General features: G+C 68.5%; 56 protein-coding genes (2 of these 56 cut by a window edge). 33 read left to right on the forward strand and 23 right to left on the reverse strand.

Annotated features, from left to right (window positions below; translation table 11 throughout):
- From B7K20_RS05000 to nadA, 6 genes are all read right to left on the reverse strand, one after another.
- On the reverse strand, positions 1-362 hold the 5' portion of the coding sequence (locus B7K20_RS05000; protein ID WP_084101183.1) for an ABC transporter substrate-binding protein. Its footprint begins 955 nt before the window's first position; 362 of the gene's 1,317 nt are visible here — the first part of the coding sequence; it begins with the start codon at positions 360-362; its stop codon lies beyond the left edge, outside the window.
- Positions 363-474: 112 nt separating this feature from the next.
- A complete protein-coding gene (locus B7K20_RS05005) occupies positions 475-1,500 on the reverse strand; it encodes a LacI family DNA-binding transcriptional regulator (RefSeq protein WP_159449329.1) in 1,026 nt (341 codons plus the stop codon).
- Positions 1,501-1,732: 232 nt separating this feature from the next.
- Complete coding sequence (locus tag B7K20_RS05010) at positions 1,733-2,140, reverse strand: hypothetical protein (protein WP_084101187.1); 408 nt, start codon at positions 2,138-2,140, stop codon at positions 1,733-1,735.
- 4 nt (positions 2,141-2,144) lie between these two features.
- The gene (locus tag B7K20_RS05015; RefSeq protein ID WP_084101189.1) at positions 2,145-3,155 is read right to left on the reverse strand and encodes an aldo/keto reductase family protein; all 1,011 of its coding nucleotides are present in this window, start codon (positions 3,153-3,155) and stop codon (positions 2,145-2,147) included.
- A gap of 88 nt (positions 3,156-3,243) precedes the next feature.
- Positions 3,244-3,837 carry a DUF3043 domain-containing protein gene (locus B7K20_RS05020; protein WP_084101191.1) on the reverse strand — a complete coding sequence of 198 codons (594 nt, stop codon included), beginning with the start codon at positions 3,835-3,837 and terminating at the stop codon, positions 3,244-3,246.
- A 35-nt stretch (positions 3,838-3,872) separates the two neighbouring features.
- Positions 3,873-5,078 (reverse strand): quinolinate synthase NadA, encoded by a 1,206-nt coding sequence (nadA, locus tag B7K20_RS05025; protein WP_084101193.1) that lies wholly within the window; start codon positions 5,076-5,078, stop codon positions 3,873-3,875.
- A 40-nt stretch (positions 5,079-5,118) separates the two neighbouring features.
- On the opposite strand from nadA, the gene B7K20_RS05030 reads away from it, so the two are divergent.
- Complete coding sequence (locus B7K20_RS05030) at positions 5,119-6,078, forward strand: glycerate kinase (protein WP_159449330.1); 960 nt, start codon at positions 5,119-5,121, stop codon at positions 6,076-6,078.
- Between the two features lie 86 nt (positions 6,079-6,164).
- Positions 6,165-6,518 (forward strand): iron-sulfur cluster assembly accessory protein, encoded by a 354-nt coding sequence (locus tag B7K20_RS05035; protein WP_084101197.1) that lies wholly within the window; start codon positions 6,165-6,167, stop codon positions 6,516-6,518.
- Positions 6,519-6,593: 75 nt separating this feature from the next.
- Here the strand turns inward: B7K20_RS05035 and B7K20_RS05040 are convergent, their stop codons facing one another.
- The gene (locus B7K20_RS05040) at positions 6,594-7,718 is read right to left on the reverse strand and encodes a cysteine desulfurase family protein (protein ID WP_084101199.1); all 1,125 of its coding nucleotides are present in this window, start codon (positions 7,716-7,718) and stop codon (positions 6,594-6,596) included.
- A 56-nt stretch (positions 7,719-7,774) separates the two neighbouring features.
- Here B7K20_RS05040 and coxB point away from each other — a divergent pair, with 56 nt between their 5' ends.
- The 4 genes from coxB to B7K20_RS05060 all read left to right on the forward strand — a co-directional run bounded on the left by coxB (position 7,775) and on the right by B7K20_RS05060 (position 11,275).
- The gene (gene coxB, locus B7K20_RS05045; RefSeq protein WP_084101206.1) at positions 7,775-8,620 is read left to right on the forward strand and encodes a cytochrome c oxidase subunit II; all 846 of its coding nucleotides are present in this window, start codon (positions 7,775-7,777) and stop codon (positions 8,618-8,620) included.
- Positions 8,620-10,344: a cytochrome c oxidase subunit I gene (ctaD, locus tag B7K20_RS05050; protein WP_084101208.1), complete on the forward strand. Its 1,725-nt coding sequence runs from the start codon at positions 8,620-8,622 to the stop codon at positions 10,342-10,344. The genes coxB and ctaD overlap by 1 nt, the downstream gene beginning before the upstream one ends.
- A gap of 3 nt (positions 10,345-10,347) precedes the next feature.
- On the forward strand, positions 10,348-10,749 hold the full coding sequence (locus tag B7K20_RS05055; protein WP_084101210.1) for a cytochrome c oxidase subunit 4: 402 nt from the start codon (positions 10,348-10,350) through the stop codon (positions 10,747-10,749).
- A gap of 88 nt (positions 10,750-10,837) precedes the next feature.
- Complete coding sequence (locus B7K20_RS05060; protein ID WP_084101212.1) at positions 10,838-11,275, forward strand: VOC family protein; 438 nt, start codon at positions 10,838-10,840, stop codon at positions 11,273-11,275.
- Here B7K20_RS05060 and B7K20_RS05065 read toward each other — a convergent pair.
- The 6 genes from B7K20_RS05065 to B7K20_RS05090 form a co-directional block, all read right to left on the reverse strand.
- Positions 11,272-11,982: a potassium channel family protein gene (locus tag B7K20_RS05065; protein ID WP_084101214.1), complete on the reverse strand. Its 711-nt coding sequence runs from the start codon at positions 11,980-11,982 to the stop codon at positions 11,272-11,274. The two genes, B7K20_RS05060 and B7K20_RS05065, sit on opposite strands and share 4 nt — an antisense overlap.
- 111 nt (positions 11,983-12,093) lie before the next feature.
- On the reverse strand, positions 12,094-12,714 hold the full coding sequence (locus B7K20_RS05070) for a superoxide dismutase (protein WP_084101216.1): 621 nt from the start codon (positions 12,712-12,714) through the stop codon (positions 12,094-12,096).
- A gap of 258 nt (positions 12,715-12,972) precedes the next feature.
- Positions 12,973-14,691: a ubiquinol-cytochrome c reductase cytochrome b subunit gene (locus tag B7K20_RS05075; RefSeq protein ID WP_084101217.1), complete on the reverse strand. Its 1,719-nt coding sequence runs from the start codon at positions 14,689-14,691 to the stop codon at positions 12,973-12,975.
- A complete protein-coding gene (locus tag B7K20_RS05080; protein WP_084101219.1) occupies positions 14,691-15,779 on the reverse strand; it encodes a ubiquinol-cytochrome c reductase iron-sulfur subunit in 1,089 nt (362 codons plus the stop codon). The genes B7K20_RS05075 and B7K20_RS05080 overlap by 1 nt, the downstream gene beginning before the upstream one ends.
- The gene (locus B7K20_RS05085; RefSeq protein WP_084101221.1) at positions 15,776-16,558 is read right to left on the reverse strand and encodes a c-type cytochrome; all 783 of its coding nucleotides are present in this window, start codon (positions 16,556-16,558) and stop codon (positions 15,776-15,778) included. Before B7K20_RS05085 ends, B7K20_RS05080 begins: the two co-directional genes overlap by 4 nt.
- 10 nt (positions 16,559-16,568) lie before the next feature.
- Positions 16,569-17,198: a heme-copper oxidase subunit III gene (locus B7K20_RS05090; protein ID WP_084101223.1), complete on the reverse strand. Its 630-nt coding sequence runs from the start codon at positions 17,196-17,198 to the stop codon at positions 16,569-16,571.
- Between the two features lie 111 nt (positions 17,199-17,309).
- On the opposite strand from B7K20_RS05090, the gene B7K20_RS05095 reads away from it, so the two are divergent.
- Both B7K20_RS05095 and trpD read left to right on the forward strand, forming a co-directional pair.
- A complete protein-coding gene (locus tag B7K20_RS05095; protein ID WP_084101436.1) occupies positions 17,310-17,738 on the forward strand; it encodes a response regulator transcription factor in 429 nt (142 codons plus the stop codon).
- 81 nt (positions 17,739-17,819) lie between these two features.
- Complete coding sequence (gene trpD / locus B7K20_RS05100; protein ID WP_084101225.1) at positions 17,820-18,860, forward strand: anthranilate phosphoribosyltransferase; 1,041 nt, start codon at positions 17,820-17,822, stop codon at positions 18,858-18,860.
- 26 nt (positions 18,861-18,886) lie between these two features.
- Here the strand turns inward: trpD and B7K20_RS05105 are convergent, their stop codons facing one another.
- Positions 18,887-20,575 carry a DEDD exonuclease domain-containing protein gene (locus B7K20_RS05105; RefSeq protein WP_144018541.1) on the reverse strand — a complete coding sequence of 563 codons (1,689 nt, stop codon included), beginning with the start codon at positions 20,573-20,575 and terminating at the stop codon, positions 18,887-18,889.
- An 87-nt stretch (positions 20,576-20,662) separates the two neighbouring features.
- On the opposite strand from B7K20_RS05105, the gene B7K20_RS05110 reads away from it, so the two are divergent.
- Positions 20,663-20,869, forward strand: coding sequence for a hypothetical protein (locus B7K20_RS05110; RefSeq protein WP_144018542.1), 207 nt, complete (start codon positions 20,663-20,665; stop codon positions 20,867-20,869).
- 24 nt (positions 20,870-20,893) lie between these two features.
- On the opposite strand, the gene B7K20_RS05115 is transcribed toward B7K20_RS05110, so the two are convergent.
- Positions 20,894-22,690, reverse strand: a complete 1,797-nt coding sequence (locus B7K20_RS05115; RefSeq protein ID WP_084101232.1) for a long-chain fatty acid--CoA ligase — start codon at positions 22,688-22,690, stop codon at positions 20,894-20,896.
- Between the two features lie 84 nt (positions 22,691-22,774).
- Between B7K20_RS05115 and B7K20_RS05120 the strand changes: the two genes are divergently transcribed.
- Genes B7K20_RS05120 through B7K20_RS05135 form a run of 4 tightly spaced genes read left to right on the forward strand, consistent with a single transcriptional unit; the run spans position 22,775 to position 27,092 of the window.
- Entirely contained in the window at positions 22,775-23,761 is a 987-nt protein-coding gene (locus tag B7K20_RS05120; RefSeq protein ID WP_084101234.1) for an ROK family glucokinase, read from the forward strand.
- An 18-nt stretch (positions 23,762-23,779) separates the two neighbouring features.
- Positions 23,780-24,502: a 1-acyl-sn-glycerol-3-phosphate acyltransferase gene (locus B7K20_RS05125; RefSeq protein ID WP_084101236.1), complete on the forward strand. Its 723-nt coding sequence runs from the start codon at positions 23,780-23,782 to the stop codon at positions 24,500-24,502.
- 39 nt (positions 24,503-24,541) lie between these two features.
- The gene (locus B7K20_RS05130) at positions 24,542-25,741 is read left to right on the forward strand and encodes a pyrophosphate--fructose-6-phosphate 1-phosphotransferase (RefSeq protein ID WP_084101238.1); all 1,200 of its coding nucleotides are present in this window, start codon (positions 24,542-24,544) and stop codon (positions 25,739-25,741) included.
- A gap of 4 nt (positions 25,742-25,745) precedes the next feature.
- Complete coding sequence (locus B7K20_RS05135; RefSeq protein ID WP_084101240.1) at positions 25,746-27,092, forward strand: class II 3-deoxy-7-phosphoheptulonate synthase; 1,347 nt, start codon at positions 25,746-25,748, stop codon at positions 27,090-27,092.
- A gap of 66 nt (positions 27,093-27,158) precedes the next feature.
- Here the strand turns inward: B7K20_RS05135 and pknB are convergent, their stop codons facing one another.
- Positions 27,159-29,105 (reverse strand): Stk1 family PASTA domain-containing Ser/Thr kinase, encoded by a 1,947-nt coding sequence (gene pknB / locus B7K20_RS05140; protein WP_084101242.1) that lies wholly within the window; start codon positions 29,103-29,105, stop codon positions 27,159-27,161.
- 61 nt (positions 29,106-29,166) lie between these two features.
- The gene (locus tag B7K20_RS13395; RefSeq protein ID WP_159449331.1) at positions 29,167-30,597 is read right to left on the reverse strand and encodes a lytic transglycosylase domain-containing protein; all 1,431 of its coding nucleotides are present in this window, start codon (positions 30,595-30,597) and stop codon (positions 29,167-29,169) included.
- A 139-nt stretch (positions 30,598-30,736) separates the two neighbouring features.
- Here B7K20_RS13395 and B7K20_RS05150 point away from each other — a divergent pair, with 139 nt between their 5' ends.
- The gene (locus B7K20_RS05150) at positions 30,737-31,087 is read left to right on the forward strand and encodes an Rv2175c family DNA-binding protein (protein WP_234985724.1); all 351 of its coding nucleotides are present in this window, start codon (positions 30,737-30,739) and stop codon (positions 31,085-31,087) included.
- Positions 31,088-31,114: 27 nt separating this feature from the next.
- Here B7K20_RS05150 and B7K20_RS05155 read toward each other — a convergent pair whose 3' ends face one another.
- Positions 31,115-32,188: a polyprenyl synthetase family protein gene (locus B7K20_RS05155; RefSeq protein ID WP_144018544.1), complete on the reverse strand. Its 1,074-nt coding sequence runs from the start codon at positions 32,186-32,188 to the stop codon at positions 31,115-31,117.
- 105 nt (positions 32,189-32,293) lie between these two features.
- Between B7K20_RS05155 and B7K20_RS05160 the strand changes: the two genes are divergently transcribed.
- The 4 genes from B7K20_RS05160 to B7K20_RS05175 all read left to right on the forward strand — a co-directional run bounded on the left by B7K20_RS05160 (position 32,294) and on the right by B7K20_RS05175 (position 35,819).
- Positions 32,294-33,355, forward strand: coding sequence for a DUF4192 family protein (locus tag B7K20_RS05160; RefSeq protein ID WP_159449332.1), 1,062 nt, complete (start codon positions 32,294-32,296; stop codon positions 33,353-33,355).
- A 59-nt stretch (positions 33,356-33,414) separates the two neighbouring features.
- Positions 33,415-34,809 (forward strand): RNA polymerase sigma factor, encoded by a 1,395-nt coding sequence (locus B7K20_RS05165; RefSeq protein WP_084101252.1) that lies wholly within the window; start codon positions 33,415-33,417, stop codon positions 34,807-34,809.
- Positions 34,810-34,948: 139 nt separating this feature from the next.
- Positions 34,949-35,323 carry a hypothetical protein gene (locus B7K20_RS05170; RefSeq protein WP_084101254.1) on the forward strand — a complete coding sequence of 125 codons (375 nt, stop codon included), beginning with the start codon at positions 34,949-34,951 and terminating at the stop codon, positions 35,321-35,323.
- Between the two features lies 1 nt (position 35,324).
- A complete protein-coding gene (locus B7K20_RS05175) occupies positions 35,325-35,819 on the forward strand; it encodes a GNAT family N-acetyltransferase (protein ID WP_084101256.1) in 495 nt (164 codons plus the stop codon).
- Here the strand turns inward: B7K20_RS05175 and B7K20_RS05180 are convergent.
- Positions 35,816-36,658 carry a tryptophan-rich sensory protein gene (locus B7K20_RS05180; protein WP_200809026.1) on the reverse strand — a complete coding sequence of 281 codons (843 nt, stop codon included), beginning with the start codon at positions 36,656-36,658 and terminating at the stop codon, positions 35,816-35,818. The genes B7K20_RS05175 and B7K20_RS05180 overlap by 4 nt on opposite strands.
- A 127-nt stretch (positions 36,659-36,785) precedes the next feature.
- Here B7K20_RS05180 and B7K20_RS05185 point away from each other — a divergent pair, with 127 nt between their 5' ends.
- From B7K20_RS05185 to B7K20_RS05210, 6 genes are all read left to right on the forward strand, one after another.
- Positions 36,786-38,885 (forward strand): type IIA DNA topoisomerase subunit B, encoded by a 2,100-nt coding sequence (locus B7K20_RS05185; RefSeq protein ID WP_144018545.1) that lies wholly within the window; start codon positions 36,786-36,788, stop codon positions 38,883-38,885.
- Positions 38,886-38,970: 85 nt separating this feature from the next.
- Positions 38,971-39,321 carry a hypothetical protein gene (locus B7K20_RS05190; protein ID WP_084101260.1) on the forward strand — a complete coding sequence of 117 codons (351 nt, stop codon included), beginning with the start codon at positions 38,971-38,973 and terminating at the stop codon, positions 39,319-39,321.
- A 163-nt stretch (positions 39,322-39,484) separates the two neighbouring features.
- On the forward strand, positions 39,485-40,246 hold the full coding sequence (locus tag B7K20_RS05195; protein WP_144018546.1) for a hypothetical protein: 762 nt from the start codon (positions 39,485-39,487) through the stop codon (positions 40,244-40,246).
- Between the two features lie 81 nt (positions 40,247-40,327).
- Positions 40,328-40,999 (forward strand): class F sortase, encoded by a 672-nt coding sequence (locus tag B7K20_RS05200; protein WP_084101262.1) that lies wholly within the window; start codon positions 40,328-40,330, stop codon positions 40,997-40,999.
- A gap of 88 nt (positions 41,000-41,087) precedes the next feature.
- Positions 41,088-42,404, forward strand: a complete 1,317-nt coding sequence (locus B7K20_RS05205; protein WP_159449333.1) for a threonine/serine exporter ThrE family protein — start codon at positions 41,088-41,090, stop codon at positions 42,402-42,404.
- 105 nt (positions 42,405-42,509) lie between these two features.
- Entirely contained in the window at positions 42,510-45,179 is a 2,670-nt protein-coding gene (locus B7K20_RS05210) for a phosphoenolpyruvate carboxylase (protein ID WP_234985725.1), read from the forward strand.
- 160 nt (positions 45,180-45,339) lie between these two features.
- Here B7K20_RS05210 and B7K20_RS05215 read toward each other — a convergent pair whose 3' ends face one another.
- Positions 45,340-47,793 (reverse strand): DNA topoisomerase (ATP-hydrolyzing) subunit A, encoded by a 2,454-nt coding sequence (locus B7K20_RS05215; protein WP_084101265.1) that lies wholly within the window; start codon positions 47,791-47,793, stop codon positions 45,340-45,342.
- 121 nt (positions 47,794-47,914) lie between these two features.
- Here B7K20_RS05215 and B7K20_RS05220 point away from each other — a divergent pair, with 121 nt between their 5' ends.
- From B7K20_RS05220 to B7K20_RS05230, 3 genes are read left to right on the forward strand one after another with little or no spacing between them, the layout of a single operon-like run.
- Complete coding sequence (locus tag B7K20_RS05220) at positions 47,915-48,481, forward strand: DUF5998 family protein (protein WP_234985726.1); 567 nt, start codon at positions 47,915-47,917, stop codon at positions 48,479-48,481.
- Entirely contained in the window at positions 48,478-49,650 is a 1,173-nt protein-coding gene (locus tag B7K20_RS05225; protein WP_084101269.1) for an alkaline phosphatase family protein, read from the forward strand. Before B7K20_RS05220 ends, B7K20_RS05225 begins: the two co-directional genes overlap by 4 nt.
- Complete coding sequence (locus B7K20_RS05230) at positions 49,647-50,228, forward strand: alpha/beta hydrolase (RefSeq protein WP_200809027.1); 582 nt, start codon at positions 49,647-49,649, stop codon at positions 50,226-50,228. The genes B7K20_RS05225 and B7K20_RS05230 overlap by 4 nt, the downstream gene beginning before the upstream one ends.
- Here B7K20_RS05230 and sepH read toward each other — a convergent pair.
- Entirely contained in the window at positions 50,225-51,256 is a 1,032-nt protein-coding gene (gene sepH / locus B7K20_RS05235) for a septation protein SepH (protein ID WP_084101444.1), read from the reverse strand. The genes B7K20_RS05230 and sepH overlap by 4 nt on opposite strands.
- A gap of 97 nt (positions 51,257-51,353) precedes the next feature.
- Here sepH and B7K20_RS05240 point away from each other — a divergent pair, with 97 nt between their 5' ends.
- The 6 genes from B7K20_RS05240 to B7K20_RS05265 all read left to right on the forward strand — a co-directional run bounded on the left by B7K20_RS05240 (position 51,354) and on the right by B7K20_RS05265 (position 54,713).
- Positions 51,354-52,178 (forward strand): inositol monophosphatase family protein, encoded by an 825-nt coding sequence (locus B7K20_RS05240; protein ID WP_084101271.1) that lies wholly within the window; start codon positions 51,354-51,356, stop codon positions 52,176-52,178.
- A gap of 111 nt (positions 52,179-52,289) precedes the next feature.
- On the forward strand, positions 52,290-52,589 hold the full coding sequence (locus tag B7K20_RS05245) for a DUF4193 domain-containing protein (protein ID WP_084101273.1): 300 nt from the start codon (positions 52,290-52,292) through the stop codon (positions 52,587-52,589).
- A gap of 13 nt (positions 52,590-52,602) precedes the next feature.
- Complete coding sequence (gene dut / locus B7K20_RS05250; protein WP_084101275.1) at positions 52,603-53,052, forward strand: dUTP diphosphatase; 450 nt, start codon at positions 52,603-52,605, stop codon at positions 53,050-53,052.
- On the forward strand, positions 53,045-53,683 hold the full coding sequence (locus B7K20_RS05255; protein WP_084101277.1) for a DUF3710 domain-containing protein: 639 nt from the start codon (positions 53,045-53,047) through the stop codon (positions 53,681-53,683). Before dut ends, B7K20_RS05255 begins: the two co-directional genes overlap by 8 nt.
- Positions 53,680-53,958 carry an OB-fold nucleic acid binding domain-containing protein gene (locus B7K20_RS05260; protein ID WP_084101278.1) on the forward strand — a complete coding sequence of 93 codons (279 nt, stop codon included), beginning with the start codon at positions 53,680-53,682 and terminating at the stop codon, positions 53,956-53,958. The genes B7K20_RS05255 and B7K20_RS05260 overlap by 4 nt, the downstream gene beginning before the upstream one ends.
- Positions 53,955-54,713 (forward strand): DUF3159 domain-containing protein, encoded by a 759-nt coding sequence (locus tag B7K20_RS05265; RefSeq protein ID WP_084101281.1) that lies wholly within the window; start codon positions 53,955-53,957, stop codon positions 54,711-54,713. The genes B7K20_RS05260 and B7K20_RS05265 overlap by 4 nt, the downstream gene beginning before the upstream one ends.
- Here B7K20_RS05265 and B7K20_RS05270 read toward each other — a convergent pair.
- Positions 54,631-55,317: a TrkA family potassium uptake protein gene (locus B7K20_RS05270; protein ID WP_084101283.1), complete on the reverse strand. Its 687-nt coding sequence runs from the start codon at positions 55,315-55,317 to the stop codon at positions 54,631-54,633. The genes B7K20_RS05265 and B7K20_RS05270 overlap by 83 nt on opposite strands.
- Positions 55,314-55,904 carry the 3' portion of a TrkA family potassium uptake protein gene (locus tag B7K20_RS05275; RefSeq protein ID WP_234985727.1) on the reverse strand. The gene runs 75 nt beyond the window's last position, so the window shows 591 of its 666 coding nt (coding positions 76-666); the start codon falls outside the window, past its right edge; its stop codon occupies positions 55,314-55,316. Before B7K20_RS05275 ends, B7K20_RS05270 begins: the two co-directional genes overlap by 4 nt.

Here is a 55,904-nt window from a genome sequence, read left to right on the forward strand (position 1 = left end):
TGGATGACGCCGATCGCGGCTAGCTGGCCCGCAGTGGCGTTGCCCTTGTTGTACTCGGAGACGTCGGGAGCGTCGCCCGAGTCGAAGAGCTGCTCTGCCGAGGTGCGCAGGTCCTCGAACGCGGTGGTCTCGAGGTTGACGGTCGCGCCGGTTTCCTCCTCGAAGATCTCGATCGCCTTGTCCCAGGCGATGCCCATCGCGGAGTCCTCGCCCTCGTAGTGCAGGACCGTGAGGGTCTCGCCCGACCAGTCGCCGTCGGCGGGCGCGGCGGACTCGTCGCCTCCGTCGGATGAGCATGCGGTCAGCGCGATAAGCGCCCCCGCGGCGCTTAGGGCGCCGGCAAAGCGGATGCGGGTATTCATGCGGGTTCTACCTCCTTGTAGGGGCCGGTGAGGGCCAGGTCAGGGCCGCGAGCCGCGACTTTCGAAGCGCTTCGACGATGGCGCTGCCGAAGGGTCTTCGAAACGCGAGGCGTCAGGTCCCTGTGGTGACGGCGGCGCCGGTGGGGGTCACCGAGCCGCGGGTGATGTAGGTCGGGGGGATCAGGGTCGTCTCGGGCGCCGCAACGTTGTCGTCCACGATGCGCGCGAGGATGTCGACCGCTACCGAGCACGAGACCCGGGCGTCGAGGGGAATGGTGTCGAAGGGCACCGCAAAGCGCTCCGTCGAGAAGGTGACGCCGGCGGCGATGACCGCGACGTCCTGTGGCACCGAGCGTCCATGCTCGGCCAGCGCCGCGGTGACCGATGAGGCCACGTCGACGGACGTGTTGAGGACCAGGCCATCGAGGTCTGGCTGGGCGTCGAGCAACTGTGCGACCGCCTCGTGGGAACGGTGCTCGACGGGGTACGCGATGGGTGCGGCGATCCCGAGCGTGGCCGCGTGGCTTGCGAAGCCATCGCGAAAGCGAAGAGGGAAGTTCGATTCGCGCCGCATGGTCTCGAGCGGGTGCGAGACGAGGCCGATCCGCGTGCGCCCGGCCGCCACCAAGGTATCGATGGCGAGGCGCGCGGCGGCCTCGAAGTCGAGGTCGACGCACACCAGCCCGGTCGTGTCGGCCGGGATGCCGATGAATACGGTGGGGTAGTTGTTGCTGCGGGCGAGATCGGCGCGGGGGTCGTGCGCGTCGACATCGAGCACGACGATTCCGTCCGCGAGCGAGCTGGCGGCCGAGCGGCGCATGCCCTCGGAGACGTCGTCGTCGACCAACAGCAGCGTGTCGTAACCATGGGTGCGGGCGGCCTTCGTGACCTCCATGGCGAACACCATGTGTGCGGAGTGGTCGGTGTCGTTGTGCAGCGGCGCGGTCACCGCGAAGATCTGAGAGCGGTTGGCGGCAAGCATGCGCGCGGACGCGTGGGGGAGGTAGCCCAGCCGCTGTGCGGCGTCCAGAACGCGGTCTCGCGTCGACGGCTTGATGGAGCGCTTGCCGGACAGGGCATAGGACACGGTCGAGATGCTCACGCCCGCCTCGCGGGCGACATCCTGAATCGTGGCCATCGTGACTCCGTCGTCGTCGTGGGTGCTTCGAGGGTGTCGAAGCGCTTCGAACCTTGCTGCGTCACCGACGATATGTTGCGCGCGGCAACTTAGCAAGTCGCGTCTTGGCCTCTTTACCGATTTGTGACCTCGCGACCAACTCGCTCTCCGGCGCAAGCGGGGACATTCGCGGCACGAACGGGAGTTTCGTGGCGCACATGTCCCTCTTTGCGACAGGGGGTGGGTGCGGCGGCTAGGAGCGGCGAGCCGCCCAGCGCTCGTAGGCCTCGAGGTGCAGAAGGTCCTTCGGGCGGCCCAGGCGGCGCTTGTACGCGAGCACATCGGCGACCGACCCGACCCTCACGCCGTCGACCCAGGTCGAGGAGGCGACCACGGCATCGGCCGCCTGGCCCTGCCAGCCAGAAAAGACCTGGACGCCGCCGGGAAGGTCGACCATCGCGTCACCCAGCACGCCCGAGACCACCGAGCCGCGCTCCGCCAGCCGGGTCCAGGTCTCGCCGCGCGCGACGACGTCGACGTCGCCGACGGAGGAAAGAGCGCCGCACGCGAGCAGGGGAGCGGACCCCATCACGACGAGGTCGTCGAGAGGCACGCCCAGGCCGACGACGGCGGCGCGCACGTCGGCCCAGGCGAGTGCCACGGGTTTAGCGGCCCGGCTTGGGGTTGGTCTCGACCGTCTTGTGGGGGTCGCGCTCGACGATGTCGCCCAACGCGTCGTCAATCTTGGCCATCAGTTCTGCGGGAATCTCCACCCCCGAGGCCTTGGCGTTGTCCGTGACCTGCTCGGGACGCGAGGCGCCAATGATCGCCGCGGACACGTTGGAGTTCTGCAGCACCCACGCGATCGCGAGCTGCGCCATCGTGAGTCCCAGTTCGTCCGCGATCGGCTGGAGGTTCTGGACTCGCGTGAGGACGTCATCGTTCATGAAGCGGGCGATCATGTTCGCGCCGCCCTTCTCGTCGGTCGCACGTGAGCCGGCCGGCGGCTCCTGGCCCGGCTTGTACTTGCCGGTGAGCACGCCCTGCGCGACGGGGGACCAGACGATCTGGCCCAGGCCCGCCTCGATGGATGCGGGCACCACCTCGTCCTCGATGACGCGCCACAGCATGGAGTACTGCGGCTGCGAGGAGATGAGCTGAATGTTGAGCTCACGAGCCAGCGCGGCGCCCTCGCGAATCTGGTCCGCGGTCCACTCCGACACGCCGATATACATCGCCTTGCCCGCGCGCACCACGTCCGCGAATGCGATCATCGTCTCCTCGAGTGGGGTGTCGTGATCGAAGCGATGTGCCTGGTAGACGTCCACATAGTCGGTCTTGAGGCGCGTGAGGGAGCCGTTGATGGACTCGAGGATGTGCTTGCGCGACAGCCCCATGTCGTTGGCGCCCTTGGGGCCGGTGGGCCAGTAAACCTTGGTGAAGATCTCGAGGCTCTCGCGGCGCTCGCCGGCGAGGATGTCGCCCAGCACCGTCTCGGCGGCGGTGTTCGCGTAGACGTCCGCGGTGTCGAACGAGGTGATGCCCACGTCGAGCGCGGCCTTCACGCACGCGGCGGCCTGCTCATTCTCGACCTGCGAGCCGTGGGTGAGCCAGTTGCCGTACACCAGCTCGGTGATCTTCATGCCGGAGTTGCCAAGGTAGCGATAGTTGACCATGTCGCCACCCTAACGCGACGGAGCCGGCCCTCCCGGGTGGGAGGGCCGGCTCCGGAGAACGAACAGGACGGCCGATGCCGTGGCTGGCTTAGACGGGGAACTCGCCGCGCTTGACCTTGGGGCGGGGCACGCGGAAGCGGCGCATGTTGAGCGCACGCGAGATCACGTAGAAGGTCCAGCCGCGCGGCAGGCGCGAGACGCCAAACTTCTCGATGAAGCGCTTCTTCATGCGTCGCACCAGGACGAAGACCTCGACGGCGGCTGCGAGGACCAGCACGTAGAACACGAGAACTAGCAGCCCGCCGATGGCGCCGAACTGGCCCATGAAGAGCGACAGCACCACGAAGACGATCGCGGTGGGCAGCAGGAATTCGCCCATCGACCAGCGTGCGTCCACATAGTCGCGCAGCCAGCGGCGCTCCGGTCCGCGGTGCTCGTAGGGCATGTTGCGCTCGTCGCCCTCGCGCATGGCCTGGTACTCGCGCTCGCGCTGGAGGCGGGCCTTCTCGCGGTCGGCCTTCTTGGCGGCCTTGGGGTCGTCGAATAGCGTGCGGCGGTTCGCGGCCTCCTGGTCCTTGCGCTTGGGGGTGGGCCGGCCCTTCTTGTCGGAGGGCAGCGCGACGGTCGACTCGTCCTCGGGGAGGTCCACCGTGGAGTCGTCGCTGGGGTTCTTGTCAGTCATGGATTCCTTGCGGGCGGCCAGGAGGGCGGCCGGCCTCAGTTGGTAGGTGCGGTGATGCCGGGCAGGGCCAGCATCTGGTCGAGGGCCACCTTGGCCTCGGCCTGGGTCTGGGGGTCGACGACGATGCGGTTGGGCACGTCGCCTGCGACAAGCGACTCGAGCGCCCACACCAGGTGGGGCAGGTCGATGCGGTTCATCGTCGAGCAGAAGCACACCGTGTCCTCAAGGAAGTGGATCTCCTTGTCGGTGTGCTGGTTCGCGAGGCGGCGCACCAGGTTCAGCTCGGTGCCGATGACCCACTTCGAGCCGGGCTCGGCCGCGTCGAGCGTCTTGATGATGTACTCGGTCGAGCCCACGTAGTCGGCGGCGCGCACCACGTCGTTGGTGCATTCGGGGTGCACGATGACGTTGATCCCGGGCACCTTCTCACGCGCGGCGTCCACGTTCTCCTTGCGGAAGCGCCCGTGCACCGAGCAGTGGCCGCGCCACAGGATGATGCGGGCCGCCTCGAGCTGCTCAGGGGTGTTTCCACCCCAAGGCTTGCGAGGGTCGTAGACCACGCAGTCGTCGAGCGAGTAGCCGAGCTTCTCGACGGCGGTGTTGCGGCCCAGGTGCTGGTCGGGCAGGAACAGCACCTTGCCGTCGCCCTCGAGCCCGCCCACCTGGTCGTACGCCCAACGCAGGGCTACCTCCGCATTGGAGGAGGTGCACACCACGCCGGAGTTGCGGCCGCAGAACGCCTTGATGGCGGCGGTCGAGTTCATGTAGGTGACGGGCACGGTGCGGTCGGCGATGCCGGCCTCGCGAAGCTGCTCCCAGGCGTCCTCGACCTGGTTGATGTTCGCCATATCGGCCATGGAACATCCGGCCGCCATATCGGGCAGCACCACCTGCTGGTCGTCCGAGGTGAGGATGTCGGCGGATTCGGCCATAAAGTGCACGCCACAGAAGACGATGAACTCGGCTTCGGGGCGCTGGGCCGCGTCGCGCGCGAGCTTGAACGAGTCGCCCGTGACGTCCGCGAACTGGATGACCTCGTCGCGCTGGTAGTGGTGACCCAGGATGAAGACGCGGTCGCCCAGCGCCTCCTTGGCGGCGCGTGCGCGCTCCACAAGGTCGGGGTCCGATGCCGCGGGCAGGTCTCCCGGACAGTCCACTCCGCGCTCCGACAGCGGGTCGCGGCGGTTGCCCAGAAGCAGCAGCGCCGGTGAGGAGGTGGGCTCCGTGAACGTCGTGCTCATGGGCACATTGTCGCACGCTCGGCACGGCACACTAGAGGCCATGCGCATCCTCGTCCTCACCGAAGACTGGCCCGGTGTGCCGGCAGCCCAGGTCGCCGGCATCGCGGCGGCCGCGTGGGCGGCCGCCGCTCCCTCGTCTGAGGTGACGTGCCTGGCAGTTGGCGACGGGGGACCGCGAACGGCCGATGCCTGGGCCGGGTCCCGCACGCACGTGGGCGAGGTCGAGGCGACGTCGGTTGACGGAGCCACGATGCTCGCGCCGGGCGATGGCGGGAACCGGTGGAACCCCGTGGCGCTCGGCGAGGCGCTGCGCGCCCTCTCGGCCCAGGGCCATCCGGGCCCCGTGCTGGTGCCCGTGGCGGACGAGGATCCGGCGGGAGACGCGACCGCGGTGTGGGGCGGCGATGTCACGGCGACGCGCGAGGCGCTGCGTGGGCTGGACCTGCAGGTCCTTATCGCTGCCGACCGCCCGCTGGTGGGTTTCCACGGCATGTCCAGTGCTGTGCGCGACGGGCGCGAGGGGGATCAGGCCCTCGCCGTCGCCGCACAGGCCCAAGAGGAGCGGTGGAGTGCGATCGCGCGCGAGACCGATCCCGGCGCGCGCACATCGCTGGTGGGGCCCGCCCGGTTGTCCGACGCGCCGGGCACCGGCGCCGCCGGAGGACTGGCGTACTGCCTCGCGGCCGTGGGCGGCCACCTCACGCGGGCCTCGGCCCGCCTGGCTGACCTCGCGCACGCGGACGACGTCGAGGCCGACGTCGTGGTGGCCGTGGGCGGCGTCCTTACCCCTCGGCGCCTGGACCACGGACTGGTGCCGGCCGCCGCGGCGCTGGCGGGACAGCGCGCCGTGCCCTGCGTGGTCGTGGCTCCCGAGCTCCACGTGGGCCGGCGTGACCTCATGGCAGCCGGGGTCGTGGGCAGCCACGAGGGGGAGCCCGGAGAGGCCGGGCTCGCGTCGCTGCTGGCGCGTGTGGCGCAAACCTGGACGCCCGAGCGGTAGCCAGCCACGGCATCGACCGCGGATAGTGGCGCATTCAACGAATCGGCGTACATTAGTAGGCACGAACGAGAGAGAGGAGGCGGCGTATGACTGACACCGCTGTTGAGGTTCCGACCCACGGAGTGGTCATTTCCGAGGCCGCTGCTGGCAAGGTGAAGAGCCTGCTCGAGCAGGAGGGTCGCGACGACCTCCGTCTGCGCCTCGCGGTGCAGCCCGGTGGTTGCTCCGGCCTCATCTACCAGCTGTACTTCGACGAGCGCATGCTCGATGGCGATGCGGTGAAGTCCTTTGACGGTGTCGAGGTGGTGGTGGACAAGATGTCCGTGCCGTACCTCGACGGTGCGTCGATCGACTTCGCGGACACGATCGAGAAGCAGGGCTTCACGATCGACAACCCGAACGCGTCCAGCTCGTGCGCTTGTGGAGACTCCTTTAGCTGAGTCGACAACCACGACTGCGCGAACGGGCGGTGCGGGCCTTTCGGCCCCGCCGCCCGTTCTGCTGTCTGCGGGGTGTCAGGCCGTCATGGACTGGCGCACATGTTCGATGACCCGGGGGAGGACCGCAAGGAAGCGGTCCACGTCGTCCTCGGTGACGCCGGGATGCAGGCCGATGCGCAGGTTGCCGTGGGTAAGCGCGCCCATCGCCGCGAGCACGTGGCTGGGCTCGAAGGTGCCCTTACCGCACGCGGAGCCCGAGCCGACCGCGATGCCCTCGCGGTCCAGGCGCGTCACGAGGGGCTCGCCGTCGAGGTACATGAACGCCGCGGTGAGCAGGTGGGGGAGGCGCTCGACGGCGTCGCCCACCAGGTGAACGCCCTCGGTGGCCGCGAGCCCTGCGCGCATGCGATCGATGAGGGCGTGCTGGCGGCGCGACTCGGCCTCGAGGTTCTCGAGCCGTTCCTGGAGCGCGACCGCCGCCGCGAGGGCAAGCGGCACCGAGACGCCGCCCGGTGCCCACGGATCCGAGCCCTCGGGCCAATGGGGGAGCCAACGCGTCTGGGGGCGCAGGGCGACGATGCCGAGGCCCGCGGGTGCCCCCCAGTCGGCGGGGTCGGCGACGAGCGCGTCCCAACGCTCGGGCGCCTCGATATGACCGATCGACGCGGTGGCGTCGACGACGAGCGGGACGCCCGCGCTGTGGGTGATCTGAGCGATCTGATCGAGCCTCTGGACCGTACCGATCTCGTGGTTGGCGTGCTGAATGGCAAGGAGGGCCGTGGCGGGGTGGCGGGCCACCTCTGTCAGCGCCTCGATGGCGACGTGTCCGGCGGCGTCGACGTCGATGCGGTCCACGGCCTCGGGCGCGAGGAAGTCCGCGGTGTCCAAAACAAGGTCACGCTCGATGGTCGACACGGCGATGCGTTCGCGTCCGCGACGCGCCGTAAACACGCCCGTCAGTACGCGCTCGATGGCGACGGGAACGGATGCGGTGAAGTGCACGTTGTCACGGTGAACACCCAGCGCCTCGGCGATCGCCTCGCGGGCACCGTCGACAAGCGCCCTGGAACGGCGGGACTCGGCGGTCAGGCGAGCAGGATCGGCCCAGCCGTCTGCGAGTCCGGCGCGTAAGGCATCGGCCGTTCTGGGTGTCACGGGAGCACGGCCCCCGGCGTCAAAGAAGAGGCGGCGCGCTGGCATGCCCTCACGGTATCGCGCGCTAGACTGCCCGTGTGTCCCACGAACTACGTTCCCGCATGCCCAGAAAAGCCGTCATGGGTGCCGGCGCGGCGGCCGCAGTTCTCCTGCTCTCGGGCTGTTCCCAGGGCATTGAGAATGGTGCGCTGCCGTCGACTCCGGAGATCACCAATCAGACCGGCCGGATTATCACGCTGTGGAACGGCTCCTGGATCGCCGCGCTCGTCGTTGGCGTCATCACCTGGGGCCTGATCCTGTGGTGTGTCGCCGTGTATCGCAAGCGCAAGGGCGACAACAAGCTGCCCGTGCAGACGCGCGTGCACCTGCCGCTCGAGCTGATGTACACGATCGTCCCGATCATCGCGATCGGTGTGCTGTTCAAGTACACCGCTGAGGACATCGCGTTCCTCACGGACACGTCGGCCGAGCCCGACGTCGAGATTCAGGTGGTGGGCAAGCAGTGGAGCTGGGACTTCAACTACCTCACCGACGACGTTTTCGACCCGGGCGTCCAGGCCCAGCTCACCGGTGAGGAGGGCGTCGAGGAAACCCTCCCGACCCTGTACCTGCCGGTGAACGAGACCGTCCACTTCTACCTCGACTCGCGCGACGTGATCCACTCCTTCTGGATTCCCGCGTTCCTCTACAAGGAGGACACGGTTCCCGGTCGCCAGAACGAGTGGCAGGTCACGCCCACGCAGACGGGCACCTACCAGGGCAAGTGCGCCGAGCTGTGCGGTGAGTACCACGCATCGATGCTCTTCAACGTCAAGGTTGTCGAGCGCGACGAGTACGACGCTCACATGCAGGAACTGGCCGACAAGGGCTACGAGGGCGCACTGGGGCTGGAGTACAGCCGCGACCAGGTCGTCGAGTTCACGATGGAACACGGGGAGACTGAGTAATGGCTACCGCCGCGTATGAGAACGACGGCAGCTTTGAGCAGGCGCCCGCGCTGACCAAGGCGCCCGCCCGCTCGGGCTCGATCGTCGTCAAGTGGATCACCTCCACCGACCACAAGACCATCGGGTACATGTACCTGATCACGTCGTTCATCTTCTTCATCATCGGTGGCGTGCTCGCCCTGCTGATCCGCGCGGAACTGTTCGCGCCGGGCATGCAGGTGGTTCAGTCGGCCGAGCAATACAACTCGTTGTTCACAATGCACGGCACGATCATGCTGCTGCTGTTCGCGACGCCGCTGTTCGCGGGCTTCGCGAACGTCATCACGCCGCTGCAGATCGGCGCGCCCGACGTCGCGTTCCCGCGCCTGAACATGTTCGCCTACTGGCTGTACCTGTTCGGCGGCGTCATCGCCGTCGCGGGATTCTTCACGCCGCAGGGCGCGGCGTCGTTCGGCTGGTTTGCGTACTCGCCGCTGTCGAACGCCGTGTACTCGCCCGGCGTGGGCGGCAACCTGTGGGTCTTCGGCCTCGCACTCGGTGGCTTCGGCACGATCCTCGGTGCCGTCAACTTCATCACCACCATCGTCACCATGCGTGCGCCCGGCATGACCATGTTCCGCATGCCGATCTTCACCTGGAACATCCTGGTGACGTCGATGCTGGTCCTGTTGGCCTTCCCTCCGCTGGCGTCCGCTCTGTTCGCGCTCGGTTCCGACCGTGTGCTGCACTCGCAGGTGTTCAACCCCGAGAACGGCGGCGCCATCCTTTGGCAGCACCTGTTCTGGTTCTTTGGGCACCCCGAGGTCTACATCATCGCCCTGCCGTTCTTCGGCATCGTCTCCGAGATCTTCCCCGTGTTCAGCCGCAAGCCCCTATTCGGCTACCACGGCCTGATCTACGCCACCATCGCGATCGCGGCGCTGTCCGTGACTGTGTGGGCGCACCACATGTACGTCACCGGTGCGGTGCTGCTGCCGTTCTTCTCGTTCATGACGATGCTGATCGCCGTACCGACGGGTGTGAAGTTCTTCAACTGGATCGGCACCATGTGGCGAGGCAAGCTCACGTTTGAGACGCCCATGCTGTGGTCGGTGGGCTTCCTCATCACCTTCCTCTTCGGTGGCCTCACGGGCATCATCCTGTCGGCCCCGCCGCTGGACTTCCCGATCTCGGACTCCTACTTCGTGGTCGCGCACTTCCACTACGTGGTGTTCGGCACCGTGGTGTTCGCGATGTTCGCGGGCTTCTACTTCTGGTGGCCCAAGTTCACGGGCAAGATGCTCAACGAGCGGTGGGGCAAGATCCACTTCTGGCTGCTGTTCGTCGGCTTCCACACCACCTTCCTCATCCAGCACTGGCTGGGCGCGTCCGGTATGGCCCGTCGCTACGTCGACTACATGCCAGAGGACGGCTTCACCTTCATGAACCAGGTGTCGACCGTGGGATCCGTGATCCTCGCGCTGTCGACGCTGCCGTTCTTCTGGAACGTGTACATCACCTCGAAGAACGCTCCGAAGGTGACTGTGGACGACCCGTGGGGCTACGGCAACTCGCTCGAGTGGGCGACCAGCTGCCCGCCGCCGCGTCACAACTTCGTGTCGATCCCGCGTATCCGCTCGGAGCGTCCCGCCTTCGACCTGCACCACCCCGAGGCCGCCGCTCGCGACCACGCGTCGGCTCACGCGCAGCTCGTCGACGCCGCTCCCGTGTCGAAGGAGGCATAAGCCATGCGAATCGAAGCGAACCTCTTCACCATCCCGTCGCTGTTCTTCCTGGTGGCCGGCACCGCATACGGCATCTTCACCGGATGGTCCGAGTGGGTGGGCATCACCGCGATCCTGCTGACCTTCGGCATGTTCGTCATGGTCGGCGTGTACTTCAAGATGCTGCAGAAGCGCCACGGCATGCGTGCCGAGGACGACGAGAACGGCGAGATCGCGCAGCTGTCCGGCGAGCAGGGCGTGTATGCACCGTGGTCGTGGTGGCCGCTGCCGCTCGCGCTCGGCGCCGCGCTGTCGTTCGTTTCGCTCGCCGTGGGCTGGTGGATCCTGGTCCCCGCCTCGGTGATTGGCGTCATCGGCCTGTGCGGTTGGGTCATGGAGTTCTCCACCGGACGTCACGCCCACTAAGCATCGCTTTCACCTTCGTCGGCCCCGTCGTCCCTCGAGGACGGCGGGGCCGAGTCGCGTCCAGGGTCGGGCGGGTAGCGTGGCAGGCATGGGTATCCGCTTCGAGAACGTCGGCATCGCGGTCAGCGACCTCGAGGAGGCGATCGCGTTCTTCACCGATCTTGGCCTTGTGGTGCAAGGACGGGCAGAGATCGAGGGGGAGTGGGCCGACACCGCGGTCGGGCTAGACGGTAACCACGCGAACATCGCGGTCCTGACCACGCCGGGTGGCGATGGCGCGATCGAGCTGTTCGAGTATCTCCACCCGGAGGCGATCAACACCGGCCCGACGCTGCCCCATGAGATTGGCATGCACCGTGTCGCGTTCCAGGTCGATGATCTGGACGAGGCGCTCGGTGTTGCGGCGAGGCACGGATGCTTCCCGCTGCGCTCAGTCGCGACATACGAGGACCAGTACCGGCTCACGTATCTACGCGGGCCCAGCGGCATCCTCGTCATGCTGGCGCAGGCGCTCGTGCGCGCCTAGCTCTTGTCGCGGTCTGCGAAGCCCGCGACGCCCACCAGGCGAGCGATGACGACGGCGAGGAAGAGCGTGCCCGCGACGGCCTCGAACGTCCACAGCGCGCGCGCCCAGGCATCGACGGGCACCACGTCGCCGTATCCCAGCGTCGCGAGCGTGACGTAGCTTCCGTAGAACAGGGTCTGCCACGTGACGGGACCCGCGCCAACGGCGTTGTCGACGAAGCTGCCTGGCGCTGATAGTTCGATCAGTGCCGCGCCCACGCCGAACACGCCTCCCAGGAGTAGGTAGGCGCTGATCGCGACCAACAGGAGGTCAACGGTTGCGGCATCGCGGGGCGGGTGCAGCAACTGACCCAGCAGCGTCACCAGGAGCGCCAACTGGAGCAGGCCCACGCCCGTGAGCATGGCCGCGGTCGCTGTAATGGAGTCCTGCTGCATGGCAAACCACGAGCCGCCGACGATGAGGGCCAGCGCAGCCGCGGCGATGGGCCAGTTGCGGCGGGGGTCGGGGCGCACCGTGCGCACGCCGAAGGCGATGACGCCTCCATAGGTCAGGAGATATGCGACCGTCCACCATGGGCCCGCCTCGGTGATGGGGTAGCCAAATTGGAGGACCACCAGGGAGACGAGCAACAACCACAGGGAAGGACGTTGGTCGGCGGCAAGGGCACCGTTGTGGGACGACGGGGAGCCGGTCGCTTGCACGGACATAGGTGTCAACCTACCGCGTGAGGCGATCGCGGCATCGGCCGCGTGAGACGGGTGGGAAAACGCGAACGGGCGGGTCCCCGAAAGGAGACCCGCCCGTGGCTGCGAGAGGCGTTACTGGACGATGAGGCCCTGCGTTGCGGTCGCGGTGATGAAGCGCTGCTGGACGTTGGCCCAGTCCACGACGTTCCACCAGGCCTTGACGTAGTCGGCCTTGACGTTCTTGTACTGGAGGTAGAAGGCGTGCTCCCACATGTCCAGCATCAGCAGCGGAATGAGACCCACGGGAACATTGCCCTGCTGGTCGTACAGCTGCACGATGATGAGCTTCTGGCCGATGGTGTCCCACGCGAGGATCGACCAGCCCGAACCCATGATCGTCATGGCGTTGTTGGTGAAGTGCGCCTGGAAGCCGTCGAACGAGCCAAAGTGCTCGTCGATCGCCGAAGCGAGTTCGCCGGTGGGCTTGTCGCCACCCTCGGGGGAGAGGTTGGTCCAGAAGATCGAGTGGTTGGTGTGGCCACCGAGGTTGAAGGCGAGGGCCTTCTCGAGGCCCGCAATGGCGCCGAAGTCGCCCGACTCGCGGGCGGCGGCCATCTTCTCGAGGGCGGTGTTAGCGCCTGCCACGTACGCGGCGTGGTGCTTGCTGTGGTGCAGCTCCATAATCTCGCCCGCGATGTGCGGGTCGAGGGCGCCGTAGTCGTAGCTCAGATCCGGCAGCGTGTAGTCAGCCATGCTTCCTCCTGATCGGGGCGCGGCTGTGAGCCGCGCTGGTTTTCCGGGGTACGGGTCGAGCCTATCGCCGCGAGCCGCGCTCGGGGCAACTGTGCCCACCGTGTCCAACACCCGCGGCAGCGGCGCCATTCCACAATGGCCTGGATCTGCCACCCCATGTTTTCCCTGGTGTGCCGGCACACGCCACGAGAGCGGGAAGCACTGACGACGAAGGGCGACACCCCTCACGGGTGCCGCCCTTCGTCGTGGAACTGGGGCCTACTTGGAGGCCTCGTCCTCGACCTTGTCCCACTCCTCGGTCAGGCGCTTGTCAGCATCCTTGGCGTCGGCCGCCTGGATGTCAGCCTCGGCGTGCCCGTGGTCGTGGTGGTGCTGAGCCTCGTCGAACTCCGCCTTGGTGACGGGGGAGATACGGTCCTCGTAGTAGAACCGCGACAGGGCCTGCTTAAAGCGGTCCCAACGGTAGCCCTTGCGACGCACGCCGTGCTCGTTGTACTCGGGCGCGATCTCGAGCGGGGCGATGTCCTCGTGCTGGACGCGCAGCCACACCTCCTGCTCCGACAGCGGGCTGTGGACCTCGATGTATTCACCGTTCTCGTGGCGGACGATGGTGCCCGTCTCGTGGCCGTGAAGCACCAGTTCGCGGTCCTTGCGCTGCAGACCCATGCAGATGCGGCGGGTCACCCAGAACATGATCGGGGGCAGGATGAAGATCGCCCACTGGAAGAAGATCGTGAGGTCGTTGAGCGAGAGGTGGAACAGGTTCGCCACGATGTCGTTCGAGCCCTCGAGCACCAGGATCACGTAGAAGGTGATCGTGGCGACGCCGATGCCGGTACGCACGGGAACGTTGCGCGGACGGTCGAGCACGTGCTTCTCGCCGCGGTCACCCGTGGCCCACTTCTCGATCCAGGGGTACAGCGCGATGAAGCCGAAGAAGAGACCGGGCATGATCAGCGCGGGGGTGAGGATGTTCATCGACAGCGTGTAGCCGAAGATCTCCCACTCCATCGGGATCCCGAAGATCCACCCGGGCATGAGGCGCAGGGCACCGTCGACAAACAGGATGTACCAGTCGGGCTGGGTTCCTGCGGACACCGGCGACGGGTCGTAGGGACCGTAGTTCCACACCGGGTTGATGGTGAACAATGCCGCGACGAGCGCGATCACGCCGAAGACGACAAAGAAGAAGCCGCCGGCCTTCGCGGTGTACACGGGGAACAGGGGCAGGCCCACCACGTTGCGGTCGGTCTTGCCGCCACCGGGGTACTGCGTGTGCTTGTGCAGGAACACCAGGAAGAGGTGCACGGCAATGAGCGCGAGGATCAGGCCCGGGACCAGCAGGATGTGCGCCGTAAACAGGCGGGGGATCAGCGCGGTACCGGGGAATTCGCCACCGAACAGCCAGTACGAGGTGTACGAGCCGATGATCGGGATGGACTTCACGACGCCGTCGATAATGCGTAGACCGTTGCCGGACAGGACGTCGTCGGGAAGCGAGTAGCCGGTGAAGCCGGCCGCGAGGCCAAGGACCATGAGCGTGAAGCCCACGAGCCAGTTGAGCTCGCGCGGCTTGCGGAACGCACCGGTGAAGAACACGCGGCACATGTGCGTCATGATCGCTGCGAGGAACAGCAGGGCCGACCAGTGGTGGATCTGGCGGATGAGCAGACCGCCAGGCACCTCGAACGAGGTGTGCAGGGTCGACTCGAATGCCTTCGTCATCTCGACACCGTGCATGGTCTCGAAGGCGCCCTCGTATTCGACCGTCTCCATGGACGGCACGAAGAACGCGGTGAGGAACACACCGGAGAGCAGCAGGACGATGAACGCGTACAGCGCGATCTCGCCGAGCATGAAGGACCAGTGGTCCGGGAAGAGCTTGCGCGCAAAGAACTTGACGAAGCCGCCGATAGACGTGCGGTCGTCGACGAAGTTCGCGGTGCCAGCAGCGGCGGTGTTGACCTTGGCGCCCATCAGTGGGTCTCCTCCTCGACGGTGGCCGTGCCGGCATCACCCTTCAAACGCTCCCAGTACGACGGGCCCACGGGCTCGTCGAAATCGTTCTGGGCGACGATGTAGCCGTCGTCGTCCACCGCGATGGGAAGCTGGGGCAGCGGGCGCTTCGCGGGGCCGAAGACCACCTTGGCGCCGTCCGAGACATCGAACGTCGACTGGTGGCACGGGCACAGCAGGTGGTGCGTCTGCTGCTCGTACAGCGCCACGGGGCAACCCACGTGGGTGCAGATCTTCGAGTAGGCAACGATGCCGTCGAACGACCAGTCCTCGCGTCCCTCGCGGATCTTCAGATCCTTGGGGTCAAGGCGCACGAGGAGGACCACGGCCTTGGCCTTCTGGTCCATCTTGTGGTGGTGGTCGAGGTCGTTCAGACCGTCGGGGATGACGTGGAACACCGAGCCGATGGTGACGTCCGCAGCCTTAATGGGCGTGCCGTCGGGGTCGCGCGTCAGGCGGACGCCGGGGGCCCACATGGTGTGGCGGAACTTGCCGACGTTCCAGTCGGCACCCATGTTGCCGATCTGGGGCACCAGCACGGCGAGCGGCGCGATGGCCATCGCGGTGATGAGCGAGCCCTTGAGCACGCTGCGGCGCTTGACGCCCGTTCCCGACTCGTCCGGCGTGGCCAGACCGGAGTCCTCGACACCGTCCTTGAGGTTCTGGATCGCACCCTCGCGGGCCTCGTCCGAGCTGCGCAGCGCGTGGCGCTCCTCGACCATCTCGTGGTCGCGCATGAGGGTCTTGGCCCAGTGAATGGCGCCGAAGCCGATGCCGAGCATCGCCAGCGCGATGCCCAGGCCGATCCACATGTTGGTCGACTGGATGTCCGCGACGTTGCCCGGTTCCATGTCGTTCTTAGTGAAGTAGGCCCACAGCGCGATCACGGTGCCGATGATCGACACAGTGAACAGCGCGGCGACCTGACGCTCGGCGCGCTTGTCGGCCTTGGGCTCGACATCCGCGCGACGAGGGCGGTGGTCGGCGAGACCAGGGTCGGTGAAGCCGTTCTTCACCTCGGGCTCGGTGGGGTGTTCGGGGGTACTCATGAGGAACGTGCTCCAACCCAGACGGTAGCGCCGATGATCAAGCCAAGGAGAACCAGCCAGGCCCACAGGCCCTCGGACACGGGGCCGATGGCTCCGAGCGAGAGGCCACCGGGGGAACCGGCGCTCTGTGCGTCGAGGTACGCGATGACATCGCGCTTGTGCTCGGGGGTGATGTTGGCGTCGTTGAAGACCGGCATCGACTGCGGACCGGTCAGCATGGCCTCGTAGATGTGGGTGGGGGTGGTCTCTAGCAGCGACGGGGCGAACTTGCCCTGCGTCAGCGCGCCGCCGCCACCGATGGAGCCGTGGCACATCGCGCAGTTGGTGCGGAAGACCTCCATACCGTTGGCGGCATCGCCCAGCGAGGGGTCGACCTGCTCAGCCGTGGGGATCGCGGGGCCAGCACCGAGCGACGCCACCCAGGCGGCCAGCTGGTTGATCTGGTCCTGGTCAAACTGTGCGGGCTTCGCGGGCGCCTGCGGGCCCGAGGCCTGCATGGGCATGCGGCCGGTGCCGACCTGGAAGTCGACGGCGGCGGCGCCCACTCCGACCAGCGAGGGGGCGACCCCGTCCTGGCCCTGGGCGTCGAGGCCGTGGCACGACGCGCAGTTGGCGGCGAACAGCGCCTCGCCTGCGGCGACATCGTCGGCCGATGCCGTGTCTGCGGCGGTAGCGGAGGGGGCGGCGACGGCCGCGACCCCGGTGATCAGGGCGAGCAGGACGAGCACCAGCAGCATGGGAGCTGCCTTGTGGTGGCGCCTGCGGGCAATTGCATGCATCGGGATTCCCTTACTGAACCAGGTAGATCACGGCGAACAGGGCGATCCAGACGACGTCGACAAAGTGCCAGTAGTAGGACACGACGATCGTGGTGGTCGCCTCGTGCGGGCCGAACTTCTTGGCGGCGAACGAGCGCGCGAGCACGAACAGCATGGCGATGAGTCCACCGATCACGTGCAGGCCGTGGAAGCCCGTCGTGAGGTAGAACACCGAGCCGTAGGGCGACGAGGAGATCGTCAGGCCCTCGGACACGAGCATCGCGTACTCGTAGACCTGGCCGGCAACGAAGATCGAGCCCATGATGAACGTCAGCACGAACCACTCGTGCATGCCCCACGACTTCACGTTGATGAGCGAGCCGGTGCGGCGGCGCTGGTAGCGCTCCGCAGCCAAGACACCCGCCTGCGCGGTGAAGGAGGACAGCACCAGGACGGTGGTGTTGGCCAGCGCGAACGGAACATTCAGCAGTTCCGTCATCTCGGCCCAGATCTCGGGGACCTGGGCACGGAGTGTGAAGTACATCGCGAACAGACCCGCGAAGAACATCAACTCAGAGCTGAGCCAGACGATCGTGCCGACGGCAACCTGGTTAGGGCGCGTGGCATGGATGGGTGACGGCATAGTCGTCGCATGGGACATGGGTCCCATTATTGCGTAAGAATCCGTGCCAGGGCGCCAGCGAATCGCGGCTCATCGTGGCTCGTGTGTTGACAACGAATGAGGTTCGCAGTTCGTGCCAGAATGGGCGCCATGAGTGAGGTCGCAAAGCACGACAAGTCCGAGGTGACGGAGCGTAAGGCCCGCATCCTTGTCTATAGCGATGACCGCAACGTGCGTGAGAAGGTGCGCTTTGCGGTCGGCACAACGGTGCACGGGCGCACCGTGGAATGGCTCGAGACCGCGACCCACGCCGCCGTCATTGAGGCCGTCGAGAATCAGCATTTCGACCTGCTGGTGCTCGACGGTGAGGCCGCCAAGGTGGGCGGCATGGGCATTTGCCGGCAAATCAAGCACGAGATTTACGACGCACCCCCGGTTCTGCTCCTGGTGGGGCGCCCGGCCGATGCATGGCTCGCCACCTGGTCCGAGGCCGAGGCGGCCGTCGCTCACCCCCTTGACCCCTTCGTCTTGCGTGACGCGGTCGAGGGCTTCTTCTCTCCCGCGACGCAGGCCTCCTAAGGCGTAGCGCGGCGCGCGAGAGACCTCGCGCCCGCGCGCATCTAGACCATCGCACGGCTCGACTAGCGCACGGAGGCACACGTGGCGACCCTGCAGGAACTGCTGTCTAGGCTCGTGGAGCACGAGGACCTCACGGCCGAGGAAACCGCGGCGGTGATGGACGACATCCTGACGGACTCGGCGTCTCCCGTCGCGATGGGGGCGTTTCTCGCCGCGCTGCGAGTCAAGAGGGAGACGCCCACGGAGGTGGCGGGTCTTGCCGCCGCGATGCTGAAGCACTCGCTGCGGTTCGAGGTTCCCGGGCGCACCGTCGACATCGTGGGCACCGGCGGCGACGGTTTTGCCACCGTGAACATCTCGACCATGGCGTCGCTCGTGATGGCCGGCGCCGGTCTCAGGGTCGTCAAGCACGGCAACCGCGCCGCGACGTCGAAGTCAGGCAGCGCCGATGTGCTGGGCGAACTTGGCGTGAGGCTGGACCTGCCGGTCGAGCGCGTGAAGGAGCTCGCGACCGAGGTCGGGATCACGTTCTGCTTCGCCCAGGTGTTCCACCCGGCCATGAAGTTCGCGATGCCCATCCGCAAGGAACTGGGCGTTCCCACCACGTTCAACATCCTCGGACCGCTGACCAACCCCGCGCAGCCTGCTGCCACCGCGATCGGTTCATCGAGCCTCAGGGTCTCGCCCGTCCTCGCGGGTGTGATCGCCGACCAGGGCCGCGAGGCGCTCGTATTCTACAGCGACAACGGCCTCGACGAGTTGGCAGGGGTCTGCCCCGCGACCGTGTGGGAGGTACGCGGCGGGGGAGTGACCGAGTTGCGGCTGGACCCGGTTGCCGACCTGGGCCTCAGCCCCATCACGATCGACGACATCCGTGGCGGCACGGCAACCGAGAACGCCGCGATCGCGCGGGACGTCCTCGCTGGTGCGGCCGGGCCGGTGCGCGAGACCGTCTTGCTCAACGCTGCGGCCGGCATCGTGTCGGACGCGACGCTCCCGGGCACCTCGTCTGGCACGCTCGTGGAACGCATGTCCGCAGCGCTCACCCACGCGGCGACGGCGATCGATTCGGGCGCCGCTCAGGACGTCCTCGAGCGCTGGGTCGCCGCGACCCAGGCCTGACGCGGATCGCGCCACCGCGCCGAGCGTTATCGCAGCGTGGCGGCTACCTTCCCGCGATCGAGCCTTCGCGCGTCGACCCAGCGGTGATGACGTCCGGGTGCGGTCACCGGCGAGGCCCATTCCCCGTCGACGTACAGCAGGCGCGTGCCGGGCCGCTCGAGCCACCTCAGCACCATCTCCTGCTCCTCGATGAGCGGGTCGTCGATCTCAAGTCCGTCCCACGCCGCCTTGAGCGGGCCGGCCGCGTCCCACACGCCCGAGCGCACCCGTGCCGATCCGACGAGCGCCCCGCGTGCTACCGACACGAGTTCCCATGCGTCGCCATCCCTGCGCACGGCGACGATGCTGCATTGGCGCAGTGAGGCGAGGCGTGCGGAACGTTCCGCGGCGTCGACGATGGCGCTGATGGCGTCGCGGACGTCCGCCGCGCGTTCAAAGCTCTCGGACTGGGCATGCAGGGCGACCTCGGCCGCCAGCGCGTCGACGACGGGGGAGATGTCTTCGCGCAGTGCGGAGCGGGTGAGCGCCACCGTCGAGGCGTATTCGGACTCGACTCCGCGAATGCACGGCGCAGCACAACGCCCCAGGTCGAGCAGGATGCATGCGCGCGCGTCGGCGCGGGGCGCCCGAGTCAGCCGCGTACGGCAGGTGCGCACTCCCAGAGCCTGCTCAAGAGCCTCGACGGCGAGGCGTGCATCGGCCGCCGAACGCATCGGCCCCAAGTCCGCCCCGTCGGCCGCCGCCGACCGGCTGACGACCAGGCGAGGAAAGGCTTCGTCAGTCAGCCTCACCCATGCCGTGCGCTCGGGACGGGCGGACCGGCGGTTGTAGCGGGGACGAAACCGGTCGATCATCCGGACCTCGAGGACGTTGGCCTCGAGCTCGGTGGGCACCACCACCGTGTCGACGCCGACGGCGAGGTCCACCATCTCGCGGATGGGGCGGCGCGTCTCCGCCTTCGTGAAATACGACTTCACCCGGGAACGCAGGTTCTTGGAGGTGCCGACATACAGCCGCTCGCCGCGCGGGCCGCGGAAGGTGTACACGCCGGGCTTGGCGGGCACAGCATCGGCCATGGTGGCCTTGCGCCGCACCTTTTCCGACACGGGATCGCGCAGCGTCGCGAGGTCGGCACGATGGGTCATGCCGAAGGCCGCGAGGCGCTCGAGCATCCCGTGAAGGATCTCTCCTGTGGCGCGAGCGTCCTCGAGCGCACGGTGATTGGGCGTGACGCGCGTGCCGAAGACCCTGGCGAGGGTGCCGAGCTTGCGGTTGGGTGCCTCCTCCTTGGTCACCACGCGGCGCGCGAGCGCGAGAGTGTCGACGACCTCGGGGCCGGGCCAACGGTAGCCGTGAGCGCGGCACGCCGCCTTCAAGAACCCGACGTCGAAGCGGGCATTGTGTGCCACCAACACGGCGTCGCCCAGGAACTCGAGGAAGGCGGGGAGGACCTGCTCGATGCGCGGCGCGGCCACCACCATCGCGTCGGTGATTCCCGTCAGCGCGACGATCATCGGGGGAATGGGGGAGCCCGGGTCCACCAGGGTCTGGAATTCGCCGACCACCTCACCACCGCGAGTCTTCACCGCGCCGATCTCGGTGATCCCGCAGTCGGCCGGGGACGCGCCGGTGGTCTCGAGGTCGACGACGACGAAGGTCGTGGCGGACAGCGGCTCGCCAATCGCGTCGAGCGTGCCCTGGAGGTCCGTGGTCATGGCGTCCACGGTACGTCCGACCTGTGACAAAGCGCCGCCACCGACCCCGACACGACGATGTCAGACCCCCGCTCTAGCGTCGCGAGCATGATCATTGATTGCGACACCTGCGAGGTGAAGGGCAAGGAATGCGGCGACTGCATCGTGTCCTTCATGACCATTCCCGTCCGCCGGGCTGCGCCGCCACCGATGGACGCCGATCAGAGCCGCGCGGTCGACCTGCTGGTCGCCGGCGGCCTTGTTCCACCCTCGCGGAGGGTCGAGCGGGTAGTGCCACACCGACAAGCAGGGTAGACAGTCCATGGGCAGTGCCAAGAGCTATTTCGCGATGTGCTTGCCCTGGTAGATCTCTAAGATGACCGGTGCGTAGTCCTCCAGCACCCGCGCACGCTTCACCTTCAACGATGGGGTGAGGTAGCCGTTGTCGATGGTGAGGTCGTTGTCGAGAATCCGGTAGGTGCGGACCGACTCTGCACGCGAGACCGCGCGGTTGGCGCGGTCGATGGCCTTCTGAATTCGCTCGAGGATGCGCGGATCCTGAGACGCCTCGGCCACCGTCATGGGCTCCCAGCCCTTGCCCTTCAGCCATCCAGGCAGCGCCTCTGCGTCGAGGGTGATCAGGGCCGCGATAAACGGCTGGGCGTCGCCCACCACCACGCACTGGCTGATGAGGGCATACCCGCGGATGCGGTCCTCGAGCTCAGCCGGCGCGACGTTCTTTCCGCCCGCGGTGACGATGATCTCCTTCTTGCGGCCCGTGATGGTGAGATAGCCGTCCTCATCCTCAGAACCGATGTCGCCCGTGCACAGCCACCCGTCGTCGAGGGCCTCGGCGGTCGCCTCGGGGTTTCGGTGATAGCCGCGGAAGATCTGCTCGCCGCGCATGAGAATCTCGCCGTCCTCGGCGATCTTGACCTCGAGGCCTGGCAGCGGCGGTCCCACGGTGCCGATCTTGGACAGGTCGGTGCGGTTCACGTGCGACGCGGCATTGGTCTCGGTAAGGCCGTAGCCCTCGAGGACCACGAGGCCCAGCCCACGGTAGAAGTGGCCCAGGCGGTCTCCCAGGGGAGCCGAGCCCGAGACGGCCCAGTGTGCCTTGCCTCCCAGCAGCGCGCGGATCTTCTTGAGCACCAGCACGTCGGCGATCTTGTGAGTGGCGCGCAGCATGAGCGAGGGGCCCGACGTGGTGTCGAGAGCCTTGGAGTACTCGATGGACTGCTGGGCGGCCCAACGGAAGATCTTCACCTTGCCGTCGGCTGCCGCCTTCTGCTCGGCGCCGTTGTAAACCTTTTCGAACACGCGCGGCACGGCGAGAAGGAGCGTGGGCTGCATGGTGCCGATGAGTGGCACCAGCCGCTTGGCATCGGGGCAGTAGCCGATGACCACGCCATTCGAGATGAGGATGTGCTGCACCAGGCGCGCCAGCGAGTGGGCGAGCGTGAGGAATAGCACAGTCGAGGCGCCCTCCTCGAAAATGATCTCGTGCATCTCATCCGTCATGCCCTTGATATGGCGCACGTATGAGAATTGCGTGAGCTCGACGCCCTTGGGCCGACCCGTGGTGCCGGAGGTGTACATGATGGTGGCGAGCGTGTCGTGGTTGACCGTGGCGAGCGCCGCCTCGAGGTCCGCGTCGCTCACCTCGGCGCCGCGCTGGGCGAGGTTCTCCATCGCGCCCTCGTCCATGACAAGGACCTCGCGCAGCGGTGTGGTGGCGCCCTCGAGCACCTCCCGGGCACGCGCCGCGTGCGCTGCCGTCTCGGCGATGACCACGGTGACCTGGGCGTCCTCGCAGATCCATTGGATCTGGTCCACCGACGACGTGTCGTAGATCGGCACGGGAATGGCGCCGGCCGTCATGATGGCCAGGTCGGAGACGGTCCACTCCCAGCGGGTGCGGGAAAGAATTGCGACGGTGTCGCCGGGCTTGACGCCCATGGCCATGAGTCCCTTGGCGGTGGCGTCCACCTGCGCGCGGGCCTCGGCGCCCGTCACGTCCGTCCAGCTGTCGTCCGGAAGAGGATTTCTCACGATCGTCTTCGATGCGTGGGTGTCCCAGGTCTTGCGGACCAGGGAGACGATGTGGGGCGCATACATTGCGTCCTGAGGTGCCATGAGTTCGGTCTCCGTCGCTACAGCAGGTTCGGCTCACGATACCCTCTAGTGAGTCCCACCACCCAAACGAGGGAGCCCTGGCACATGCATGCGATCGGCGTAGATATCGGCGGTACCAAGATTGCCGTCGGTGTCGTCGATGAACAAGGTCGAATCGTTGCGAAGACGCGTCGCAAGACTCAGCCAGAGGACGCGGCGAGCATCGATGCGGCGATCGCCGATGCCGTGGCCGAGTTGGCAGCCGACCACGAGTTCGAGGCAATCGGCCTGGCGGCCGCCGGGTTTGTCTCGGCCGACCGGGAGCGTGTGCTGTTCGCGCCGAACATTGCCTGGCGGGAGTACCCGCTGGCTCAGAAGGTCACGGCCGCGATCGGCCGTGATGATGTGCGCGTGGTGGTGGAAAACGACGGCAACGCCGCTGGGTGGGCCGAATTTGCCTTCGGTCCGGCCCGCGAGGCGTCGTCCATGATCATGCTCACCATCGGCACCGGCCTGGGCGCGGCGATCATCTCCGATGGACAGCTCATTCGCGGCTCCGCGGGATTCGCCGCGGAGCTCGGTCACGTGCGCGTCCAGCCCGGCGGGCACCCTTGCGGCTGTGGGCTGAAGGGCTGCTGGGAGCAGTACGCCTCTGGCTCGGCGCTGGTGCGCGAGGCGCGCCGCGCCGCGCGCGAGCGCTCCGTACGCGCCGCCGGACTGCTGCGCCTTGCCGGCGGCGACCCCGAGAACATCACCGGTCCGCTCGTGACCCAGATCGCCGAGGAGGGCGACGATCTCGGCATCGAGCTCCTCACCGACCTCGGTCGGTGGATCGGTGCAGGGGCCGCCTCACTTGCGGCGGTGCTCGACCCCGAGATGTACGTGGTGGGCGGCGGTGTGATCGCAGCCGGAGACCTGATCCTCGAGCCCGCGCGCGAGTCGTACCTCAAGCACCTGCCCGCGGCAGGACATCGACCGGTGGCACCGATTGTCGCGGCATCGATGGGCAACGATGCGGGTATCGTCGGAGCGGCGGAGCTTGCTCGCCTCGCCGTCGCCGAGGACGCGTCCGCCACGGGCACGTCCGCCTGATCTCTGGAGGCTCTCCGCGTGTACTACGGGCTCTTTAAGCACGTCCTGATCGGCCCCCCGGTCAAGACGTACTACCGCCCTTGGTCTGAGGGGACCGAGAGCGTGCCGGAGACCGGGGGAGCCATCCTCGCGTCCAACCACCTGTCCTTCTCCGATTCGATCTTCCTGCCGCTCGTGCTGAAGCGGAAGGTCGTGTTCCTGGGCAAGGCCGAGTACTTCACAGGCAAGGGCCCCAAGGGCTGGGCGACGCGTGCCTTCATGGAGGGCTCGGGCGTCATCCCCGTTCACCGTGGGGGCGGACGCGCCTCGGAGGCCGCCCTGCGCACAGGGCTTGAGGCGCTCCAGGGTGGCGAGCTGCTCGGCATCTATCCCGAGGGCACCCGTAGCCCCGACGGACGCCTGTACCGAGGCAAGACCGGCGTGGCACGCATGGCCATCGAGGCGCGCGTCCCGATCATCCCTGTCGCGATGATCGACACCCACATCGCGCAGCCCATCGGCCAGAAGGTTCCCAGCCGCCACCCCATCGGCGTACGCATCGGTGAACCCATCCACATTTCCGCCTACGCCGGCCGTCAGGACGACCGCGAGGCGCTGAGGGAACTCACCGATTCGGTGATGACCGCCATCCAGGAGTTGTCCGGTCAGGAGTATGTCGACCGTGACGCCGCGCAGTACAAGCACCAGCTGGAGCGGGAGGCGAGGAGCCGCGGCTCCGAGCCCGACGCATCGGCCCCCTAGAATATTCACGCAACCCACACATCCCACGAAAGGTCTGCCATGTCGGTCCGCCGTGTCGCCCTGCTCACCGCGGGTGGTTTCGCCCCCTGCCTGTCCTCCGCCGTCGGAGGCCTGATCGAGCGCTATACCGAGATCTCGCCCGAGGTGGAGATCATCGCCTACCAGCACGGCTACTGGGGCCTTCTGCAGGGCAAGTATGTGGAGATCACGGACACCGTCCGCCAGAAGGCGGGGCTGCTGCACGAGTTCGGCGGCTCGCCCATCGGTAACTCGCGCGTGAAGCTCACCAACTACGAGGACTGCTTCAATCGCGGACTCGTTGGCGAGGGTGAGGACCCGCTGAAGGTCGCCGCCGAGCAGCTGAAGGCCGACGGCGTCGACGTCCTGCACACCATCGGTGGCGACGACACCAACACGACCGCCGCCGACCTCGCCGCGTACCTTCACCAGAACGACTACGAGCTCACCGTCGTGGGTCTGCCCAAGACCATCGACAACGACGTGGTGCCCATCAAGCAGTCGCTCGGCGCCTGGTCCGCCGCGGAGCAGGCCAGCGAGTTCGCGCAGAACATCATCGGCGAGCACCGCTCGGGCCCGCGCATGCTCATCATCCACGAGGTCATGGGCCGCGCCTGTGGCTGGCTCACGGCCGCCGCGGGCATGAAGTACCGCCAGTGGCTCGACACCCAGGAGTGGCTGCCCGAGATCGGCCTGTCCAAGGAGCGCTGGGACATCCACGCCCTGTACGTGCCGGAGCAGAAGCTCGACATCGACGCCGAGGCCACCCGACTCAAGGCGATCATGGACGAGGTCGGCAACGTCAACATCTTCCTGTCGGAGGGTGCGGGCGTGCCCGAGATCATCGCGGAGATCGAAGCCTCCGGCGGCACCGTGGAGAAGGACCCCTTCGGCCACGTGAAGCTGGACACCATCAACCCCGGTCAGTGGTTCGCGAAGCAGTTCGCGGAGAAGCTGGGTGCCGAGAAGGTCATGGTCCAGAAGTCGGGCTACTTCTCGCGCGCCGCGAAGGCCAACCCCGAGGACCTGCGCCTCATCAAGTCGATGACCGACCTCGCCGTCGAGTGCGCCCTGCGTGGCGAGCCCGGCGTCATCGGTCACGACGAGGAGGACGGCGGACGCCTCAAGGCCATCGAGTTCCCGCGCATCGCCGGTCACAAGCCGTTCGACACCACCACCGAGTGGTACACCGAGCTGCTGACCGACATCGGCCAGGGGTGAACGCATGAGTGAGGCAGCCCTCGCGGCCGCCGGCGTCGACTCGTACCGCGCCCTCGAGGCGAAGCAGCAGCCCACCTGGCCCGACCGTGACGCGCTCGACGCAGTCACGGGACGGCTCAGTGAGCTGCCCCCGCTGGTGTTCGCCGGTGAGGCCGATGTGCTGCGTGAGCAGCTGGCCGCCGCGAGCAGGGGAGAGGCCTTCGTCCTCATGGGTGGCGACTGCGCCGAGATCTTCTCGGAGGCGACCGCCGACCGGATCCGCAACAAGATCAAGACCATCCTGCAGATGGCCGTCATCCTTACCTACGGCGCCTCGACGCCCGTGGTGAAGATTGGCCGTATGGCGGGGCAGTACGCCAAGCCGCGCTCCTCGGACTCGGAGACGCGCGACGGCGTGACGCTGCCCGCCTACCGCGGCGACATCGTCAACAGCCACGCGTTTACCGAGGAGTCGCGGGTGCCTAACCCGCAGCGCCTGCTCGACGCGTATCACGTGTCGGCATCGACGCTGAACCTGATCCGCGCGTTTACGCACGGCGGTTTTGCGGACCTGCGCTCGGTGCACGCCTGGAACAAGGGCTTCGCCGCGAACCCTGCCTACGCCAAGTACGACCAGATGGCCGCGCAGATCGACCGCGCGGTGCGCTTCATGGCGGCCGCCGGCGGCGACTTCGATGCGCTGAAGACGGTAGACCTGTTCGCGAGCCACGAGGCGCTGCTGCTCGACTACGAGCGGGCGCTGACGCGCATCGACTCACGCTCGGGCGACGCGTACGACTGCTCGGGCCACTTCCTGTGGATCGGGGAGCGCACCCGCGAGTTGGACGGCGCACACGTTGAGTTCATGTCGCGGATCAACAACCCGATCGGCGTGAAGCTCGGACCCACGGCGACCGGTGCCGACGCTATCGCGTTGGCGGAGCGTCTCAACCCCGACAACACGCCCGGACGCCTCACCTTCGTGGCCCGCATGGGCGCGAAGAACGTCCGGGAGGCGCTGCCGCCCATCGTCGAGGCGGTGCGCGATGCCGGCATCAACGTCACGTGGCTCACGGACCCGATGCACGGCAACACCTTCACGTCGGAGTCGGGCTACAAGACCCGCGAGTTCGACACCATCCTGGATGAGGTCACGGGCTTCTTCGAGGTCCACCGTGCGCTCGGTACCGTTCCCGGCGGCCTCCACGTGGAGCTCACCGGCGACGACGTGACCGAGGTCATGGGCGGTACGGAGGAGATTGACGACGAGGGTCTCGCGGCTCGCTACGAGACCAAGGTCGACCCCCGCCTGAACCACCAGCAGTCGCTGGAGATGGCGTTCCTCGTCTCGGAGCTGCTGAGCCAGGCCTAGCACACGACACAGCGAAACGGCCGATGCCATGGTGACCATGGCATCGGCCGTTTCGCTTGTCTGGTGTCAGTACTCGAGGTAGACCTCGGTGCCGCGCTCGACCTGTGCGTTGGGAGCGGGGTCCATGTTGAAGACCACGGTGGAGAAGTTCCATGGGTTGTCGTCGCCAGTCACAGTGAGGTACTGGCTCTCCAACACCGCCTTCGCGTCCTCGAAGCTCATGCCGCGGACGTCCTCGACCGTGACGAGCGGCAGCCCCTCAGAGACCGTGATGCTCATGTCTTGGGTACGGAAGCCGTCCGAGCTCGGTGCGGCCGACTGAGCGTAGACCTCGCCGGTGTCGACATCCTCGGTGCGCCCGTACTCGATCGTCGGCTCGATCCCGTACTCGGCAAGAGCGGCGACGGCGGCGTTCTCGGTCATGCCGGTGAGGTCGGGGATGACGATGGGCTCGGGGCCGTCGGAGACGGTGAGCGTCACGGTGGCGTCGTGCCGGATGGTTTCTCCGGCGCCGGGCGTCATGCTCATCACCTCGCCAGCGGGGATGGCGTCGTCGTACTCGGTACGCGTATCGCCGAGCGTGAAGCCCGCCTCGGTGATGGCCTCTTCCGCGGTCTCCTGATCGGAGCCCACGACGTCCGGAACCTCGGTCATGCGTGGGCCGTCGGAGACGGTCATCAGGATCTCGGCGCCGTTGAGGGCGCGCGCATTGGTGCCCGGATCGGTCTCGATCACGATGCCCTCGGCGACCACGTCGTCGTTCGCGTATTCCGTCTCGACCGTGAAGCCCTGGCTCTCGAGGGCAAGCTCGGCCTGCTCGGCCGTCTGGCCGGTGACGTCGGTGACGGTCGTGTACGCGCCCGGGCCGATGGCCTGGTACCACCACAGTCCCAGCGAGCCGAGCACGACGACCGCCGCGATGATCGCGCCTATCCACCAGCCCGCGCGGTGGCGCGTGCGGGTGGGCTCGGAGGCCTCGGGGTCGTCGTCGGGAAGGTCGCTGGCGACCGTCAGCGCAGGGGCTTGGCCATCGAGCCCGATCGGCAGCGCGATGGTCGCGCCGGCGGGGGACTCCTCCAGCACCGTGGTGTGGTCGTGTTCGGTGTCGATCTCGCCATCGCCCGAGGGACGGGCGGCGCGCCGGTCCAACGTCGGATCGTCGATGGTGGCGCGGGTCTCCCGCACGGCGGCGAGAGCCTCCGCACCATCGACAGGGCGGGCGGAGGCGTCGCGTGCGGACAGACAAGCGACGAGGTCGTCGATCTCCGTCGGCAGCCACGGCACGATCGCGGAGGGCGCGGGGACGTCCTCGTGGACGTGGCGCGAGGCGACGGCGATCGCGGTCTCGCCCGTGAAGGGCTGACGCCCGGTGAGCATCTCGTACAGCAGGATGCCCACCGAGTAGACGTCCGCGCGCGCATCGGCTGACGCCTCGGTAATCACCTCGGGCGCGAGGTACGCGACGGTGCCTAGCAGCGTGCCGGTCGCGGTCGAGGTCACCTCGGTGACCGCGCGTGCCAGCCCAAAGTCGGTGAGCTTGGGCCCGCCCTCCTCGTCGATGAGGACGTTCTCGGGCTTCACGTCGCGGTGAACCAGGTCCGCCCGGTGTGCGGCGGACAAGGCGTCCAGGACTCGTTCCGTGATGCCGAGGGCCTCGCCGACCGTCAGGGGTCCCTCGTGCGTCATGCGCTGGCGGAGATTCTCGCCGCCCACGTATTCCATGGTCAGGTAGGACACCGAGCCGTCCACGCCCTGGTCGTAGACGCGAACCATGCCAGGGTGGGTGAGCCGCGCGGCGGCCTTCGCCTCGCGCCGAAAGCGCGCGACGAAGTCGGCCTCGGTCGCGTCGGCAGCCAGGTGCGGGTGCATGACCTTCAGCGCGACGTCGCGCTCAAGGCGGCGATCGAACGCGACGTATACGGTCGCCATGCCGCCTGCGGCGACGCGCTCACGGACCTCGTAGCGGCCGTCGATGACGCGGCCGAGCAGGGGATCGGTGAGGGTCTCTGACACGGTCACATTGTAGGCAGGGCCCGCGCGTGCTCGGTGGTGGCCGCGCGGTGCGCCGCGTGCCTTACGCGAACCTCTTCATGTGGGCCTTGACCGATGCCACGTACTGCTTGGTGTCCGCGTACATCCCGTACTTGGCTACGCCGCGTTCGCCCTGGTAGTACCCGGCAATGGCGATGTCGAGGTCGCGGCCGCCGCGCGTGAGGTGCTTGAGAATCGCCACGCCGGCCTCGACGTTGTCGACCGGGTTGAGGAGGTTCAAATCGCGCCCCACCAGGTCCGATGCCCACTGGCCGGAGCTGGGGATGACCTGCATCACGCCGATGGCGTTCGCGGGGGAGACGGCGCGCATGTTGAAGCCCGACTCCTGGTACGCGACGGCCTGTGCCAGCGCGGGGTCGACGCCGTAGCGCTTGGCCGCGGCGACGACCATGGACTGCATGTCGGCGCGGCTTGGCACCGAGATGGCGTTGAGTGTCGCCTTGTTCTGGTTGGCGGCGCCCACGGTGCCGGCGGCATACGTGCGGCCCGCGAAGGAATCGCCCACGAGCCCGCTCGCGACGGCGCCGAAGGAGTCGAGGTTTTCGGCCGTCGCGAGGGTGACGGTGTTCGAGACGAGGGTCGCCTTCCCGGCGCCAGGAATGGTGAGGGCCTGGCCGATGCGGATCATGGCGCTCGAACCCAGCGAGTTGGCCTTCACGATCGCGCTCACCGTGGTGCCGTACTTCACGGCGAGTCCCGAGACCGTGTCGCCCGAGGCGACCTTGTGGGTGGCCGATGCCGTGGTCACCTTCGGAGACGACGTCGTGGTGGACGGCGTGGTCGACGAGGCCGGAGCTGTCGATGAGGCGGTGCCGGGGATCGTGAGGGCCTGGCCGATGCGGATCATGGCGTTCGAGCCCAGAGAGTTGGCCTTCACGATCGCGCTCACCGTGGTGCCGTACTTCACGGCGAGTCCCGAGACCGTGTCGCCCGAGGCGACCTTGTGGGTGGCCGATGCCGTGGTCGCCTTCGCGGGGGACACGGTGGAGGCGGTGGCGGTCGACGCCTTGGCGGCGCCCGGGATCGTCAGCGACTGGCCGATGCGGATCATGGCGCTCGAGCCCAGCGAGTTGGCCTTCACGATCGCGCTGACCGTGGTGCCGTAGCGCTGCGCGAGAGCCCACACGGTCTCGCCCGTCGATACCGTGTGCTTCGCGGAGGTGGTCACCGTGGGGGCGGCGGAGGTCTTCGAGGACGTCGAGGCCGTCACCGAAGGAATCGTCAGCGTCTGTCCCGCATAGATGCGGGCGCGCGAGTCAAGGCTGTTGGCGTCGACGATGCGCTGGACGGAGGTGCCGTACTTCACGGCGAGGGCGGAGACGGTGTCGCCCGGGTTCACGCGGTGCTCGTCGGCGGCGACGGCAGGGATGGCCCCCGTGGCGGTGATCGCGAAGGCGGTTCCGGCGGCGACGGCGGCTCCCGCCGCGCGCTTGAGATGGTCTTGGCGTCCCACGATCGACTCCTCCTGAGGCGGATGTGCCCCATGTGACAGTTGTGACAAAAGTGACTGTAGTTCACGGTGGGACGCGCGGCAAGACGCTGTGACCGTTCCGGCGGCCCGCATGGGGCGCCCGGTTCTATACGCTGGTGGCGTGAGCGAAGAGATGTCCTGGCTGGCCGTGCCCGATTTTGCCGACGCCCTCGGGGTGACGGCCTCCGATGTGCGCGACATGATCCGCACCGGCGGAGTCGTCGCGGTGCGCCGCGGAGAGAACAACGCGTGGTACCTCCCCGCAGACTTCATCGAGGAGTCCGACGGTCGTGCCCGCGTCCTGCCCACCCTCCCGGGCACGCTCACGCTGCTGCGGGATATGGCGTTCTCCGACGGGGAGATCGTCGCGTGGCTCACGGCCTTCAACGAGGAGCTCGGCGCCTCACCGCTCGCCGCGCTGCGCGAGGGGCGCCGTGCCCCCGTGCGCCGCGCCGCTCAGACGCTGCTGTAGGAGGCATGCCGCGCAGGCAGTACCTACCTACGCGACGCGGTCGACGACGGTCGTGATGAGGTCGTCCAGGAGCCGAGTGCCCTGGGGATCGAGGTCGCGCGCGGCGAGCGCGCCACGCGCGGAACTCGTCAGGCTCTCGATGCGCCGCTCGGCGGCGTCGAGAGCGCCCGTCGCGACGACCGCGTCGACCGCGGCAGCGACCTCGGTGTCCGTCGCCTCGCGCCGGCCCATCGTGGAGGCAAGCGCGGTACGGGTCGCGTCGCCGCCGTGGCGCCAGGCATGCCACACCAGCGCGGTGCGCTTTCCTTCACGGATGTCGTCGCCCGCTGGCTTGCCGGTGGTTGCGGGCGTGCCCACCAGGCCCAGGATGTCGTCGCGCAACTGGAATGCAATCCCCAGGTCGCGGCCGGCTGCTTGCAGCGCACCCATCGATGCGGGGTCGGCGCCCGCCACGGCCGCGCCGAGGGCAAGCGGATACTCGGCGGAGTAGGAGGCGGTCTTGGCGCGCATCACGGTCTCGATGTCGTCTCCCTGATCGCCCAGGCTCGACAAAGGCTGGGCTGCGGCTCTCATGTCCGCGTACTGCCCGGCGGTGACCAGGTCCGTCATATCGGAGAAGAAGGCCGCCAGTTGTTCGCCGCGAGCGCCCAGGCGGGCGCACGCGCGGCCGACGGCGCGCTGACACGCCATCAGCGCCAGGTCGCCCGCGAGGACCGCGCCAGCGGCGCCGAACTCATCGGAGCTGCCGTCCCAGCCACGCTCGGCATGAAGGTGCGCGATCGCACGATGGGCCGCAGGCCCGCCGCGGCGGGTATCGGAACCGTCCAGCACGTCGTCGTGGATGAGCGCCGCCGTTTGGAAAAACTCAAGCGCCGCCGCGAGGGACACCGCAGCCTCCTCCTCGACGCCACGGTGTGCACGGTGCGAGGCGAGCAGCAACAGCGCTCGTAGGCGCTTGCCGCCATTCGCGTACCGCTTCAGTGGCGTCAGCATCTCCGTCGCCGCAGGCACGGTCTCCGTGACCGGACCCGATAGTGCCGCCAGCACGGAGGCGATCTCATGGTCGGTGCGGTCGCGCCAAAGAACGAGGGGAGAGGTCACGGCGCCAGCCTAGAGCCCCGTCCCCAGACGCCACGCCGCGCGCTCCCTGTCCACAGATGGACCCCACGTGGCCCGCGTGGAGGTCACCGCCTGCACGGTGGTCCCATGACGACATCGACTATTCGCAACCCGGGCGACCTCATCGCCGCTCTCCCCGCCATGCTGGGCGAGGAGCCGCATGACGCCGTCATCGTGCTGGGCACAGCCAAGGACGGCGAGGTCCTTGCCGCGGTGAAGGTCGATCGCGTCGACCTGTGCGTGCCTGAGCTGTCGCCAGACACGGGAGCGGCGCTCGCCCGCGATCTGGCGTTCGCCGGCGCGGACCGTGCGATCGTGGTCAGTTGGAGCGACCTTGCGCCCGGGGCCGGATGTCCCGCGCTCGACGAGATCATGCCTTGCCTCAGACTCGAAGGGATCGACGCGCATGCCTGGGTGACGGATGGGAATCACTATTGGGCCGGGCTGTGCATGGACCCAGACTGTTGCCCGCCCGACGAGCGTCCCGCGCCCCAGGTCGCACCCGTGCCTCGTGGCCCGCGCGTGACCGTGGACGGGTGGCGCGGAAATGTGGTCCATGATCGCGCCGTCCAGGTCACGGGCAACGACAAGCGTCGCGCCAGCCGTGCCGCTGACCGCTGGAGTCACCACCGCGACGATGACCGTGACGCCTGGTGTCGCCAGGGATGGAGCGAGCTCGAGGCGACCGTCGACGGTGAGGCGGAGCCGCCCATCTGGGGGCGCTGCATCGCCGCCGCCCAGGACGTGCGCGTGAGGGACGCCGTGATCGTGATGTGGCTAGGCGGGAGTCCGTCCGTGATCTGGGACGTGCTCGAAGGCCGCGCAAGTAGGGGAGTGCATGCGGTCATGGAGGGCGCGCTGCGGCCGGGATCTGCGACGCTCCCCGAGCCTGGGGTGTGTGTGGCAGCGCTCGAGTGGACCTCACAGGCGATGGCGTATGCCCGTCTGCGCGAGCGCGCCGTCTTCCATGCACTGCGTGCCGTCGTGATGTGGTGGAGCGACGACCTCGCCGCTGCCCGCCGTGAGGCGATGCGTGCGCTCGGATGCGATGATGGGTACACGCTCGCGATGTTGCTGATCGACATGTGTGACCTGGGTCTGCGACCGGGCTGGCGACGCGGGGCCGATGGCCGTCCCTCGGCGCCGTAGTCGGTCGAGAAAACGCCGTCGACAGGGAACGGATCGCATGGAATCGTCGTTATACTTGAATGGATTTGCGCGACACGCTCGGAGCTTTCGGACTTCCCTCATCGGACGAGGGGGCCGGTACGCGCAAGCCCATCACGACGACCACGTCAGCACCTGCGACCCTCCCCGTGACATCGCAGGGGCACTCCCGACGTAAGGAGAAGGCCACGACTACCGCAGCCACGTCCACCACCCGCAAGAACGCGAAGGCGTCGACCGCGAAGGCCAGCACCAAGGCCAACGAGGCGACGACCGAGGAGGCTGACGAGACCACCGCCACGGCGACGACCAAGAAGGCGCCCGCTCGCCGCACCGCGGCGAAGAAGGCCCCGGCCAAGAAGGCCGCCGCAACGCCCGACGTCGACGACGAGGCCGCCACCGAGCCCGAGGGCGACGAGGCCGATGCCAAGGACGCTGGTAAGGACGAGCCGGAGGACGACTCGCGCGGCTTCGTGCTCGGCAATGCCGACGACGACGCCCCCGTGCAGCAGGTGATGACGGCCGGTGCCACCGCCGACCCTGTCAAGGACTACCTCAAGCAGATCGGTAAGGTCGCGCTGCTGAACGCCGAGCAGGAGGTGGACCTCGCCAAGCGCATCGAGGCCGGCCTGTTCGCCGAGGAGAAGCTCGCCAGCGGCGAGAAGATCGCGCCCAAGATGCGCACCGAACTGCAGTGGATCGCGAACGACGGCCGTCACGCCAAGAACCACCTGCTCGAGGCCAACCTTCGTCTGGTGGTGTCGCTCGCCAAGCGCTACACCGGTCGCGGCATGCTGTTCCTGGACCTCATCCAGGAAGGCAACCTGGGCCTCATCCGTGCGGTCGAGAAGTTCGACTACACCAAGGGCTACAAGTTCTCGACGTACGCGACGTGGTGGATCCGCCAGGCGATCACCCGCGCCATGGCCGACCAGGCCCGCACCATTCGTATTCCCGTCCACATGGTCGAGGTCATCAACAAGCTCGCCCGCGTGCAGCGCCAGATGCTTCAGGACCTGGGTCGCGAACCCACTCCCGAGGAGCTGGCCGCCGAGCTCGACATGACGCCCGAAAAGGTCGTCGAGGTCCAGAAGTATGGTCGCGAGCCCATCTCGCTGCACACTCCGCTCGGCGAGGACGGCGACAGTGAGTTCGGTGACCTCATCGAGGACTCTGAGGCCGTGGTCCCGGCCGATGCCGTGGGCTTCACCCTCCTCCAGGAGGAGCTCAGCAAGGTCATGGACACCTTGTCCGAGCGCGAGGCGGGCGTGGTCGGTATGCGGTTCGGCCTCACTGACGGCCAGCCCAAGACGCTCGACGAGATCGGCCGCGTGTTCGGTGTCACCCGCGAGCGCATCCGTCAGATCGAGTCCAAGACCATGTCGAAGCTGCGTCACCCGTCGCGCTCGCAGGTCCTGCGCGACTACTTGGACTAAGCACCGGGCCTTCATCCGACAGGCGCCCCACCCCGTAAGGGTCGGGCGCCTGTCGCATGTCTGGGGCGCTGTGATGCACGGGGCAGAGCGTGCTACGCGATAGCATCGACGCCGAGCCTTTCAGGGAGGAAGCCTTCACATGGATGCCTTGCGTTACACGCTGCTGGTCCTGCACTTCATCGGCCTCGCGGCGATCCTCGGCCCGTTCCTCGACCAGCTTCGCTCCGACACCAAGCGCATCACGCAGACCATGGTCTGGGGTGCTCGCGCGCAGCTTCTGACGGGACTTCTCCTCGTGGGTGTGGCCGAGATGAACGACTTTGACGTCGATCACGCGAAGATCGGCGTCAAGCTGGTGGTGGCGCTGGCCGTTGCCGGGCTGGCCGAGGTCGGTGGCAAGAAGACAAAGGTGGCGCTTGCCGGCGACGGCAACCTCGCGTCCGTGCGGACCTTCTGGTGGCTCGTGGGCGCACTGACGGTGGTCAACATCATCGTCGCCGTCTCCTGGCGCTGACATGGCACAGACGCGCGAGGCCACGCCGGCCGATGCGGCCGAGATTGTCCACCTTGGCGCCCTCATGTATAAGGCGGTGGGTGCCAAGCCCACGCCCACCTGGGCGGTGGACGCGACGCGCTTAGTGCGCGACCGGCTGGGCAAAGACCTCATCGGCATCGTGATCGACGCGCCGGAGGGCGGGCTCGCCTGTTGCGGGCTCGTCAACATCGCGCCTCGCCTGCCGAAGCCGGGCGCCAACTCCCATCACATGGGCTACATCCAGTGGGTCTCGACCGCGCCGCAGCACCAGCGCAAGGGTTACGGGCGCGCCGTGATGGAGGCGCTGCTCATTGAGACCGATGCGCGAGGCATCGAGGTCGTCGAGCTTCACGCCACCCCCATGGGCAAGCCCCTCTACGAGGACCTCGACTTCTGGGTGAAGTCCGACAACATCGCGATGATGACGGTCCGCGGACGTGCCGACGTGCCGGACACCAGGGGCGAAGGGCTTTAGTCCGGCTGCTCCTCGTCAGGGCCGATGCGGTGGTCGCGTCGGAAGTCGAAGGCAGCGAAGGGTGCGGCGAAGGCGACGGCGGCCGCGATTCCCGCGGCCCACATCACCGCGAGGTCGTGCGGCTCGCCCTCGGCGCGTCCCGCCGCAATCCATCCCAGGCCCCACGCCATGGCGAGCCCCGTCGCCATCGCGAGGGCCGGTCGCCAGCGCAGCCTCACCGCGATGACGGCGGCGAGCACCGCGACCACGGCGAGGGCGGCGATCGCCCACACCGTGCCGTCGGCGGCATCGGCCCCGAGGGCATCACGACCGCCCGCCGTGACGTTGGCTACCGTCGCGACGGCGGACCACCCCAGGTACAGGCCCACCGTGATCTCGGTGGCCGCGAGGTCGAGAGGGTTGGACGCGGGTACGGCCGTCAGGCGCGCGGCGACGAGCCCCAGGACCGCGACCAGCGTCGCGATGACCAGCACCGAGAGCCACAGCCAGCCAGCCTGCACCACTCCGATCCACACGGCATTGAGCACCATCGACGCGAGCACCCACCACGACACCGCGCGCATGCGAGCGTCGGTCGCACGCGAGGGCAACAGCTGCACGACGGCGAAGACCAGGAGCGCGGTGTAGATCGCCGACCAGATGCCGAAGGCGGGAGAGTCGGGGGCGAGAAGCGTGGCATCGGCGGAGAGCGCGCCGCCGGCAGCCTCGGCGATCGGGGTACCGCCGAAGGCTCCCGAGCCCCAGGCGGCGCCGAGCATGGCGAGCACCGCGCCCAGGGCCACGGTCCACTGACGGACGCGGTCGGCGGCGGTGGCGGTCGGTGTCACGGTGGTGGTCATGGTGCCTCCTTGGTGACCACAACGCAGGCCGGCGGTCAAGAAATCCCGGCCTTGGCATCGGCCGTCTGGAAGCCGATAGCGGTGCGCCTGTACGGAGGTGTCGGTGTCGCCGTCTACCCTTGTCGCCGTGGCAGCATCCGACTATTCCGCACGACACCTGTCCGTCCTCGAGGGCCTCGAGGCGGTGCGCAAGCGCCCGGGCATGTACATCGGCACCACGGACTCGCGTGGCCTGATGCACTGCCTGTGGGAGGTCATCGACAACTCGGTGGATGAGGCCCTGGGCGGTTTCGGCGACACCATCGAGGTCATCTTGTACCCCGATGACTCGGTCGAGGTGCGCGACCACGGCCGCGGCATCCCCGTCGACATCGAGCCCAAGACGGGCCTCACCGGCCTCGAGGTCGTCATGACCAAGCTGCATGCGGGCGGCAAGTTTGGAGGGTCCTCGTACGCGGCCTCGGGCGGCCTGCACGGTGTGGGCGCCTCCGTCGTGAACGCGTTGAGCGAGCGACTGGACGTGTGGGTGGACCGCGGTGGCCAGACCCACCACATGGCGTTCAGGCGTGGCGAGCCGGGCCAGTGGGCCGACGGCCCCGGCCACCCCACGCCCGCATCGACGTTCGCGCCGTTCACCACCGGCTCGGAGATCGACATCACGGGCAAGGTCGCGAAGGCGAAGACCGGCACCCGCATCCGGTACTGGGCCGACCGCCAGATCTTCAACAAGAACGCCCGCTTCACCTACGAGGACCTGCTGACCCGCGCGCGCCAGACCGCATTCCTGGTGCCCGGCCTCACGCTGACCATCCGCGACGAGCGCAACCCCGAGGACCCCCACGAGGAGTCGTTCCGCTACGACGGCGGCGCCAAGGACTTCGTCGACTTTGTGGCAACCGACGCGGGCATTACGGACACGTGGGAGCTGCAGGGGTCGGGCTCCTACAAGGAGACCGTGCCGGTGCTGAAGCCCGACGGCACGCTGGTGTCCGAAGAGGTCGAGCGCGACTGCCAGGTCGACATCGCCCTGCGCTGGGGCGTGGGCTACGAGACCGAGGTGCGCTCGTTCGTCAACATCATCTCCACCCCTAAGGGCGGCACGCACCAGGCGGGCTTCGAGGCCGGCCTGACCAAGGTGCTGCGCAAGGTCATCGAGACCAACGCCAGGCGCCTGAAGCTGACCGGTAAGGACGGCGCGGAGCGCATCGAGAAGGACGACATCATGGCGGGGTTGACCGCCATCGTCACGGTGCGGATCCCCGAGCCTCAGTTCGAGGGCCAGACCAAGGAGGTGCTCGGCACTACGCCCGTGCGCGCCATCGTCTCCAAGGTCGTCGAGACCGAACTGGGCGCGCTGCTGACAAGCCCCAAGCGGGACGCGAAGCAGCAGGCGAACTCGGTACTGGAGAAGATCGTGGCGGAGATGCGCGCCCGTGTTGCGGCGCGCAAGCAGAAGGAAATTTCGCGGCGCAAGAACGCACTCGAGACGTCGTCGCTGCCCGCCAAGCTTGCAGACTGCCGCTCGAACGACGTGGAGCAGTCCGAGTTGTTCATCGTCGAGGGCGACTCGGCGCTGGGAACGGCCAAGCTCGCTCGCCGTTCGGACTTCCAGGCGCTGTTCCCCATTCGCGGCAAGATCCTCAACGTGCAGAAGGCGTCCGTGACGGACATGCTGCACAACGCCGAGTGCGCCGCCATCATCCAGGTGCTCGGTGCGGGCTCTGGCCGCACCTTCGACCTCGAGGCTGCGCGCTACGGCAAGATCATCCTGATGACGGACGCCGATGTCGACGGCGCGCACATCCGCACGCTCCTCTTGACGCTGTTCTTCCGCTACATGCGGCCCCTGATCGACGCGGGGCGCGTCTACGCCGCCGTGCCGCCGCTGCACCGCATCGAGGTCAAGGGGTCGCCGCGACGCGAGAAGGAGTACATCTACACGTACTCCGAGAAGGAACTCGCGAGTACGCTGGCCGACCTGCGCCGCAAGGGCCGTAAGTACAACGAGGACATCCAGCGCTACAAGGGCCTGGGAGAGATGGACGCGGACCAGCTCGCGGAGACCACGATGGACCCCGAGCACCGCACCCTGCGCCGGGTCACGGCGGAGCACGCCGAGGCGGCCGAGCGCGTCTTCGAGCTCCTGATGGGCAACGACGTGGGACCGCGCCGTGACTTCATCATCGCTGGAGCCGCGAAGCTCGACATGGCGCAGATCGACGCGTAAGACGCCCCGCGCGGCGTGCTGTCACGCGCGCGCTTGCGAGAGAGCACGCATGCGGACGCCGCGCCGGCGTGCGAGGGTGGGAGCCATGGCGACTCCCTTGTACCTCCGGCGAGACGCGGGACTTCCCGACATGGGACGTTCGGGCGCTGGTCCGCGTGCCATCAACGGCGCCGATGTCGACGCGATCATGGCGTGTGCGGACCTCGCAGCCCTGGCGGAGATGAAGGGCTACGCCCGCTCATACTTCGCGATGAGCGGGCTCATCGTGATGGCCGCTGGCATGAGTGTGGGCGCGGCGCTGACCGGGCGCACGCGGGTGGCGGCGGCCGCAATCGGCGTGGCGACGGTCGCGGGGCTGGGTGTCATCGAGGCGCGCCGGCGGGCGCGTCAGTGGGAGGCGGCGATCGACGCGAGAGTGGCTCACATCGCACGCTGAGGCGCATTCATCAGGGCTGATGCTCCCCGCTCGACCCATCCGCACCGGGCGTGGGCCCGAAGGACCCTGTGGAGAGACCTTGCGGATCTGTCGACAGGGACGTTGACGCGGGCTTTCCGTCAAGGACGAGCAGATCGCTCGTCCGCAACGGAAGGAGCACGACATGCGTATTCTTCGATCCACCTTGGTGGCCGCGGGAGCGGCCACGATGATCGGCCTCGGAGCGACCGGCGCTGCCGCCGCGGATGGCTATAACGCCACGCTCGATGAGATCAACGACTCGGGCGCGGAATCCACGGCCATGGTGACCGTCGACGGCACCACCGTGCGCGTCGAGATCGAGGGCACGGGTTTTGCGCCCAACGCCCCTCACGCTCAGCACCTCCACGGTGCCTCGGATGCCGAGTTCACGTGTCCCACGCCCGCGGACGTCGAGGAGCTCGATGAGGATGGCGACGGCATGCTCAACACCGCCGAGGCGGCTGTCATGTACGGCGGCGTCATGATCTCGCTGACGACCGAGGGGGACACCTCGGGAGACTCGGCGCTTGCCGTCGATCGTTTCCCGGTCGCCGACGCGGACGGCAACCTGGAGTACAGCCGCACCTTCGAAGTGTCTCAGGACGTCGCCGACTCGCTGAGCAACCTTCACCTGGTGCAGCACGGCATCGACCTGGACGGCTCGGGCGAGTACGACGGCGACGCTGTGTCATCGCTCGACGACTCGCTGCCGCTCGAGGCCACGATCCCGGCGACCTGTGGAGCCTTCGGTGAGTCGCAGTCCGCGGCGCCGATGGGCGGCGTGCAGACCGGTGACGCCGGCGCCGACACCACCACCGCCGTGCTCGCTGGCGGTGTGGCCCTCACGGCCGGCGCCATCGGCGCGGGCGTCTTGATCAGCGGCCGCCGTCGCGCGCAGCAGTAATCCCTGGATGTCCGGCGGGGTGGGCACGCCCCACCCCGCCGGGCGCACCTGCGCCGGAGCCCCCCAACCGAAAGGACCCCCATGAGCCCGACCCGTATCGGCACCGCTGTCGCCGCGATCGCTGTGGCGCTCGCCATGGGCTACGTCGCCGTTGATGCCTGGCGCGTGGAGGCGCCGCCAGCTGTCGTTGCGGGGACCTCTCCGCATGCTTCCGTGGACGAGCGCGCCGTTCCGGAGGTCACCGCCGGCACTCCTGACGCCGCGCCGAGCGTTGCTGCCGAACCGCCCGTCGTGGTCGCCGATGCGGGCATCCCGTCTCGCCTGACCGTGCCCGCTATCGGTGTGGACACGTCGCTCGAACAGCTGGGCCTCGAGGCGGACGGCGCCTTAGCCACACCCGTCGACACCGACCTCGCGGGATGGTTCGAGGGTGGGCCGAGGCCAGGCGCGGTCGGCCCCGCCGTCATCGCGGGGCATGTCTCCTGGAACGGTGACCCGTCGGTGTTCTTCCGCCTCGGAGAACTGGTGGCGGGCGACCGCATCACCGTCGAGGGTGACAACGGGACGGAGGCCACGTTCGCGGTGACGCGTGTCGAACAGCACGCGAAGGACGACTTCCCCACGGTGTCCGTCTATGCGAACACGTCGTCCCCAGAGCTGCGACTCATCACCTGTGGGGGTGAGTTTGATCGCGGCACCGGGCACTTCGACGACAACGTCATCGTCTTCGCCGAACTGGTCGAGACCGCGTGACGAAGCCCCACGAGTGCGGATGCCGCCTTGTGGGCTCGTAGGACCTCTCACCCGTGCCGCGCCCTGAGTGCCTGCCACAATGGCTCACGTGAGCGACGAGACGGAACCCCCCGAGGAGACTCAGGTGCGCTCGATCGACGAGATCGAGGAGTCCCTCGAGCCCGTCACCCTGATAGAGCAGTCACGAGTCACGCTCCGCGTGGGTCGCATGATGCTCGCCGCGGGCACCGCGAGTTACCGAGTCAAGCAAGCGATGGCCGACGTCTCGGCCGCGCTCGGAGTTCACGAGCACAGCAACCACGTGTCGCTGACCGAGATCTCCGCCACCTCCCATCGTGGACGTATCTTCCGCACCGAGGTCACCGAGAACCGGTCCTTCGCGGTCAACGTCGACCGACTGGCCCACCTGGACCGGCTGCGTCGCACGCTGCCCGAACGCACCACGCCCGCCGAGGTGCACCGAGCGCTCGACGAGATCGAGGGCAGGGGAGCGCTGTACCCGGGAGTAGTCAATGGCGCGGTGGCAGGCCTCGCGTGCGCCGCGTTCGCGGTGCTTAACGGCGCGGTGCCGTGGGAAGTCGCGGTCGTGTTCATGGCGGCCTTCCTGGGCCAGACCACGCGCCGTGTGCTCGCCCACCGGCACTTCAACGGATTCGGCGTCACGATGGTGGCCGGCGCCGTCGCGACCGGCCTGTACTCGCTCGGGGTGGCCGTCGCATCGGCCATCGGGGGAGACGACGCGAGCGTGACCCTGCACGCCGCCGGCTACATCTCGTCGGTGCTGTTCCTCCTGCCCGGCTTTGCGCTTATTACGGGCGCGCTGGACATGGCCAAGAATGACATCCAATCGGGGATCCAGCGCATCGCCTACGGCACCATGATCGTCCTCGCGGCGGGCGTCAGCGTGTGGGCGGTGTCCCAACTGACGGTGCTGGAGACCGCCCCGCGGAGCGGGGAACACGGGTCGATCGCGGTGGATGTCGCGCTGTGGGCCGTGCCGTCGCTGTGTGGCGTTCTGGGATTCGCGTTGATGTTTAACAGCCCCTGGCGCCTGGCCCTCACGGCCGCGCTGATCGGGGCGCTGGCCAACACTGGCCGCCTGTGGGCGATCGATGCGGGACTCGAAACCCAGATCGCCACCGCACTCGCGTGCCTCGTGGTGGGCTGCCTCGCGGCGTGGGCGGCACGCGGGGGCCGGTTCCCGGTGATCACCCTGTCCGTGCCCGCCGTGTTGGTCATGATCCCTGGTGTCCCGGCGCATGAGGCGCTCGTGTCGCTGAACAGCGGCGACTACGCGGCGGCGACGGCAGGCATCCTCGAGGTGAGCCTCATCATGCTGTCGATCATGGTGGGGCTGGTCGCTGCCAAGCTCGTCACCGATCGGGAGTGGTCGTTCGCGGCTTAGGCGAGGGCCATCGCGGCGATCCCGGCAGCGCATGGCCCCTGATCAAGACCAAGGTTCACCCACGAGATTGTAAAAACACCGGGGGGTGCCGCTAGTCTCGGCCATGTGACTGAGAACTCGTTGACCCCGGCAGAGCGCAACCTTGCGCGCCACGACGTTCCCGATCCGCTCCGCGATGACGTGCGGCTCCTTGGCGGCCTGTTGGGCCGCGTTCTTCAGGAGTCGGGCGGCGAGGAGCTTCTCGCCGACGTCGAGAAGTTGCGCGAGCTGACGATCCGCGCCCACGACATGGCGGGTGACGATGGCCAGGCCGCGCTCAGGGAGGCGGAGGCTCTTGTCGAGTCCTTCTCGCTGGAGCGGGCCGAGCAGGTCGCTCGCGCCTTCACGTGCTACTTCCACCTGGCGAACCTGGCGGAGGAGCATCACCGCGTGCGAGTGCTGCGCCAGCGCCGCGCATCGGCGTTGACGGAGGACGACACGCTGTCGGCCGCGTTCGCGCAGCTCGCCGAGGAGGTGGGCCGGGACGAGGCGCTGCGCCGTGTCCAGGCGATGGAATTCCGTCCGGTCCTCACCGCGCACCCCACCGAGGCGCGTCGCCGCGCCGTGTCGGGGGCGATCCGTCGCATCTCGACGCTGCTGGACCGCCGCGACAACGACGATGTGGGCGGCACCACCGGAGCAGAAAACGAGCGCGCGCTGCTTGCCGAGATCGACGGACTGTGGCGCACGTCGCTCATTCGTGCCCAGAAGCCCACCGTGCTGGACGAGGTGCGCTCCGCGCTCGCCGTCGTCGAATCCACCATGTTCGACACGTTCCCCCGTGTCTACCGGCGCCTGGACGACTACCTGCTCGGGGACGATGCCGGACGCACCGAGCCGCTCGTGCGGCCCTTCGTGTCGCTCGGCTCGTGGATCGGTGGCGACCGTGACGGCAACCCCAACGTCACCGCGGAAATCACCCGTGCGGCGGCGGGACTTGCCGCCGAGCATGCGCTGACGGCGCTGCAGAAGTCGTCGCTTACCGTGGCTCGCTCGCTCACCCTGGACGACGCGACCACGCCGGCGTCCGATGCGCTCCTCGCGCTGCGCCAGCGCCAGTCGCAGCTCGACGGCGCCCTCAGCACCGAGGCCGACAACGAGTCGCCCCACGAGCCGCACCGCGCGGCCATGCTGTTCGTGGCCTCACGCGTCGCCGCGACACAGGCACGTAACGCCGATCTGCAGTACGCGAACCCCGAGGCACTCGTCGCGGACCTGATCGTCGTGCAGGAGTCGCTCGTCGCCGCGGGCGCGAGCCGGGCCGCCTACGGTCAGCTCCAGCAGCTGATCTGGCAGGTGCGGACGTTCGGCTTCCACCTTGCCGAGCTCGAGGTACGCCAGCACTCGCAGGTGCACGAGGAGGCTCTGGCGGACATCGAGGCCAACGGCGTCCACGGTGACCTGCAGCCCCGTACGCGCGAGGTGCTCGACACCTTCCGCGCCATCGGCGCTGTCCAGCAGCGCTACGGCATTCGCGCCGCGCGGCGCTACATCGTGTCCTTCACGCAGGCACCCGAGCACCTGGCGGCGGTGTACCAGCTAGCGGCACACGCCTTCGGCGACGGCGACGCGCCCGTCATCGACGCGATTCCGCTGTTCGAGACCTTCGACGACCTCGAAAACTCGGTCGACATCCTCGAGGCCATCCTCGACAACCCGAACGTCCAAAAGCGGCTCGCCGAGAACGGGCGCCGTGTCGAGGTCATGCTGGGCTACTCGGACTCGTCGAAGGACGTCGGACCGGTCTCCGCGACCCTCGCGCTCCATTCGGCGCAGCAGCGGATCGCCGAGTGGGCTGAGCGTCACGACATCGTCCTCACCCTGTTCCATGGCCGCGGCGGCGCGCTGGGTCGTGGCGGTGGCCCCGCCAACCGTGCGGTGATGGCTCAGCCCGCGGGATCGGTCGACGGTCGCTTTAAGCTCACCGAGCAGGGCGAGGTCATCCTTGCCCGGTACGGCGAGCCCACCATTGCCGAACGTCACATCGAGGAGGTTGCCGCGGCCACGCTGCTGCAGGCGTCCCCGAGCGTCGAGAAGAGCAACACCGAGGCGACGGCCGCGTTCACGGAGCTCGCCGCACGTCTGGACGAGACCTCGCGCCACCGCTTCCACGAGCTCGTGAAGGCGGACGGCTTCCCGCAGTGGTTCGCTCAGGTGACACCGCTCGAGGAGCTGGGCCTGCTGCCCATCGGCTCGCGCCCCGCGAAGCGAGGGCTGTCCGTCAACTCGCTCGACGACCTCCGCGCCATCCCGTGGGTGTTCTCCTGGAGCCAAGCGCGTATCAACCTCGCCGGGTGGTACGGCCTGGGCACCGCGCTCGCCGAGTATGGCGACCTCGCCGAACTGCGCCGCGCCTACGCCGAGTGGCCGCTGTTCACCACGCTGCTCGACAACATCGAGATGTCGCTGGCCAAGACCGACGAGCTGCTCGCGAGCCGCTACCTCGCCCTGGGAGACCGCGACGACCTCGCGCAGATGGTGCTCGATGAAATGGCACTCACCCGCGAGTGGGTGCTCAATGTCACTGGTTCGGATCGCCCCCTTGCCAAGCGTCGTGTCCTGGGCCGCGCCGTCCAGCTGCGCGCGCCTTACGTCGACGCGCTGTCGCTGATCCAGGTGCGCGCCCTCGGGGCGCTGCGCGGCGGACTCGACGACGACGCCACGGTGGACGCGGTGCGCAAGGTGCTGCTGCTCACGGTCAACGGAGTCTCCGCGGGAGTGCAGAACACCGGTTGAGTTCGGTCGGCGCCGCACGGGTCGCGGCGCCGGCTCACGCCGCACGAGGTGGCGCAGATGGGGACATCTGCGCCACCTCGCGGCGTTTCGTGGCGCGCGTGAGGGCATGCGCGCCTCAGGGGCAGGGGCGGGTCACACTCAGACCCGCCCCCTGGGTGCTTTAGCCGATGCCCGTGACCGGGGTCGGGAGCGCCGTACCCGAGCCGTCGCGCCGTCCGTGATCCTCGGGCAGCGCGACCTCCTGGCCGGCGCCCGACGTCGCCTTGGCGGGGGCCGAGCCCACCCAGGCAATCTGGAGCGAGTCTTCGCCCTTAAGGAACCGGTGGGCGCGCACGCCACTGGTCGCGCGACCCTTCGCGGGGTACTCGCTGAAGGCCGTCACCTTCGCGGAGCCAGGCACGGTGCCAGGAAGCGCGGTGGACGAGCCGGAGACGGTGACCACCACCGCGTCGTGGGCGTTGCGCACCACACCGAAGAACACGACCTTGACGCCGTCATCCAGGTTGATGCCGGCCACGCCGCCACCGGAGCGACCCTGGGCGCGCACCTTGTCCGCCGCGAAGCGCAACAGGGCAGCCTGGTCGGAGACGAACACCAGCTCGGAGCTGTCGGGTGCGGGTGCGGCGCCGACCAGGCGGTCGCCGTCGCGCAGCGAGATGACCTCCCAGGCGTCCTTATTCGGAGCCGGCTCCGGCTTGACCCGCTTGACCACGCCATCGGCCGTTCCGAGCGCGAGCGGCACGTCGGAATCGAGCGACACCAACGCGATCGGCTCCTCACCCTTGTCAAGCGTCAGGTGCTCCGCCAGGGGAGAGCCGCCGCCCAGCGACGGCGGCTCGCTCGTGGGCGCCAGCGCGGACAGCTCCATCATCGACAGGCGCAGCACACGACCGGCGGAGGTCACCACGCCAATATCCGCACGCGTCGACGTGTGGAGGACCGAGCGCAGCACGTCATGCGAGCTACGACGTCCCTCACGCGCCGGGGCCTCGTCGTCAGTCGTGCGAGCGACCAGGCCGGTGGTCGACAGCAGCGCGTAGCAGGGGGTGTCCTCGATCTCGAGCGACGCGGGGGCCGCCTTGCCTGCGCGGCCGGTGCCCGCGCCAGGGGCGGCGAGCGCGGCCGCGGACGTGACCGCCCCTGCCTCGGCCAACAGGATCGTGCGGCGAGGCGTACCGTGCTCGGCGGCAGCGGCGTCCATCTCGGCACCCACGACGGCACGCAGCGCACGGTCCGAGCCGAGGATCTCTTCGAGTTCCGCGATCTCGGCGAGCAGTTGTGCCTTCTCGTTCTCGAGCTCGAGGCGCGAGAACTTGGTGAGGCGACGTAGGCGCAGCTCGAGGATGTATTCGGCCTGGATCTCCGACAGGTCGAAGGCGGTCATGAGGCGCTCGCGCGCCTCCGCGGTGTCCTCGGACGAGCGGATGATCTGGATGACGTCGTCGATGTCGAGGATCGCGATCAGCAGGCCGTCGACGAGGTGGAGGCGGTCGCGGCGGGCCTGGAGGCGGTGCTCCGAACGGCGACGGGTGACGTCCAGGCGGTGGCCCACCCAGACCTGCAGCATCTCCTTGAGGCCCATGGTGCGCGGCTGTCCCTCGACGAGCGCGAGATTGTTCATCGAGAACGACTCTTCGAGCGGGGTGAGCTTGTACAGGCGCTCAAGCACGGCATCGGGATTGAAGCCGTTCTTGATCTCGATGACCAGGCGCAGGCCGTGGTGGCGATCCGTGAGGTCTGTGACGGCGGTGATGCCCTGGAGCTTCTTCGCGGAAACCGCGTCCTTGATCTTTTCGATCACGCGCTCGGGTCCCACCAGGTAGGGAAGCTCGGTGACGACGATGCCCTGGCGGCGGGCGGTGACCTTCTCGACGCGGGTCGTGGCGCGGGTGATGAACTTGCCGCGGCCGGTCTCGTAGGCCTCGCGCACGCCCTCGAGGCCCACGATCTTGCCGCCACCGGGAAGGTCGGGACCGGGGACGAACCGCATGAGCTCGTCGAGCCCCGCGGACGGGTTGTCCAGCAGGTGACGCGCGGCGGAGATGACCTCGATGAGGTTGTGGGGCGCCATGTTGGTCGCCATGCCCACGGCGATGCCGGACGCGCCGTTGACCAGGAGATTGGGTAGCGCAGCCGGGAGGACCTCGGGCTGCGTGAGCTTGTTGTCGTAGTTGGGGACACGGTCCACGACGTTCTCGTCGAGGTCCGCGACCATCGCCATCGACGCCTTGGCCAGGCGCGCCTCGGTGTAACGCGCGGCTGCGGGGCCGTCGTCGAGTGAACCGAAGTTGCCGTGACCGTCCACGAGCGGCAGGCGCAGCGAGAACGGCTGCGCCATGCGCACCAACGCGTCATAGATGGCGCTGTCGCCGTGCGGGTGGTACTTACCCATGACCTCGCCGACCACACGCGAGGACTTCACGTGACCTCGGTCGGGGCGCAGCCCCATGTCGCCCATCGCGTAGATGATGCGGCGCTGCACGGGCTTCAGTCCGTCGCGCGCGTCCGGCAGGGCGCGCGAATAGATCACCGAGTACGCATACTCGAGGAACGAGGTCTCCATCTCAGCGCTGACGTCGATGTCGACAATCTGGCTCTCGGGCGCGACGGCCATGGGTCTCCTGATCTCACGGGGGTCTGTGACTGTCGGCCATTGTCTCGCACCCCGCCAACGCCGGAGCACAGGCCACGCGGGCAGGTGGCTACACGCACGCCAAGGTGGAACAATGACCCCCATGTCTCACACGCTCGACCAGGCCGTCGCCGTCGCCGGGTATTACCCGGCCCTTGCCAACTCCGTGCTGCGCAGGGCGATCGGCGACGAGACCGTCCAGGCACACTTTGTCCACGCCGAGACCACGTTCGACGACCGCGAGGTCCGCCGCCACATGACCGTGCTGGTCCTCACGGACACCCGCCTGCTGCGTATGCACATCGACGACGGCGCCGGGCACTCTGCGGAAGGCGCGCACGAGGCCTCCGCGACCATCGAGACAGCCATGCTCACGGCCGTCACCCACACGGCGATGACCCACGTGGTGCACCACCCCGAGCACTTCGCCGACGGCGACGCACCCAGCGAGCTGGTCCTGGCCGTCGGCTGGGGAGTGCACTCGCGCATCGAGCTCGAGCCGGCCTCCTGTGGCGACGAGAACTGCGAGGCCGACCACGGCTACACCGGCGGCATTACCGGCGACGACACGCTGGTGCGTGCGAGCGCCATCGCCGACGGCGAGGAGACGGTCCGCGCCCTCGAGGACTTCGCCGACGCGCTCCAGCGGGCACTCGGCCGGCGCGGGTGAGCCTCGCCGACCGTCTGGCGGCCGCGGGCCTGAGCCTGCCCGACTACGGTCGCCGGGACCTGGGCGCCGTTCTTTCTGGCGCTCTCGCGAGCGTCGGTGCGGCCGATGCCGTGGCCGGCCGGGACGCGAAGGCCGACCAGTCTCGGCTGGGCCTGGGCAGCTGCCGCCACGTCGTGGTGGTGCTGCTCGACGGCCTGGGAAAGCTCCAGTTCGCGCCCTGGCAGGGGCACACGCCGTTTTTGCGCTCTGTCGCCCGCAAGAGCCTGACCTCGGGCTATCCCTCAACCACGGCATCGTCCCTCGCCCTGCTCGGTACGGGACGTCCGGCCGGGCAGACGGGCATGCTGGGCTACACGGTCCGCAATCCCCGCACGGGAGCGCTCGCCAACCTGGTGTCGTGGCACGGCGCGTATGACGCGCACGAGTGGCAGCCCTACCCCAGCCTCCTCGAGACCGGAACCGCCGCGGGGATCCATGTCACCGCGATCGGCAAGCAGCGCTTCGCGGGATCGGGGCTGACCCTCGCCGCCCTGCGCGGCGGCACCTTCGTCGGCGCCGAGGGCATCGATGCTCGTGTGGACGCCGCGCTCCAAGCCGCCAAGAAGCCCGGCGTGACGTACCTGTACTGGGCCGAGATCGACAAAGCGGGTCACCATCACGGCTGGGGCTCCGACGCGTGGATCGCCGAGCTCGAGGAGGCCGAGCGCGGCCTGCGCCGGCTCGCCGCATCCCTCCCGCGCGGCACGGCCATGGTGGCGACGGCGGATCACGGCATGGTGAACATCGCCGGCGCGCCGCGCTGGGACGTGGCGACCGATCCGGTCCTCGGCGAGGGCGTCGCACTGGTGGCCGGCGAGCCCCGAGCCCTGCACGTGCACCTTCGCGACGGCGAGAGCGTCGATGTCGTCGCGGCGCGATGGTCCGAGCACCTGGGGGAGGCGGCCGTCGTCGCGACCAGGGACGAGGCCCGCGCGGCAGGGCTGTTCGGCGTCATGGATCCTCACGTCGAGGAACGCGTGGGCGACCTGGTGGTGGCGATGACGGGCCGGGCAACCGTGGTGGACTCGCGCACGCAGTCGCCGGCGTCGCTTGAGCTGGTGGGCGTCCACGGCTCGCTGACGCCCGAGGAACTGCAGGTGCCGCTCTTCGTGGCCGAGGGCGCCTCGTGACCGTGAGCTGGGGCGCCATCAGCGCTGCGACGCCGCTGGTCATTGTCCCGGGCTTGGGAGACTCCGGCGCGGCTCACTGGCAGTCCCTGTGGCAGTCCGCGCACCCCCGTGCGGTGCGCACGGCGCCCGCGAGCTGGGACGCGCCCGACGTCGACGACTGGATCTCCGCCGTGGATGTGGCGGCCACGTCGTCCGTGGCAGCGACCGGGGAGTTGCCGCTGCTCGTGGCGCACTCGCTCGGCACCTATGCGGCGGCCTGGTGGCTCGCGGCTCACCCCGGCCGTGCGCGGGCCGCTCTGCTGGTGGCGCCTCCCGATCCCGGGCGCGACGATGCCCCGGAGGCCATTCGCGGATTCCACCGCGAGGCGCTGCCACGCATCCCGGTGCCGGCCGTTGCGGTCGCCAGCACGGACGACCCCTACGGCTCGCTCGGCCATGCCAGGTGGTACTCCGAGCAGGTGGGTGCGCGGCTCGAGGTCGCCGGCGCCTACGGCCACCTCAACGACCGATCGGGACTGGGCTCGTGGGAGTCCGGCCTCGCGCTGCTCGAGGAACTCGCGGTCTCCACGAACGCTTAGTCGTTCTTCGCGCCGAAGACGATCTCGTCCCAGCTCGGCACGGACGAGCGCCCACGCTTGGTTGACTTGCGCTCGGGAGCGGGCGTCTCTGATGCCTCCGGGGCGCTCGAGGCGCTCGGAGCCGAGGCGTCCGCGCCGGAGGAGCGTCGCGCCGATCCCGCGGGGTGGCCCATCGAGCCGGCCGGGGGAGAGCTGAAGCCCACGTCGGCCTGGCGCTGGCGCTGCACGGCGGGGCCGAAGCCCTCGAAGCCGCCGTCGTCGTCGTGATCGTCAAGGTCCTCGGGCTCCACGGAGTCCCGCGTGCCGCGGCGCGTGTCGAGGTCCTCGAGCAGAAGCTCGGTTTGCGTGGGCTCCGTCTCGAGCGGTGCCGGCATCGCCGGGCGCACCTGATCCAGCGGAGCGGCCTCGTCCTTGACCTCGCGCACGGCGCTGAGGTGGCGCTTGGGGATGGGGACATCGAGCAGCTCGGTCTCGCTGAGCCACCTGGACTCGTCATCGAGCGCGGTGACCGCCCGCGCGGCGTGGTCGAAGGCCCACTGGGCGCGCACGTTGCGTCCGTCGACCCTGTAGTCGGCCGCGACCATCCACGGTTCGTCGATCTCGCGCCAGGCGTCCCAGACCACGGCCTCGGGGTCCACGCCACGTCCGGCCAGGCGGTCGGTGACGAGGTCGCCCAGGACGGGGGAGTCGCTCTCGCGCCCAATACGCGTGCCGCGAGCCAGATCGGCGATGTAGGAGCGCTCCGCGAGCACCGGGCCCTCGTAGCGCTCGAGGAGCGCGTAGGGCTGGCCCGTGAGCTCTGACAGCTCGGCGGCGTTGAGGCCGCCGCGGATGCGCTGCTGAATCTCCTTGGGGCTCATGGTCGCCGTGCCGGGCTCGGCCTGCTCCTCGGTGCGGCGCGGCCGCACGGTCGCGACGGCGCGGCGCAGATCGTCGGTGAGCTCGAGCTCGAACTGCTCGCCCGACTCCGTGGCGAGCACCAGGTGGTCGCCGTCGTCTCCGGGTCGCACGAAGGAAAGTCGCGTCATGCGATCAGGGTGCCACGCGGGCGGGACAAATGCCGCTCGCGCCACGCGCGTGGCGGGAATCGTTGCGACGGTCGCCGGCTTTGGCAGGATGGCCGGCATGGCGACTCCCCAAGAACTCCTGGACGTGGCACGCGCGCTGGCGAGCGAGGCGGGCGCCCTCATTCGCGACGGCCGGGCGCAGGCACAGGTCGCGGCCACCAAATCATCGGACGTGGACATCGTCACTCAGATGGATCTCGCCTCGGAGCAATTGCTGCGCGAACGCATCGCCCAGTGGAGACCGGGCGACGGCATCCTGGGGGAGGAGGGCGACGACGTCCCGAGCGAAACGGGCATCACCTGGGTGCTCGACCCCATCGATGGCACGGTGAACTATCTCTACGGGATCCCGTACTACGGGGTGTCGGTGGCGGCCGTGAGTGGTCCCGCGAACACTCACGAGTGGCGCCTCGAGGCCGCCGCGATCAGCGACGCCACCGGCGAGCTGTGGTGCGCCGCACGTGGTGAGGGTGCCTACCGAGGCGACCACCGCATCGGCCGCCGTGACACCACCTCGATGGACCGCACGTTGCTCGCCACCGGCTTCCAATACACGGCCGCCAGGCGAGCCCGCCAGGGCGAGATCGTCGCGCGGCTCCTGGGCCAGGTACGCGACATCCGCCGCCAGGGTGCGGGAGCGATCGACCTGTGCCACGCCGCTGCAGGCACGGTGGACGCGTATTACGAGCACGGACTCAAGGCGTGGGACATCGCCGCCGGCTCGCTCATCGCGCAGGAGGCCGGGCTGAAGGTCGCCGGTGTCGGCGGAGGACCGGCCGACGAGGGGCTCGTGATCGCGGCGCATCCCGACCTCTGGGACGCGCTTCACGACGCGCTCATGGAGGCCAGCGCGGGGCCTCTCGCGGACGACTCGCGCGGTTAGGGTCGCGCGAACGGTGTTTTTGGGGCACAATGCCTGCGCCCGAGGGAACAAAACGCCCCCGCGCAGCATTGTGTACACGCATGTTGCACACTCGAAGGGAAGAACTGCCTGATGGCAACTGATTACGACGCTCCCCGCAAGACCGATGACGAGATCTCGGCCGACTCGATCGAGGAGCTGAAGGCCCGCCGCAACGACAAGTCGTCGGGCGTGGTCGACGAGGACGAGACGGAGGCGGCCGAAGGCTTTGAGCTGCCCGGCGCCGACCTGTCCGGCGAGGAGCTCTCCGTGCGCGTCCTTCCTGCTCAGCAGGATGAATTCACGTGCATGTCGTGCTTCCTGGTCCACCACCGCAGCCAGCTGGCTGAGATGCGTGGCGACCAGCCGATCTGCTCGGAGTGCGCGGCCTAAGCGGCCGTTGACGATGGCTTCGCTCGACGTACTGGTCACCACGACCGGCCCCGACGTCCCCCTACCTCGGTACTCGCATCCAGGCGATGCGGGTGCCGACATCATCACGCGCGTGGACGTGGATCTGGGCCCCGGCGAGCGAGCCACCGTCCCTACCGGACTCTCGATCGCGCTGCCCGACGGGTACGCCGCGTTCGTGCACCCCCGCTCGGGCCTCGCGGCGCGTCACGGCATCACCGTCGTGAACGCCCCGGGCACCGTCGACGCGGGATACCGCGGCGAGATCCAGGTCACGCTGCTCAACACCGACGCGACCGAGGCGGTCTCGCTCAAAGCGGGCGACCGCATCGCGCAGCTGGTGATCCAGCGCGTCGAGAAGGCCGCCTTTGTCGAGGTCGAACGCCTGCCGGGCTCCCACCGGGGCGAGGGTGGATTCGGCTCGACGGGGGTGCGCGATGTCTGAGACCCCCCAGGAGACGCCCGACGAGTCGTCCGCCGGCGCTATCCCCGACCCGCTCGCGGGACTCGAGGTCCTCGACGGGCCGTGGTCGGTGGGCGAGGAGTCCTCCGACGCGCGCTTCGTCGACTTTGGCGCGCTGCGCATCGGCGCCGTCGACGGCCTGCAGATGCGAGCCGAGTTCGACGCCAAGACGCGCCAGTGTGGCGCGGTCTCCGTGCGCTCGGGCGACGTCCAGGTCCAGCTCCAGGTCATCGCCGCCCCGCGCGGCGAGAGCCGCTGGACCGACCTGCGTCCGCGCATGGCCGAGCAGCTGCGCGCCAGGGGCTCGCAGGTCTCGGTCGACGAGGGCCGCTACGGCCCCGAGCTCGCCGTCCTGCGCCCCCACAAGCGGCCCGACGGCAAGATCATCGCGATTCCCATGCGCGTGCAGGGCATCGACGGCGACCGTTGGCTGCTGAAGGTCACGAGCATCGGCCCCAGCGTGCACCAGGAGTCCACCCGGGCCCGCGTGGATGCGCTCATTTCTCGCTGTGCCGTGGCGCGAGGCGAGGGAGCGGCCGTCGCCGGCTCCGTCCTCACGCTGACGCCGCCTGCGGGATCTCCGGCACCCGGAAGGCCGGGAGGCACCGCATGAGCGTGGCGCCCGCACACCAGCGGATCGCCGATGCCGTGGCTCGCGAGGTCGCGACCGTCTCGGGCCGCATCGTGTCCCTCCAGATCGAGCCGCACGACGCGGCTCCCCAGCTCACCGCGCGGCTCGACGACGGCACGGGCAGAATCGACGCCGTGTTCATGGGCCGACGCGCCATCCCCGGCATCGAGGCGGGTGCCCACGTGACCCTCAAGGGCCGCGTGTCGCACGCCGAGGCGATGCCGCGAATCTACAACCCCCAGTACTGGCTCGCATGAGCGGCGAGGAGCCGCAGCGCGAGGTGCCGGTTGACCACCACGAGCGGGCCGGCGACTCGGCGTCCGATGCCGTGCAGGCTGGGCCCGACGGCTCGCCACGTTCCGTGGGCGGCCTGGGCAAGGTCCTCGAATCCGACGATTTCAATCTGGCCGATGCCGTGGGCGGCTGGCGAGGCTTCGCCGAGGCCGCCGCACCAGGCGTGGTCTTCGTGATCGCGTACCTCATCGACGGCTCGATGCGCGTTCCCGTGATCGCGGCCGTGATCACGATGCTCATCCTAGTTGCCATGCGGCTGGTGCAGCGGTCGTCCATCCAGCAGGCGCTGTCGGGCGCCGTGGGCGTGGGCATCGGCGCCGTGTGGGCGTGGCGCACGGGCGAGCCCAGCGACTACTTCGCGGGCGGGCTGCTGCTCAATGCCGCCTATCTGGTGGGCCTGCTGATCTCGATGGCGGTGCGCTGGCCCGTGGTCGGCATCGTCGCGGGCCTCCTGCGCGGCGAGGGTACCGGGTGGCGTGACAACAAGCGCGAGATGAAGGCCATGCAGATCGCGACGGCGTTGCTCACAGCGATGTTTGCCCTGCGCCTCGCCGTCCAGGTCCCGCTGTACCTCGCCGACCAGGTGGCGGCGCTCGGAACGGCTCGCCTGGTGATGGGCGTGCCGCTGTTCGCGCTTACTCTGTGGGCGGTGTGGCTCGTGGTGCAGAGCGCAAGACCGGCGTCAGAGACTCCGGATCCGCCTCAGCCGACACGATAAACAGCAGCTCGTCGTAGGCCTCGAGGGTGTCCGCGGGGCTGGGTGCGATGGTGCGGTCTCCGCGCACAATGCAGGACAGCACGATCTCCTGAGGCCACTCGATGGAGCGCACCGTGGAGCCCACGACGGGGGAGTCGGCGGGCAGCGTGACCTCCATGATCGAGGCGCCGGACTGGTGGAAGGTGAAGACCTTCACCAGGTCGCCCACGGCGACGGCCTCCTCGACCATCGCCGTCATGATGCGCGGCGTCGAGACCGCGACGTCCACACCCCACTGCGCGTCATACATCCACTCGTTGCGAGGGTTGTTCACGCGGGCAACGGTGCGCGGTACGCCGAACTCGGTCTTGGCCAAGAAGGACACCACCAGGTTGGCCTTGTCGTCACCGGTGGCGGCGACGACCACGTCCATGGTCTCGGTGCCGGCCTCGCGCAGCGCGGCCATCTCGCAGGCGTCGGCAAGCATCCACTCGGCCTCGGCCACCTGGGCGACACGCATGGCGGCGGGGGAGACATCCATCAGCAGGACCTCGTGGCCGTGCTCCAACAGGTCGCGCGCGATCGAACGACCCACCGAACCGGCGCCGGCGATCAGGACCCTCATGAGTTTCCTCCCGGGCCTCGCGACACGGTGCGTTCGGCATGCTTGCTCTCGGCGTCAGGGATGGCGAACCAGACCTCGTCGTCCACCTGGACCACCGTGGTGGGTTCGGGCAGCACGGCCTTGCCGAAGCGCACCAGATAGGCGATGCGGGCGTGGCTCGCGTCTTGCAACGCCGTGACCGTGGAGCCCACCCAGCCCTCGTGCAGGGACAGGCGGCGCACGGCAATCCCCGCGGTTTCATCGGTGAAGCCCTCGTCGGCCCCGCCGGGAAGCAGCCGGGACACGATCTGTGCGCTCGTCCACGGCACCGGAGCGACGGTCGGGATGCCCAGGCGGCGATAGACCTCGGCGCGTCCTGGGTCCGCGATGCGTGCCACCACGTTGTCCACGCCGTACGTCTCGCGCACCACACGGGCGGCGAGGATGTTGGAGTTGTCACCCGAGGAGACGGCGGCGAAGCCGTAGGCGTCCTCGACACCCGCCGACACGAGAGTCTCGCGGTCAAAACCGATGCCGGTGATGCGCTGACCCTGGAAATCGGCCGGAAGACGACGGAAGGCGTCGCCCACGCGATCGATCACGGCCAC

Origin of the sequence: Demequina sp. NBRC 110051 (genome assembly GCF_002090055.1) — a bacterium.
Lineage (GTDB): Bacteria > Actinomycetota > Actinomycetes > Actinomycetales > Demequinaceae > Demequina.

Coding starts and splice junctions, on each gene's coding strand:
- B7K20_RS05005 (WP_159449329.1), bottom strand. CDS start 1,500: ATGGCCACGATTCAGGATGTCGCCCGCGAGGCGGGCGTGAGCATCTCG.
- B7K20_RS05015 (WP_084101189.1), bottom strand. CDS start 3,155: ATGGTCAACTATCGCTACCTTGGCAACTCCGGCATGAAGATCACCGAG.
- B7K20_RS05020 (WP_084101191.1), bottom strand. CDS start 3,837: ATGACTGACAAGAACCCCAGCGACGACTCCACGGTGGACCTCCCCGAG.
- nadA (WP_084101193.1), bottom strand. CDS start 5,078: ATGAGCACGACGTTCACGGAGCCCACCTCCTCACCGGCGCTGCTGCTT.
- B7K20_RS05030 (WP_159449330.1), top strand. CDS start 5,119: ATGCGCATCCTCGTCCTCACCGAAGACTGGCCCGGTGTGCCGGCAGCC.
- B7K20_RS05035 (WP_084101197.1), top strand. CDS start 6,165: ATGACTGACACCGCTGTTGAGGTTCCGACCCACGGAGTGGTCATTTCC.
- B7K20_RS05040 (WP_084101199.1), bottom strand. CDS start 7,718: ATGCCAGCGCGCCGCCTCTTCTTTGACGCCGGGGGCCGTGCTCCCGTG.
- coxB (WP_084101206.1), top strand. CDS start 7,775: ATGCCCAGAAAAGCCGTCATGGGTGCCGGCGCGGCGGCCGCAGTTCTC.
- ctaD (WP_084101208.1), top strand. CDS start 8,620: ATGGCTACCGCCGCGTATGAGAACGACGGCAGCTTTGAGCAGGCGCCC.
- B7K20_RS05055 (WP_084101210.1), top strand. CDS start 10,348: ATGCGAATCGAAGCGAACCTCTTCACCATCCCGTCGCTGTTCTTCCTG.
- B7K20_RS05060 (WP_084101212.1), top strand. CDS start 10,838: ATGGGTATCCGCTTCGAGAACGTCGGCATCGCGGTCAGCGACCTCGAG.
- B7K20_RS05065 (WP_084101214.1), bottom strand. CDS start 11,982: ATGTCCGTGCAAGCGACCGGCTCCCCGTCGTCCCACAACGGTGCCCTT.
- B7K20_RS05070 (WP_084101216.1), bottom strand. CDS start 12,714: ATGGCTGACTACACGCTGCCGGATCTGAGCTACGACTACGGCGCCCTC.
- B7K20_RS05075 (WP_084101217.1), bottom strand. CDS start 14,691: ATGGGCGCCAAGGTCAACACCGCCGCTGCTGGCACCGCGAACTTCGTC.
- B7K20_RS05080 (WP_084101219.1), bottom strand. CDS start 15,779: ATGAGTACCCCCGAACACCCCACCGAGCCCGAGGTGAAGAACGGCTTC.
- B7K20_RS05085 (WP_084101221.1), bottom strand. CDS start 16,558: ATGCATGCAATTGCCCGCAGGCGCCACCACAAGGCAGCTCCCATGCTG.
- B7K20_RS05090 (WP_084101223.1), bottom strand. CDS start 17,198: ATGTCCCATGCGACGACTATGCCGTCACCCATCCATGCCACGCGCCCT.
- B7K20_RS05095 (WP_084101436.1), top strand. CDS start 17,310: ATGAGTGAGGTCGCAAAGCACGACAAGTCCGAGGTGACGGAGCGTAAG.
- B7K20_RS05105 (WP_144018541.1), bottom strand. CDS start 20,575: ATGACCACGGACCTCCAGGGCACGCTCGACGCGATTGGCGAGCCGCTG.
- B7K20_RS05110 (WP_144018542.1), top strand. CDS start 20,663: ATGATCATTGATTGCGACACCTGCGAGGTGAAGGGCAAGGAATGCGGC.
- B7K20_RS05115 (WP_084101232.1), bottom strand. CDS start 22,690: ATGGCACCTCAGGACGCAATGTATGCGCCCCACATCGTCTCCCTGGTC.
- B7K20_RS05120 (WP_084101234.1), top strand. CDS start 22,775: ATGCATGCGATCGGCGTAGATATCGGCGGTACCAAGATTGCCGTCGGT.
- B7K20_RS05130 (WP_084101238.1), top strand. CDS start 24,542: ATGTCGGTCCGCCGTGTCGCCCTGCTCACCGCGGGTGGTTTCGCCCCC.
- B7K20_RS05135 (WP_084101240.1), top strand. CDS start 25,746: ATGAGTGAGGCAGCCCTCGCGGCCGCCGGCGTCGACTCGTACCGCGCC.
- B7K20_RS05160 (WP_159449332.1), top strand. CDS start 32,294: ATGACGACATCGACTATTCGCAACCCGGGCGACCTCATCGCCGCTCTC.
- B7K20_RS05165 (WP_084101252.1), top strand. CDS start 33,415: ATGGATTTGCGCGACACGCTCGGAGCTTTCGGACTTCCCTCATCGGAC.
- B7K20_RS05170 (WP_084101254.1), top strand. CDS start 34,949: ATGGATGCCTTGCGTTACACGCTGCTGGTCCTGCACTTCATCGGCCTC.
- B7K20_RS05175 (WP_084101256.1), top strand. CDS start 35,325: ATGGCACAGACGCGCGAGGCCACGCCGGCCGATGCGGCCGAGATTGTC.
- B7K20_RS05180 (WP_200809026.1), bottom strand. CDS start 36,658: ATGACCACCACCGTGACACCGACCGCCACCGCCGCCGACCGCGTCCGT.
- B7K20_RS05190 (WP_084101260.1), top strand. CDS start 38,971: ATGGCGACTCCCTTGTACCTCCGGCGAGACGCGGGACTTCCCGACATG.
- B7K20_RS05195 (WP_144018546.1), top strand. CDS start 39,485: ATGCGTATTCTTCGATCCACCTTGGTGGCCGCGGGAGCGGCCACGATG.
- B7K20_RS05200 (WP_084101262.1), top strand. CDS start 40,328: ATGAGCCCGACCCGTATCGGCACCGCTGTCGCCGCGATCGCTGTGGCG.
- B7K20_RS05215 (WP_084101265.1), bottom strand. CDS start 47,793: ATGGCCGTCGCGCCCGAGAGCCAGATTGTCGACATCGACGTCAGCGCT.
- B7K20_RS05220 (WP_234985726.1), top strand. CDS start 47,915: ATGTCTCACACGCTCGACCAGGCCGTCGCCGTCGCCGGGTATTACCCG.
- sepH (WP_084101444.1), bottom strand. CDS start 51,256: ATGACGCGACTTTCCTTCGTGCGACCCGGAGACGACGGCGACCACCTG.
- B7K20_RS05240 (WP_084101271.1), top strand. CDS start 51,354: ATGGCGACTCCCCAAGAACTCCTGGACGTGGCACGCGCGCTGGCGAGC.
- B7K20_RS05245 (WP_084101273.1), top strand. CDS start 52,290: ATGGCAACTGATTACGACGCTCCCCGCAAGACCGATGACGAGATCTCG.
- dut (WP_084101275.1), top strand. CDS start 52,603: ATGGCTTCGCTCGACGTACTGGTCACCACGACCGGCCCCGACGTCCCC.
- B7K20_RS05255 (WP_084101277.1), top strand. CDS start 53,045: ATGTCTGAGACCCCCCAGGAGACGCCCGACGAGTCGTCCGCCGGCGCT.
- B7K20_RS05260 (WP_084101278.1), top strand. CDS start 53,680: ATGAGCGTGGCGCCCGCACACCAGCGGATCGCCGATGCCGTGGCTCGC.
- B7K20_RS05265 (WP_084101281.1), top strand. CDS start 53,955: ATGAGCGGCGAGGAGCCGCAGCGCGAGGTGCCGGTTGACCACCACGAG.
- B7K20_RS05270 (WP_084101283.1), bottom strand. CDS start 55,317: ATGAGGGTCCTGATCGCCGGCGCCGGTTCGGTGGGTCGTTCGATCGCG.